The following is a 56,438-nucleotide window of genomic DNA, read 5'->3' as shown; positions in this document are numbered from 1 at the left end:
GACCCCAGTTTCGGCGAATCGTTCGTCTATCTCGCTATCGATCTCGCTACAGTCATTGTTCCCCAACTGACGGGCAGCGCTGCGGGCCCCATTCAGTCGGGCAGCGCTGCTGTGGGCAGCAGTGAGCCTTGCGACGGGTTCTATGAAGGGGTGCCCCGCCCTGGCTGTCTTGGTCACCTCCGCGTCCTCCCCGCCGAGATCTTTGAGTCGTAGTGCGCGACTGGCTGAAGACCGTTCCCAGCATCTCCAGTTAGGGCACCTCTCGCGATCCCTGTCGTGGGATTGGGAGACACGCCTCAGGTCCGAATCGCCCAAGTGAGTGGGACCCACGGCGGCAGGACCGCAGCGCGGCGGGGGGTCCTGCCGCCGGTCGTGTTTAACGCTGTGAACTGCGGAAACTCGAATTCGATTCGGCTGCAGGACTGGCCGATTCGTCCTAGTCTGGCCCGGTCGGGGGGCGCTGCGTTGGGGTGGGGGCGCCCCGGTCCTCACACTTTCGAACGAAGGAAGTTGCATGTCTCGAAATCTGGCGCGCCGCGGCGCGTCCGTCCTGGTCGCGGCGGCTGTGCTCGGCGGTGGCCTGGCACTCGGTGGGGGCACGGCGTCGGCCGAGGAGTACGACCCCTACGCCGGCGATCTGTTCATGCAGGTCGCCGCAGTCCTTCTTTCCCCACTGGGCAGCGCTGCGGGCCCCATTGAGTCGGGTAGCGCTGCTGTGGGCAACACAGAGCCCTGCCACGGGGTCTTCGCAGAGGAACCGGAACCTGGCTGTTTTCTTGGTGTCTTCCGCGTCCTCCCCGACGAGCTGGCTGCCAGTTAGGCATGTCTCCCGATCCCTGTCGCGGGATTGGGAGACCCACCCCGCGTCGACGCCCGCGCACCGCCGGGCCCTGTTCGGCCCGACGGTGGCGGAGCGTCCGCACGAGCGGGATCAGAAGACGATCACGCCGCGCAGGTTTCTACCCGCGTGCATGTCGTCGAAGCCCTGCGCCACCTCGTCGAGGGTGTAGGTGCTGGTGACGAGGCCGTCGAGTTCGAGCTTGCCGGCGGTGTACAGGTCCACCAGCCACGGGATGTCGGCGCTGGGGGCGGAGGCGCCGAACAGCGAGCCCTGCAGCCGCTTCTGGTAGAGCGTGAGCTCCATCGGGCTGATCGGGATGCCGACATCGGTCATCTTGCCGAGACCGGTCACCACACAGACGCCGGCCTTGCGGATGGCGGAGAACGCCTGCGCGATGTGGTCGCCGGTGGTGACTCCGACGGTGACGATGGCCGCGTCCGCGCCCTGACCGTTGGTCAGCGAGCGGGCCACCTCGGTGGCCTCCTCCATCGTCGAGAATGCCTGGGTGGCACCGAACTTCAGCGCACTCTCCCGCTTGAAGGCGACCGGGTCGACGGCCAGGATGTGCGCCGCGCCGGCGTGCGCGGCGCCCTGGACGGCGTTGATGCCGATGCCGCCGACGCCCATGACGATCACCGTCTGGCCGGGGTAGACCTGGGCGGAGTTCACCGCGGCGCCCCAGCCGGTGCCGACGCCGCAGCCGAGCAGGCACAGCGTCTCCAGCGGCAGGCTCTTGTCGTGGATCTTGACCGCGGAATCGGTGCTGACGGTGGTGTATTCACTGAACGTCGACAGGCCGCAGGTCTGCGCCACCGGCTGCCCGTCCAGGCTCAGGCGGTAGCTGTTCGGGTCGTCGGGGCGACCGCCGGTCATGATGGCCGCGCCGCGGTCGCACAGGTTCTGCAGGCCCTTCGCACACCAGCGGCAGCGTCCGCAGCCGGAGACGAACGAGAAGATCACGTGGTCGCCCTCGGCGAATCCGGTTGTCTCCGGTCCTACCTCGACGACGACGCCGGCGCCCTCATGGCCGCCGCAGATCGGGTACACGCCGACGGCATGATCGCCCAGTGCGATGTGGTCGTCGGAGTGGCACATGCCCGACGCGACCATCTTGACGGTGATCTCGTCTCGGCGGGGGGCGTCGAGGTCGAGCTCGACGACCTCGTAGCGGCCGGGGGTGCTGCGGATGATGGCACCGCGGGTCTTCACATGTGCTCCTTCACAGTCGAATCGGGGGTTACGGGGTGACCTGGGCTGCGATGCCGGCCGCGAAGCCCTCGTGGTACGGCGGGACCATCCCCCATTCGCGGCGCATGTCGACGGCGGGTGCCTCGAACACCGCCCGCGCATGACTGAATTCGAGGAAGCCTTCGCGGCCGTTGTAGTGGCCCATGCCGGACGCGCCGACGCCACCGAACGGGGCGTCCTGCAGTCCGGGGTGCATCATCACGTCGTTCACGGTGACGCCGCCCGAGAGGGTGCGCCCGAGGACGGTCTCCTTCTCCTGCTCGTCGGTGCCGAAGTAGTACAGCGCCAACGGGTTCGGACCGGCGTTGATCTCGTCCAGCACCTCGTCGAGGATGTCGTATCCGACCACCACCATGGCGGGGCCGAAGATCTCCTCGTGGCGGATGACGGCGTCGGCGGGCGGGTCGACGACGACGCGCAGGGGCCGCCGGCGGCCGGTGGCCGGGAGGGGTCCCGCGGGTGCCGACTCGACGCGGGCACCGCGCGCGGCGGCGTCGTCGACGTAGCCGTCGATCCGGGCCAGGTGCCGGTCGTTGACGACCGCGACCGCATCCCGGTTGTCCTCGACGGTGGGGATCAGGCTCGTGTACTCCGCCAGCACACCGGCGACGAACTCGTCCAGCCTCTCCCGTGGGACGTAGGTGGTGTCCGGGTTGACGCACAGCTGACCACCGTTGCTGTTCTTGCCCACGGCGATCCGGAACGCGGCAGCGGGCAGGTCGGCGCTGCGACCGATCACCGTCGGCGACTTGCCGCCGAGCTCGAGCGTCACCGGCACCAGGTTCTGTGCGGCGTTGGCCATCACCAGCTTTCCGACCGCGGAGCTGCCGGTGAAGACGAAGTGGTCGAACGGCAGCGACGTCAGGGCGTCCGCGACGTCGGGTCCACCGAGGACGACGGCGACGACGTCGGGGTCGAGCAGCGTCGACACGGCGTCGGCGATCACGTCCGCGGTACGGGGCGCGATCTCGGACGGCTTGAGCACCGCCCGGTTACCGGCGGCGAGGACCCCGGCGAGCGGGCTCAGCAGGGTGAACACGGGGGCGTTCCAGGTGCCGATGATCCCGATCGAGCCCTTCGGCTGGAACCGGACCCGGGCGGTGGCCCCGAGCTGGTCGTACGGGGCGAACACCGGTCGATCCTCCGGGCGCATCCACGTTTCCAGGTTGTCGCGGGCGTGCTTGAGGGCGGCGAGGGAGCCGAGGACGTCGTTCATCAGCGAGTAGCCCTCGGGGCGTCCGCCGAAGTCGGCGTCCATCGCTTTCGCGAGGTCGTCTGCGCGGGCGACGACGAGGTCGATCACCTGCTGGATACGGGCTCGGCGCTCCTCCGCGCTCGCGGGGCCGGCGGCGACGTGAGCCCGGTGCTGGCGGGTGAGAAGGTCCGAGATGTGTGCGTTCGCGTTGTCCACGTGGCGGACGGTAGGCCGTGATCCAGGTCACGTCGGGTGGCGTCCCGTGGAGTGGGACTGGTCCACGGGGCGGTTCTGCCGCGCGGAGGCCGCGTCAGCAACGGTTCAGCAAATTTCCTGTGACCTCGATCCCATCCCGTGTCTGCGCCGCGAGGTTGGGGTCTCGTTCCGCTACCTTCAGGAAACGGCAAATTGCCAGCATCCAATACTGTTCGATGCGAGCGGGTCGAAAGGAACCGAGTTGAGGCTGATCGCGGCAGATCCGGTGGCCACCCTGACGGCGTTGGAGGTCGAATTCGACCGCTCGATCCGGCTGTCCGCACTGCCCGTTCACCTGAGCCGCCGCGCCGGCTGCGACGCCGCGCAGGGTGCCGTCCTCGACGCCCTCGGTGACGAGCAGGTCCGGTACCTCCCCATCGGAGACGCACCGGGTGTCGCCTGCCTCGTGGTCGGCGCCGGGCAGCCGCGGTCCCATCCCGTCAACACACTGGCCGGGGAGATCGCCTCGCACTACGGGGCGGGTGGTCCCGCGGTCCTGCGCGGCCGGGCGTTGATCGTCGGGGGCAGGCCCGATGCGCCGACCACACTGACCGAGCGCACCGCGCAGGACCTCGCGCACATGGTCATGATCGAGGTCCGGATGAGGACTTCGCGGGTGTGCTCCGTTCCGATGATGAGGTCGCCCAGGCGGTGAGCCGGGCATCCGGACCGGCGTCCCGCCCAGCGGATTCGGCGATACGGGCCTGATCCCGAAACTGCAAGAGTCACTTCCGACATCCGCGCAAGTGACAGGAGACCGCCGTGCCGCACCATCCCGGACTCGATCCCGCCCACACCCTGCTCGCGATCGAGGAGATCAAGGCGGTGTTCGCCAAGCGGCTGCGGGTGATGGACGCCAAGCAGTGGGACCTGTACCCCACCTGCCACACGGATGACGTCGTCAGCGCGACCTACGGTGGCCTGCCGCAACAGTTCCAGCCGCAGACCGAAGGCGAGTCGAACCGGGTCGTCGGGCCGGAGGCGGTGACGAAGGCGATCTCCGGGTTCCTCGACGGCGGCATCCCGATCACCAGCGTCCACCACGGTCACACCCCGGAGATCGAGCTGACGTCCGCGACCACCGCGCGCGGCGTGTGGGCGATGGAGGACCACCTGTGGTGGCAGGACGGCGACGTCGAGCAGTCGCTGCACGGTTACGGCCACTACCACGAGGAGTACCGCTGCGTGGACGGCCGCTGGCTGATCTCGTACCGCAGCCTGAGCCGGCTTCGGGTCGACGCGACGGACGGCTTCTACGGGTTCCTGTCGACGCGGCTCTGAAAGCTCGCGTCCGCGAGCGCGTTGAGGGCGCCGGCCATCTCGGCGGCACGGGCGGTGGTGACGGTCAGCCGCTGCCCGTTCGCCGCGGTGAACACCAGGGCCGGGCCGGTCTCGGTGACGACGCCGAAGTTGCCGCGACCCTTGGTGCGCACCCCCCAGCCGCCGAAGTCGCGGAACGGCGCGATCTCGGTGACCTTCGCGCCCTCGAGTTCGTCGACGCCGTAGCCGAGCGCGCACATGCCCATGTTGAACACCCGCAGCCCGGACTCGTCGACCACCACGCGGTAGCGCAGCAGCCCGATCACGAGCAGGCTGACCGGGAGGAACACCGCCAGCAGCCACCACGAGTCGGCAAGACGGCACAGTCCGACCGTCACCACCGCGGCGATGCCGACCAGGACCGCGGTGGTCCCGGCGCCGAGACCGATCTTCGCGACGATCGGCAGCGCCAGAGGCCCCCGGGGCAGCTTCGCGTCCGGGCGGCCGGCGGCGGGCCGACGTTCCCGGTGGTCGCGCAGCAGCGATGCGCCCCCGACCCCGACGGCGCCGCCGACGAGGATCCCGACCACGATCGCCGTCGTCGACAGCCGGGCGTCGGCGGGGTCGGCGAGATCGAGGTGCGCGGCGACCAGGCCGAACCACAGCGCCAGCATCAGGCCGGTGACGGCGGACCCGACCATCAGCATGGTGCGGCGCGTCATCAGCATCGCCTGGGCGAGGGCCGCGACGGCGCTCGCTCCGCCGCCGATCAGGACGATGACCAGTGCAAACGTCCAGGCCGCCGACCCGGTGGAGGTGAACCCGTCGGCAACCCCGTCGCTCCAGTGGACAGCCAGGGTGGCGGGCAGTCGCGGGCGCCACAGTCGGGCCGTCAGCAGCACCGCGGCCGCCGACACGACGGGCACCGCGACGCCGAAGACGACACCGGCCGGGTCGAACGCCCTGCTTTCGCTCATGGCCGCCGATTCAACCAGGCGTGCGGCGCGCGCCGCGGCCGTGCGTGATTTTCACCCGCACCGGGGTGAGAATCACGCACAGTACGAAGGGGACCTGCGGAGCGAAGGAGCTCGACAGATGGCCGGTCCGGCAGCGGACGTTCCCATCTCGGCGGTGGACACGGCGATTCTCGGCATCAACGTCGCCGGTCAGCCCTACGTGGTGACCCTCGCCGGGCTGTTGGCCCCTGGCGGTTTCGTCGACGCGGCCGGCCACCCGGACGTGGCGCGACTGACGGAGTACCTCGCACCGCGGGTGGCGCGGGAGCCGGACCTGCAGCAACTCCCGCAGTGCCGCGGCGGTCGGTGGTGGTGGGTGCGCGTGCCGGTCGAGCTGCCGGCGCACGTCACCGTCGAGTCCGCGTCCGACGCCGGCGGCTTCGAGGCGCTGTGCGGGCGACTGGTCATGGAGCCGCTGCCACACGATCGTCCGCTGTGGCACATCACCCTCGTGCCCGTGGCCCGGCCGGGGCGGTGCGGTGTCGTCGTGCGGCTCCACCACGCCGTGGTGGACGGCGCACGGGCCAGTGCCCTGGTCGAGCGGCTGTTCGGCGTCGACGAGGGGTCTGGGGCGGCGGGAGTGCCCGGGGCCGGGGCGGCGCCGGGCGGGGACGTCCCCTCGCTGGTCGCGCGGGTGCGCCACGGCCTGCGGATGTTCCTGCGGCGGCCGGTGCGCTCCCGGGTGCTGCTCGGGCCGGTCGGCAGCGCACGTGACGTGGCCTCGACGAGCGTGGAGCTGGCCCGGTTGGAGGCGGGTGCGGCGGCGCGCGGCGGCACGGTCAACGACGCCTACCTGGTCGCGGTCGGGCAGGGGCTGCGCGCGGTGCTGACGGATGCGGGCGAGCCGGTACCGGACGTGCTCACGGTCTCGGTGCCGGTGCTGGTCGACTCCCGCGGCGGGGCCCACAACGCCGTCGGCGTCATGCTCGTCGCCGTCCCCCTCGGGGACACCGACGCGGCTCTACGAATCGTCGCGCGCCGGACGGCGGAGACGAAACCGCTCGCCCGCGCCGCGGGGACCGCGGTCGGGTCGCCACGGCTCACCCGCCTGTTCAACGTCTTCACCGCGCACCAGCGCGTCATCGCGACGGTCGCGTCCAACGTCCGCGGCCCGCGGTGTCCGCTCGTCGTCGAGGGCGCCCCGCTGGTGGAGATGTGGGCGCTCGGCCCGCTCGCCGGGAACGTCCGCGTCGGCTTCACCGCCGTGTCGTACGCCGGTCGGCTGTGGGTCGGCATCGAGTGCGATGCCGATCATCTGCCTCCGGCCGCCCGCATCGCGGAGGGCGTCGGCAGGGCGCTGCGGTCGATCTCGGACGGGTGACGGACCCCGCCCACGACCGGTCTCAGTGCGGCAGGCAGGCACCCTTGAGGGAGCAGGCCCCGCAGGAGTCCGCCCCGCAGTCGGCCGCGGCGGCGGCGTCGGCGGGCGACTCGGTGGCGCAGACGGAGGTCGTCGTGGAGGCGGCGGGGGCACTGCCGCACCCGCAGGCGTCCCCGCAGCCGGCGGGCGCGGCCGCGGCGGCGGCGCGGGCACCGGCGGTCCCGCCGTAGCCTGCGGTCACGAGGGCGGCGAGGGTGGCGACCGCGGCCACGGCCAGGCCCCCGATCGTGCCCAGGGCCAGCGCACCGATGCCGCCGATGACCAGCAGCAACGCGGACGCGGCCATGGTCGGGCCGGCGATCCGGTTGGCGAGGCGGAAGGTTTCCTCGGAGGCGAGGGTGTCGGGGGTGCGGACCCCGGCCCAGCGGTTGCGCGGCAGTCGGCCGGTCATCCCGGCGACGGCAACGCCTCCGACGACGAGGGCGACGACGAACAGCACGCTGGCAACGATGAGCACGGCTACCAGGGTACGTCGGGGGCCGTGCGGTGGGGTCCCGAGGGGGACGCTTTAGGCTGGTGTCGGGAAACCCTGCCCGGAATCCGGGTGCGGTGCCCCTGACCGCGGAGCCCGCGGCGACCGTGTACCCGTAGCCGGCGGCGACCCTGAACCGAGTCGACGGGTGGCAGGGACCACGCCTCCAGGCTCTTCAGACCCCAGCGCAGAGAAGACAGCGAATCAGTGACCGAGTCAGTGCAGCAGCCAGGCGGCGACGCGACCCCTCAGCACCGTTACACCGCGGACCTCGCGGGTCGTATCGAGGCACGCTGGCAGGACCGGTGGCGCGAGCGCGGCACCTTCAACGCCCCCAACCCGGTCGGTGACCTCGCCGGCGAGCTGCCCGCGGACAAGCTGTTCGTCCAGGACATGTTCCCGTACCCGTCCGGTGCAGGCCTGCACGTCGGGCACCCGCTCGGCTACATCGCGACCGACGTGTTCGCGCGGTTCCACCGGATGCACGGTCACAACGTGCTGCACACCCTCGGCTACGACGCGTTCGGCCTGCCCGCCGAGCAGTACGCGGTGCAGACGGGCACGCACCCGCGGACCACCACCGAGGCGAACATCGAGAACATGAAGCGGCAGCTGCGCCGGCTCGGTCTCGGGCACGACGAGCGTCGCAGCGTCGCCACCACCGACGTGGACTTCTACCACTGGACGCAGTGGATCTTCCTGCAGATCTACAACGCCTGGTACGACACCGAGCTGAACCGGGCGCGGCCGGTCGCCGAGCTGGAGGCCGAGTTCGCCTCCGGTGCCCGCACCCCGGCCGACGGGCGCGCGTGGGCGGACCTGTCGGACGCCGAGAAGCACGCCGAGATCGACTCGTACCGCCTTGTCTACCAGTCCGATTCGATGGTCAACTGGTGCCCGGGCCTGGGCACGGTGCTGGCCAACGAGGAGGTCACCGCCGACGGCCGCTCCGAGCGCGGCAACTTCCCGGTGTTCCGCAAGCACCTGCGGCAGTGGATGATGCGGATCACCGCGTACTCCGATCGGCTCACCGACGACCTCGAGTACCTGGACTGGCCGGAGAAGGTCAAGTCCATGCAGCGCAACTGGATCGGACGCAGCCACGGTGCCCGGGTCAAGTTCGCCGCGCACCGGGAGCACGGCGGTGCCACCCCGGACTACGACATCGAGGTGTTCACCACCCGCGCGGACACCCTGTTCGGCGCCACGTACGTCGCGCTCGCCCCCGAGCACGAGCTGGTCGACGAGCTGGTTGCCGACGTCTACCCGGACGGCACGGATCCGCGCTGGACCGGCGGCGCCGCGACCCCGACCTCGGCCGTCGCCGCCTACCGTGCCGCGATCGCCGCGAAGTCGGACCTCGAGCGGCAGGAGAGCAAGGAGAAGACCGGCGTCTTCCTCGGCTCCTACGCCGTCAATCCCGTGAACGGGCACAAGGTTCCGGTGTTCATCGCCGACTACGTGCTGACCGGCTACGGCACCGGCGCCGTGATGGCGGTGCCCGGCCACGACCATCGTGACTGGGAGTTCGCCACCGAGCTCGGACTGCCGATCCTCGAGGTCATCTCCGGCGGCGACATCACCGAGGGCGCCTACACCGGTGACGGTCCGCTGGTGAACTCGGGCTTCCTCGACGGGCTGCCGGTGGACGAGGCGAAGAAGGCCGTCATCGCGCACCTCGAGGCCGACGGTCGCGGCGTGGGCACCATTCAGTACAAGCTGCGCGACTGGCTGTTCGCGCGGCAGCGGTACTGGGGCGAGCCGTTCCCGGTCGTCTACGACGAGCAGGGTCTGGCGCATGCGCTGCCGGAATCGGCTCTGCCGGTGGAACTTCCGGAGGTCGAGGATTACGCACCGGTGTCGTTCGACCCCGACGACGCGAACTCCGAGCCGTCGCCGCCGCTGGCGAAGGCGTCGGACTGGGTCAACGTCGAGCTCGATCTCGGTGACGGGATGAAGAACTACCACCGCGACACCAATGTGATGCCGCAGTGGGCGGGCAGCTCCTGGTACCAGCTGCGCTACATCGACCCGACCAACCGGGACACGTTCTGCGCCAAGGAGAACGAGCAGTACTGGATGGGTCCGCGGCCCGAGCTGCACGGCCCGAACGATCCGGGCGGCCTGGACCTGTACGTCGGCGGTGTCGAGCACGCGGTGCTGCACCTGCTGTACTCGCGGTTCTGGCACAAGGTGCTCTTCGACCTCGGGCACGTCAGCTCGTCGGAGCCGTACCGCCGCCTGTACAACCAGGGCTACATCCAGGCGTACGCCTACACCGACAGCCGCGGCGTCTACGTGCCCGCCGCGGACGTCGTGGAGAAGGACGGGAAGTTCTTCTACGAGGGCGCCGAGGTCAACCGCGAGTACGGCAAGATGGGCAAGTCCCTGAAGAACGCCGTCGCGCCGGACGAGATCTGCGAGGAGTACGGCGCCGACACGCTGCGCGTGTACGAGATGTCGATGGGTCCGCTGGACACCTCGCGGCCGTGGGCGACCAAGGACGTCATCGGTGCGCAGCGGTTCCTGCAGCGCGCGTGGCGCGTCGTCGTCGACGAGGAGACCGGCGCGGTGCGGGTCACCGACGCCGAGCCCTCGGAGGACACCCTGAGGGCGCTGAACAAGGCGATCGACGGCGTCAACGCCGACTACACCGCGCTGCGCGACAACACGGCGGTCGCGAAGCTGATCGAGCTGACCAACCACCTGACCAAGGCGTACCCGGACGGTGCCCCGCGGGCGGCGGTCGAGCCGCTGGTGCTCATGCTCGCCCCCGTCGCGCCGCACGTCGCCGAGGAACTGTGGTCGCGGCTCGGGCACGAGACCTCACTCGCGCACGGCCCGTTCCCGACCGCGGACGAGAAGTGGCTGGTCGAGGACTCGGTCGAGTACCCGATCCAGGTCAACGGCAAGGTCCGCAGCCGCATCACCGTCGCGGCGGACGCGGACCCGAAGACCATCGAGGCCGCCGCCCTCGCGGACGAGAAGATCGTCGCCTTCCTCGACGGCGCCGATCCGCGGAAGGTCATCGTCGTCCCCGGCAAGATGGTGAACATCGTCAAGTAGGCAGGGGCCCAAGGCGCTTCGCCCGGGGCCACCACGGCGCACACCCGCGCGGCATCTACTGCCGCGCGGGTGTGGCCGTTCTCGGGCCGGTCAGAGCACGTCGTGCACGAACGCGAGGAGGTCGTCGACCACCTCGTCGCGGTTGGTCTCGTTGAGGATCTCGTGCCGCGCCCCGGGATAGGTCACGTACCGGGAGTCCTTCCCCGCGAGTCGCTCCCAGCCCTCCGCCGTCCCCTCACGCGGGACCAGACCGTCGTCGGTGCCGTGCATCCACAGCACCGGGACGGTGTCCACGGCACCGGCCTCGTTGATGGTGTCGAGGCCGCGCCGCAGCGCCTCGAGTGTGGGCCGTCTGAAGGGTCCGTGCCAGACCAGCGGATCGGCCAGGTACGCCTCACCCACGCGCGGATCGCGGGAGAGAGTGGCCGGGTCGATCGGGGTGTCTGGGATCTCGTCGGCCGCGAGCAGTGTGTCCACGACGTCCCAGCGTCCGAGCACCGGCGCGGAGAGCACCACCGCGGCCAGTCCGTCCCCGAACCGCTGCGCGAACCGGGCCGCGATCATCCCGCCCATCGAGTGCCCGATCAGCACCACCGGCAGGTCCGGGTGCTCCCAGCGGGCGACGTCCTCGAGCAGCCGGAAGTCCTCGACGATGCGCTCGACGTCGTCGATGAGCACCCGCTCGCCCGCGCTGAGGCCGTGCCCGGCGTGGTCGAGGGCGTAGACGGCGGCGCCGTCGGCGACCAGGCGCTCGGCGAGGTGACCGTAGCGTCCGCAGTGTTCGCCGTAGCCGTGGCACACCAGGGCGAGGTAGCGGGGGTTCGCCCCGGAGGTGCGCCCAGCGGCCAGGACGCCGGCGTGCCCGTCGAGGGCGAAGGCGGTGGGCTCGTTCATCCGCGAAGCCTATGCCCGGAGGGGGTCCGTTGTTTATCCTCGGCGCTAGAACATGTTCCAGAAATTCGAATGGGAGACAGACATGGCGCCGTCGCGCGAGAGCATTGTGGCCACCATTGAGGCGTACGTGAAGGCGGTCGCATCCGGCACCGTCGACGACGTCCTCGCGCTGTACGCGCCGGGTGCCACCGTCGAGGACCCGGTCGGCACCGAGGTGCGCACCACCGAGGAGCAGTTGCGCGAGTTCTACGGCATCATCGAGCCGCTCGAACAGGTCGTGGAGCTCGGCCTGGTGCAGGTCGCCGGCGCCAACGCCGCCTTCGGCTTCGAGCTCACCACCATCCACGGCGAGAGCCGGCTGGGCCTGACCGTCATCGACGTGATGACCTTCGACGACGACGCGAAGATCACCTCGATGCGCGCGTACTGGGGACCGGAGAACATGATCACCAACTGACACCCGTCCGGTCGGGTAGGGCCGGGACCGTCCGTCGGCCGGGCGCGCACGGGGTGCCCGCGGATCTAGCGTCGACGCATGATGGATCCGTTGGCGACCTGCCCTCCCGGCCGATGGCGGCACGGCGACGTCGAGGTGATGAGAAGTCTTGTCCCGCAGCAGGAATCGACACTCACCGCGCTCCGTTCGGGTCGCGGTCTGACGGTCACGCACCGGCTGCGGCCGTCCGACCTGTCCGACCGGCTGGCCACCCGCGTCGCCGACGAGTTGGAGCTCCGCACGCCCGCGGACTTCGAGGCCGTGATCGTCGGACTGGTCCGCTCCACCGTCAGCGACCCGCGCGCCGCCTGGGCCCTCTACTACGACAACTCGCTGCGCGAACTCCTCGCCGGCACGGCACCTTTCGCGCGGGTTCACGAGTACGGCGCGGCACTCGTCGAGGGCGGCACCGTCGTCGACCTCGGCTCCTGCTTCGGGTTCTTCGCGCTGCGCCTGGCGCTGGCCGGGCACCGGGTCACGGCCACCGACATCTGTGACGGGACCATGCGGTTGCTGTCCACCGTGGCGGTCGATCTGGGGATCGGGATCGACACGCTCGCCTGCGACGCCGCGGAGGTGCCGTTACCCGACGAGTCTGCGGACACCGTCACCGCGATCCACCTGCTCGAGCACGTCGACCCCGAGGTGGGGGCCCGGATCGTCGCCGAGGCCGTCCGGGTCGCCCGCCGCCGGGTGGTGATCGCGGTGCCGTTCGAGGACGAACCGACTGTGTGCCACGGCCACGTACGCACGTTCGACCTCGCCACCCTGCACGAACTCGGCGCGGCGACCGGTCACCGCCACCGGGTCGCCGAGCACCACGGCGGCTGGCTGGTGATCGATCTCTAGGCCGCGCGCCGTGCCTCCTCAGATGAGTCCGCGTTTGCTGGCCTCGTAGACAGCCTCGGCGCGCCGGGTGACGCCGAGCTTGCGCATCAGGTTGCTCACGTGGAACTTGACGGTGGTCGCCGAGATGAACAGCTTCTCCCCGATCCCGCTGTTGGACAGGCCTTTCGCGAGCAGCCCGAGGACCTCGATCTCGCGATCGGTGAGCTTCTCGGACTGCACTCCGGTGCGCCCGAGGGACTGGACGACGGTGGCCGCGGTGCGCGAGTCGAAAGCGCTCTCCCCCTGCGACACCGCGCGGATCGCGCGGACGAGTTCGGTGGTGTCGACGTCCTTGACGACGTAGCCGCGCGCCCCGGCCTGCACGGCCTCCAGGACCAGGCGTTCGTCGAGAAAGGTGGTCAGCACCAGCAACCCCATCCGCGGGTGCGCGGCCGACAGCGCCCGGCACAGCACCAGGCCCTCGTAGTCGGAGCCTGCGCCGAGCTTCAGGTCGATCAGCACGATGTCGGGATCGATCTGGGCGGCAAGGGATTCGGCGCCGGATCGGCTGTCGGACTCCCCCACGACCTGCAGGTCGGGCTCGCGGTCGAGCACCGAACGCAGACCCTGCCGCAGGATCGCGTGATCGTCGACGAGCAGGATCCGCACCGGCCGGGTGGCGGATCCGGGCACTGCGTCGGGGGCGAGGTGCGGGGCGGGCATCACTGGGCCTCCATCGGTAGCGTGACGGCGACGCGGACACCGCCGATCCGGGCGCGGCGGACCGTCAGGTCGCCGCCGAGTTCACGGGCGCGGGTGGCCATGTTCGCCAGACCGCGGTGGTGTCCGTCCACGTCCCCGGCGACCGCCTTGCGCAGGGCGGCGCGGATCCGGACCGGGTCGCCGGTGCCGTCGTCGTCGACGGCCAGGCCCACCTCGGTCGGCCGGTACGTCAGCCGCAGCACCGCCCGGCGCGCGTCGGCGTGCACCGCGGTGTTGAACAGCGCCTCGCCGGCGATCCGCAGCAGGGCGTGCTCGACCTCGCCGCTCAGTTCGACGGGAGTGCCCTCGACCCGCAACTCCACAGCCAGGTCGGTGGGGGTCGGGACGACGCTCAGCTGCTGCAGCATGTCCGGCAGCGTGGCCGTCGCGGCGTCGGGGGTGTTGTTGAGGGTGAAGATCGCCGAGCGCAGCTGCTCGACCGCCCGCCGCGTCATCTCCTTCGCGAGGTCCAGCCGTTCGCCGCGCTCGCCGGCCGGAATGTCGCCCAGGCACACCTCGATCTGCATGCCCGCCGACAGGACCGCCTGGGTGACGCTGTCGTGCAGTTCGCGGGCGATGCGGCGGCGCTCGTCGTCGAGGATCTGGTGCCGGTGCGCGGCATCGAGCTGGCGTTGCGCGGACGCGAGTTCCGCGTTGCGCACGGCCAGGTCGGCGGCGGTGCGGCGGGCCTGCGCGGACGCGTGCTCGGCACGTTCGAGGGCGACGGTGCCGCGTTGGTACAGTGCCGAGTTCTGCAGTGCGACAGCCGTTTGACTGGCCAGGATGTTCAGCACCGAGGCGTCGGTGGCGTCCAGGCCGCGGGTGGTCCACGCCGCGATCGCACCGACCACGCCGCCGTCGAGGACGAGCGGCACGTACGCGTGCCGGTGGTCGAGTTCGGGCCGGTCGCCGTGTCCGGTCGCGCCGGTCCGGATGCCGTCGAGGCAGTCGAGCACCATGTCGGGCAGCGGTGGGCCCTCGACGTTGTCGACCAGGAACGGTGTCGCGTCCGGGCCGAGAACCAGGCGCCGCGGTCCCGCGTCGGGCAGGGCCCCGTCGCGGAGGGCGAACACCACCCAGCGGGCGCTCAGGTGTGCCCGCGCGGCCTCCGCGACCGCACAGACCAAGGTCTCCGGGCCCTCGACGGTGCGCACCAGGGCGCGGGAGATCAGGTCAAGCGCGTGCACCATCCGCTCGAGCCGTTCCGCGGCGCCCCGGTACTGCGGGTAGTAGCTGGACTTCCCGGACCGCAGCCCGGTCAGCACCGCGAGATCGGGTGCCGCGGAGTCCGGGTCGTGCGTCACCGTCGACCGCCGACGCGAGTCACAGTGCCGCCCGGTACAACTCGACCATCTGGGCGTGCGTGGCGCTGCGCGGGTTCGTGGACATGCACGCGTCGCGGAGGGCGAAGTGCGCCAGCCGGTCGAGATCCTGCTCCCGGACGCCGAGCGCACCCAGCCCGCGCGGCACCCCGACGTCGCCGGCCAGTCGCTGCACCCGGTCCGCCACCGCCAGCGCCGCCTCCTCGGCGGTGCCGCGATGCTCGTCGAGGCCCAGGCTGCGGGCGATCTCCACGTAGGGCGTGGGGTCGGTGGAGGCGTTGAACCGGATGACGTGCGGGAGCAGGATCCCGTTGATCACCCCGTGCGGCAGGTCGAGCAGGCCGCCGACCTGGTGGCTCATCGCGTGCGCGGCACCGAGGATCGCGTTCGTGAACGCCAGTCCCGCCTCGAGGCTCGCCTGCGCCATCGCCGTCCGCGCCGCCATCCCCCGGGGATCGGTGATGGTGTGGGGAAGGTTCTCGGTGACCATCCCGACGGCCCGCAGCGCGTGGTGGTCGGTCAGCGGATTGTGCGCCAGCGAGACGAATGCCTCGATCCCGTGCGTCAGGGCGTCGAGTCCGGTCGCGGCGTTGAGCCATTCGGGCATGGTGGTGAGCAGACGCGGGTCGATGACGGTGACGTCGGGGACCAGGGAGCGTCCGATGATCGTGATCTTGGTGCCCCGCTCGGTGTCGGTGACGATGCAGAACTGGGACACGTCCGCACCGGTGCCCGAGGTGGTCGGGATCATCACCAGCGGCGGGATCGGGACCTCCGCGCGGTCCACGCCCTCGTAGTCGAGGATGTTGCCGCCGTTGGACGCCAGCACCGCGACACCCTTCGTCGCGTCGATCACCGAACCGCCGCCGAGCGCGATCAGCACGTCACAGCCGTGCTCGCGGTACCGCTCGTGCCCGGCCGCGATCTCGTGGTCCTTCGGGTTCGGCGTCAGCCCGTGCCAGACCGTCGCGGTCAGGCCGCATTCGCGCAGACATCCGAGGAACTCGTCGACCCAACCGGCCGCGATCAGCCCGTCGTCGGTCACCAGCATCGGGCGGGTCGCGCCCAACCGGACGGCCGCGTACGCCGCCTCCTGCAGCGAGCCGAGCCCGAACACGATCTCCGGGGCGTGGAACTTGACGGTCCGCGGAACGTCGCGGGGGGCCTCCGGCGGCACGGTCACGCCGTGAGGGGGATATGCGACAGACACCGGCGACGCTCTTCTCATCCGACCACAAACTGTGACACAGCTTACAGCTGCTGAATCCACAGTACCGACCCACCGGCCGGGCCCCCACACACCTTCGGGCAGGTCCGGACCTACCCGATCGGGTAGGTCCGGACCCGCCGGAGGACGGGGCTCAGGACAGCGCGTGCGCCAGCTCCCCCGCCTTTGCGACCAGCTGCTCGGCGTCGCGGGCGATCACCACCCGGTCGCACACGTCGGCGTACTCGCTCATCGCGCAGGTCGCCTGGCCCCAGTAGCGGCGCGGCTCGGGCGTCACCCACGCCAGCCGGTGCGCCCGCCGGCGCAGGACTGCGAGCTGGTCGGCCTTCGCGGGCAGCCCGTTGCAGCGGGCGTCGCCGACGACCAGGACCGCGGTCCGCGAGTCCACCAGGTCGGTGCCGCCGCTCAGCACGCGGTCCAGCACCCGCCCGTAGTCGCTACTCGCCTCGAGGTCGATGCGAGGGTCGGCCAGCACCGCCGCGAGGGCGTCGTCGCCGCCGCTGCGCAGCAGCACGTCCGTCACGTCGACCGGGTCGTCGACGAACGCAAGCACCCGGCAGCGGTCCGCCCGCCGGTGCATGGCCTGCGCCAGCCGCAGCGTGAACGCGGTGACCGGCCGCACCGAGAGCGAGACGTCCGCGAGGATCAGCAGGCGCACCCGGTCCGGGACCGGTGTCCGCGTGACCAGCCGGAAGGGGACGCCGTCGGTGCGCAGGCTCGCGCGCGTGGTGCGGGGCATGTCGAGGCCGCCGCGACCGTGGAGACGCGGCCGGGGCCGCGGGGCGCCGCGCATCCGGCGCAGCACCTCGTGGCAGGCCAGGTCCACGTCGGCGTGCGGATCCCGTTCCTCGTCGAGTGCGCCTGCCGACGGGACCGCGCCGGGGGCGAGGCCGGCCTGCGCGGCCAGCGCGGCGACGAAGGACTCCACGGCCTCGGTCAGCCGGGTCAGCTGATCCTCGGTCAGGGCGTCCTCGTCGCCGGTGCCGTCGCCGTAGGTGCGGGACGGGTCGTACGCGTCGAGCCAGGCGAGGATCGCCGCCGGGTCGTCCCAGCTCAGCGTCCCCGATGCCACCGCACCGGACGCGTCCGTCAGCTGCCCGACCGTCGCCGCCCCGGCCCGCTCCACCTCGACGGTGTAGGTGACGCCGCGCCGGCCGGCGTCGGTCTCGGTGGAGACGGTCAGTTCGGTGTTCGGCGCGGAGACCGTGACGTCGTCGTCGTCGGTGTGCGGGTTGAATCCCATCGGCGACTCGGTGGAGTCGAAGTGCTCCCCCACCTCGGCGACCCGCTCGTTGTACTCGGCGTACCGGCCGATGTCGGAGTCCTCGGCGATCTCCATCTCCTCGGGCAGTCCGGTCGCCGACTCCTGGTGCGCCTGACCGAGTGGGGAATCCGTTGTCGGTGAGTAGGTTCCGCGGAACAGCGCGTCGAACGCGGCGTCGAATCCGGACTGTTCGTGCGCGTACTTCGCGCAGGTGGCGCGCAAGGCGGCCCGCAGCGCGTCGCGGTCACGCGCGCCGAGCAGGCCCAGTACCCGCCGCACCTCGATCACCTCGGCGGGAGACGCCGACACCCCGGCCCGCCGTAGCAGGCCGCCGAACAGCGCCGCCACCACGTCGAGCAGTTGCCGAGTGCCCACTTGCTGCGCCCTCCGCTCGGCCGGCGCCCCGGTGACTGCGCACTCGGCGGTCACGGTCACCGCCCCCGTAGTCCGGTGCCGCGCACGCTCGCCCCGCCGCGCTCGGCACCGCCGGTGCCGCGGAAGGCCGCGGTGGTGGTGTTGGCGGGTGCCTCCGCGATCGTCACGGGGCGCGACGTTCGCTCGGATCGGGTTGCGGGGGACTCTGTCTCGCCGTGCAGGCGACCCAGGGCGAGGTTCCGGTCGCTGGTGTACTTGAGCAGGGTGGCGTACAGCGTCCGCCGGGTCTCGTCGGAGACCGGCTCCCCGGCCGCGGTCAGCAGGGTCGCCGCCCGGCTCGCGTCGATGACCTCGGAGATCGACGGGCTCTTGCGCAGCGGCAGGTCGCGCAGCGTCCGGGCCAGTTCGACGACGTCGGCGGCGACCGCGGGTTCGACCTCGGGAGCGCGGGCGGTGACGACTTCCCGTTCCCGCTCGGGGGTCGGGAAGCCGAGGTGGAAGTGCAGGCAGCGGCGCTTGAGCGCCGGGGAGAGCTCCCTGGTGTCGTTGGAGGTCAACACCACCCACGGGGTCGAACGGGCGGTGACGGTGCCGATCTCCGGGATCGTGACCTGCTTCTCGGCCAGCACCTCCAGCAGCAGCGCCTCCAGTGACTCCTCGGTGCGGTCCACCTCGTCGACGAGCAGCACCACCGGCTGCTCGGAGAGCACCGACTCGAGCAGCGGGCGCACCGACAGGAACGCCTCCGAGTACAGACCGAAGTCACGGCCGGCGAGGTGGCGGGACGCGGAGTCGAGGTCGGGCAGGCCGGCGGTGTCGGCGGTGATCCGGTCCCGCAACATCTGCACGTGCAGAAGCTGTTTCGCGTAGTCCCACTCGTAGAGCGCCCGGCTCGAGTCGAGGCCCTCGTAGCACTGCAGCCGTACCAGCCTGCGGCCGCTCGCCGCGGCCAGCGCCTTCGCCAGCTCGGTCTTGCCGACGCCCGCGGGGCCCTCGAGCAGCAGCGGCCGGTCCAGCGCGGTGGCCAGGTGGGTGACCGTCGCGAGGTCGGTGTCGGCGATGTAGTGCTGCTCGCGCAACGCGTCCACCAGCGCGGCGGCCGACGCGAAGGTGCGTGGATCGGTCATGGGCCCGATGACACGAGATTCTGGGTGGATGTCCTCGTGCGGGAGGGTGGCCGAAGTCATTGCAGCGCTCCGTCTCTCGTGGATGGGTGGAACCCGCGGCCGGAGCGGGCAGGGGCAGGGGGTCTCGCCCCGGCCGCGGAAGGGGGTGCGGTCAGTAGGTGCCGTTGATGCAGTGCCCGACGACCGGGATCATCGACTCCACCGTCACCTCGCGCGGGTTTCCGGGGGTGCACCAGTCGCCCTGGATGTGCTCGGAGATCGCCCGCACCGTCTTGTCGTCACCGGAGATCGACTCGCCCCGGCCCGTGTACTTGCCGGTGTTCATCTGGTTCTTCTCGTAGGTGTCGGTGCGCACCGACGCGAAGTTCTCCGGGATGCCGACGTCGCGGGAGAGCCGGATCGCCGCCTCGACCGCGGCGTCCGCGGCCTGCACCGTGGTCATGTTGCGGGTGTCGACGCCCATCGCGGTCGCAAGCCGGGCGAAGTGTTCGTAACGAGAGGGCAGGTTGTACTCCCACACCCTGGGCAGTGCGATCGCATTGTTGAGGCCGTGGTGGCTGTCGAAGAATGCGCTCATCGCGTGCGAGATGGAGTGGATGATGCCCAGGCCGCCCGAGTTGAACGCCTGCGCCGCAATGTATTGCGCGTTCATCATGCCCTCACGGGCCTTGAGGTTGCGTGGGTCGAAGACCGCCTCGCGCAGGTTTTGCGCGACCAGCTCCGTCGCGTAGAGGGCGTTGCCGAGGGACGGCGCGAAGTCGAGCCGGGAGACGTACGGCTCGCTCGAGTGCGCCAGCACGTCGAAGCCGCAGTAGGCCGTGAAGTGCTGCGGGAGGCTGTAGTACAGCAGCGGGTCGTCGATCGCGAGGGTGACGATCGTGGCCTCGTCGAAGCCGACCCACTTGTGCGGATGGTCCATGTCGGAGGTGTCGGTGATGACGTACGCCCACGACGTCTCGGAGCCGGTGCCGGCGGTGGTGGAGACCGCGATGTGCGGTGGATTCTGCTTGTTGGTGGACTTGGCGAAGCCCTCGAACTCGTTGATGTTGCGGCCGTCGTGCGCGATCACCACGCGGGCGCCCTTCGCGGCGTCGTGGCTGGAGCCGCCACCGATGGAGATGATGCTGTCGCACTTCTCCGTCTGGTAGAGCGCCGCCGCCTCCATGACGTTGTAGTCCTTGGGGTTCGACTCCACCTTGTCGTACAGGACGACGTCGAGGCCCTGGTACTCGAGCTTGCCGATGATCTCCTCGATGATCCCCGACCCGCGCAGGCCGGTGGTCATCAACAGCACCCGCTGGAACCCGAGGTTCTTCGCCTCGACGCCGATGATGTCGTGGGCGCCGACGCCAAGGAGGGCGCGCGGGAAGGGATGGAACTCCTTGATGGGGAAGTCCCAGATCTGGTTGAGCTCGATGGCCATCGGAGGTCTCCTCGTGTCCGGTGCGCGTATGTGACGCGCGTCTCACGAGGGAACTCTGGTGGGCCGGATCACCCGGACGGAAGGTGTCGGCGGCCGAACCGTCCGGTTGCCGTCGCCGAACCGTCCGATCGGGTAGGTGCCGCCGGGCCCGGGTGGTCAGCCTCCCCGCCACGGGCGGGGAACGCAGGGGCCGCGGATCAGGCGGCGCGGGCGAAGGTGGCCCAGGCGCGGGCCGCGACGCGTCCACCCTCGCCGACGGCGGTGAGCACGACGTCCACGCGCGGCTCCCCGTCGGCGGTGTACTCCTGCACCACCTCGCCCGAGCACGACAGCGGCTCGCCGGCCGGGGCCGCGGAGACGAGACGGGTGCGGAACCGGCGCACCGACTCCGCCCCGAGCCAGTCGGTGGCGTAGTTCGCCAGCATCCCCACCGTCGTGGTGTCGCCACCGGCGCCCTGCGTCCAGGCGTCGGCGATCAGGCGGCCGTCGGCGTCCCGGTACTCGGTGAGCCGGTCGTGCTCGCCGTCGCGGACGGTGACGGTCAGCAGGTCGCCCGCCCGCGGCGGTGTCCCGAAGAACCGGCAGTCGCGTTCGGCCGGGACGTCGTGCTCGCCGGCGATCGGGTCGGTGCCGCACAGGTAGGTGGGCGGAACCACGGCCCGGTCCTCCCGGTAGGCCCGGTGCGTGCACCCGGTCGCGTCCGCGAACGCGCGGATCCGGTCGGGGTCGACGGTGAACCGTCCGTCCGCCTGCAGGGTCGTCTCCATGTGCGCTACCTCCGATCGGTGCCGATGGCGGTCACGCTAGGCGCCGCGGCGCGGCGAGCGCAGTGGCGTTCCCGCTGATCGGGAGCCCCGCGGAGGCACCCGATTGCGGGCGCGTTCTCCCGCAGGATGGGACGTGCGAGTCCGACGGCGCGGGAACCCCGGTAGACGAGAGGTGCAACTCCGCGTCGGCGCCGGAGAGGGCACCTCCTCTCACGAGCGGGTGTCGATGTCGGGCCGCCCGCGTGGCGTATCCTGGATCACTGAAAGGCATTGTCATGGCGAGTAATTCGGACGACCTCCGGCCGAGGTCGGCCGCCGAGGTCGAGCAGTGGGACTACGAAGCGGACGTCGTCGTCGCGGGTTTCGGTGTCGCCGGGGCGGCCGCCGCGGTCGGTGCCGCGCAGGACGGTGCCGAGGTGCTGGTGCTCGAGCGCACCGGAGGCTGGGGCGGCGCGGCCGCGATGGCCGGCGGCTTCATCTACATGGGCGGCGGCACCCCGCTGCAGAAGGCGTGCGGGTTCGAGGACACCGTCGACAACATGAAGGCCTTCATGAAGGCGGCGCTCGGACCGGGCACCGACGAGGCGAAGATCGACGTCTACTGCGAGGGCAGCGTCGACCACTACCACTGGCTCGTAGACGAGTGCGGCGTGCCGTTCAAGGAGAGTTTCTGGGGTGAGCCGGGCTGGGAGCCGCCGGGCGACGACGGCCTGCAGTACACCGGCGGCGAGAACGCGGCGCCGTTCAACGCGACGATCCCGCCGGCCCCGCGCGGTCACGTCCCGCAGATGCAGGACAAGCACGTCAGCTCCGAGAAGGGCGGCGGCTACATGCTGATGAAGCCGCTCACCGACAAGGCGACCGAGCTCGGTGTGCGGGCCGAGTACGACATGCGCGTGCAGACCCTGATCGTCGATGCCTACGGGCGTGTCGTCGGCGTCCAGGCCAAGCAGTACGGCAAGGACGTCACCGTCCGCGCCCGCAAGGGCGTGGTGCTGGCGACCGGCAGCTTCGCCTACAACAACCAGATGCTCGAGTCGTTCGCGCCGAAGATGGTCAACCGGCCCGCCGCCTCGATCGAGGAGCACGACGGCCGCGCGATCCGGATGGCGCAGGCCCTCGGCGCCGATCTGGCGCACATGGATGCGGCGGAGGTGGCGTTCTTCTGCGATCCGCAGCTGTTCATCCGCGGCATCCTGGTCAACGGGCGCGGCCAGCGCTACATCAACGAGGACACCTACCCCGGCCGGGTCGGCCAGGCGACGCTGTACGAGAACCAGAACCAGGCGTTCCTGATCATCGACGAGGACGCCTACGAGGAGGGCCTGACCCGTCCGACGTCGAGCCCCCAGCTGCGGCACCGCCCGAAGTGGGTGGCGGAGACGGCCCTGGAGCTCGAGGCCGAGATCGGGCTGCCCGCCGGGTCGCTGCAGGCCACCGTCGAGGTGTACAACCGGCACGCCGCGAACGGGGAGGACCCGCTGCTCGGGAAGAAGCCGGAGTGGGTCAAGCCGATCGGCTCCCCGATCGCCGCGATCGACCTGCGCGGCATGACCGGCGGGTTCACCCTCGGCGGCCTGCGCACCAGCGTCGACTCCGAGGTGCTGCACGTCTCCGGGCAGCCTATTCCGGGCCTGTTCGCGGCCGGTCGCTGCACGTCCGGCGTCTGCGCCGGTGGCTACGCGAGCGGCGCCTCCCTCGGTGACGGCAGCTTCTTCGGCCGTCGGGCCGGGCAGAGCGCCGCGAAGGCCTGACCGCACCGGACCTCGCCGAGACCCCGGACCGATGCCATTCGGTCCGGGGTCTTCGTGCTCTCGGGTGAGCCGGGCCTGCGACCCTTCCGACCGGCGAGCTACCGGGTCGCGTGGGCTGCCCGGTAGGTCTCCCGGTCACGTCGCGCGTTCGTGTCGGTGAGCTCGGTGGATTCGTCGGCGACGTAGGCGGTTCCGGCGACGGCCATGACGAGCGCCCCGGCGATCCACGCCGTCCAGGCGGCGCCGTCGCCGGCGAACTGTCCGACCCACGGGGCGATGAACAGCACCAGGCCCACGACGGACAGCGCCCAGTGGTCCTTGGTCGGGTCCTTGGCCACCAGCGACCACAACGCGTAGATCGCGGTGATGGCCCCCAGGCCGAGCGTCAGGCCGGAGCCGATCGGGGTGGTATCCGCCCAGAACGACGCGGACATGGTGACGAGGCCGAGGAGCAGGGCCGCCCCTCCGGCGAACGTGCTGGAGAACTTCATGACTGACACCTCTCGATCGATACGCTACATGTAGTGTAGCTACATAGAGTGTAGCGTTGTCGGGTCGAGTGGTGTTCCACGGAGTGAGGAGAACAACAGTGGCGTCGAGCGGTAGGCCGGCCGCCCCCGAGCAACGCATCGCGGACGCGGTCCTCGACCTGCTCCGGCTCAAGGGCCCGCGGGCGGTCACCATCGAGGGCGTGGCCACGCGAACCGGGATGGCGCGCACCACGATCTACCGTCGCTACCGCGACCGGGACGAAATGCTCACCGCAGCACTCGCGCCGATCGCCCAACCCGTCCCGCCCGCCGCGGATGCCACCGCCCGCGACGTGCTGGTCTGGTTGACCGAGCAGTCCCTGCGGGCGATCGACAGCGGCATCGGCTTCGGCGGCCTCGCCGCACTGGTGACCGACGAGGACCCCTCGTTCACCCACGTCATCCGGGCGATCCTGGTCCGGCACCGGGGCACCCTGGCCGGCGTGGTGCGCGAGCACATCGCCCGCGGCACGGTCCGCGCGGACCTGGACGCCGACACCTTCATGGACTCGGTCGTCGGTGCCTACGTCGCCCACCGGGCCCGAGGGGCGGAAGACGAGGCCGGGATCGTCGATCGGGTCGTCGACACCCTGCTGCCCGCGTTCGCCCGGACACCCACCGGCGGGCGGTGATCCCGACCGGAGCCCTGCGGTCGGATTCGAAATCCGTCACGGAAAAGGCGCCCACTGACCGGGACCTCAGATGGCATAGTGCCGACCGGAGCCCGATGCTGTTGGGTGCCCGTCTCGTCAGGAGGAATCACATGAGCGCAGAACCGACCGCCGTCGCCGAGCACATCGAGCTGTCCGGCCCCGACGCCGCCACGCTGCGCAAGGTGATGAGCCACTTCTGCACCGGTGTCGCCGTCATCACCGCTCACGACGGCGAGCAGCCGCTCGGGTTCACCTGCCAGTCCGTCGTCTCGCTGTCCCTCGAGCCGCCGTTCGTCTCGTTCTGCCCGACCAAGACGTCGAAGAGCTGGCCGCTGCTGCGTGAGGCACGCAACCTGTGCATCAACGTGCTCGCGCACGACCAGAAGGACATCTGCGGACAGTTCGCGACCAGCGGCGCCGACAAGTTCGCGGGCGTGTCGTGGTCCCCGGCCGCGAACGGCGCCCCCGCGCTCGACGGCACCCTGGCCCGGATCGACGCGACCGTCGAGGTCGAGCACGACGCCGGCGACCACACCATCGTCATCGCCCGCATCACCGACCTGACCGCCGACGTCGATCGGCAGCCGCTGCTCTTCTTCAAGGGTGGCTACGGAGACTTCTCCGCCCACTAGCCGGAGAACGGCTCCTCGCGCGGCGTCGGCGCGGTCGGCATCCCGGGTTGCTCCGATCCCGGGACCTCGGCGCCACCCGCCCGCGCGGAGCCCGGCGTGAGGCCCTGTCCGGCGGGCCCCGGTGCGTCTCACTGAGCAGGATCACCACATCGAGACGAAGACCCTCCCGCTAGGCCCGGGGTCCCGCCTTCTATCCGGCTGATGCTCCGGTGAGGATCGGCAGGAAGGTCTCGGCGATCACCCGGTGACCGGCCGGGTTGGCGTGAATGTCCTTGTAGCCGGTACACATCCACGTCCACAGGCAGATCTGGGCGACGTTGTGCGGCAGCGTCCCTAGGCCGGGCACGGCAACCGGATTCCCGAAGTCGTTGGTGGAGAACGCGGCCGCGACGTCGGCGGTCTTCCAGCCGGCCCCGGAGTTCGCGGTGACGATCGTCGAGCCGAGAACGTTGTCGGCGCCGGTGGTCGCGACCGCGACGGCCTGTCCGGTGGTTCCGGTCGGCCAGCTCGCGAGGGTCGGGTTGTAGTAGGTCATCCCGACGTAGGCGGGCCCCTCACCGCCCGCGGCGCGCAGCTGACGGTTGATCGTCGCGAGGTTGGTGCCGATCGTCGCCAGGGCGTTCGCGACGCACCCGACGTCGGGCACTCCGGACGAGCCCGGCGAGCCGGAGCCGCCGCCGCGAATGCAGGGGTAGACGTCGTTCGCGCGCCGAGGTCCTCGGTGACGTACCGGACCTGTCCCCGGTGCGCGGTGATGAACTTCGTCGCGGCGTCGAGTTGCGAGGGCGCGCCGTCGTACGTGCACCGCCCGCCGTTGATCATGGTCGCGGTGGATTCCCCGCTGCACCCGAGCCGGATGTGCTGCAGGTTGGGATCGGACGCGCGGAGCGTGGCGAACAGGTCGTCGGTGTAGGAGACGGGCTCGTCCTTCCGGGTGTCGGGCTGGTAGCCGGCGGCCAGGGAGTCGCCCAGCGAGACGTAGTAGGTGGGTTCGGCCGCGGTTGCCTCGGGGACCCCCACGGCGCACACCGCGACGAAGGAGAGCATCGCGGCGACGGAGAACGAGACAAAGCGGAACAAGGGGGCAGGAACGGCTTTCGCGCGCATCTCGACGCTCCAGGTCGTGTCGGCGGTTGCATCGAGCGTAGGTCGGCCGGCCCGTGGATGAGCCCGGGACGGTGTCGATCGTTACTCCACGGTGACCGCACAACCAGGGGATTTCCGGTGTTTCCACCGCGGCGGTCGTCACGCACCGACGCCGCCCGCAGCCGACGGGGCAATTCGGAGTTCTCCCGCTCCCCGGGAGAAAGGGGGTTCGCTCCGCGACGGACGTGGCTACCGTCGCACCCGCAGCACCCCCGACACCCTGGAGTCAGCATGGCCTTCGAAGACGACATCCGTTCCGCAGTCGCCACCTACCTGGACACCGTCGCGAACGGCACGTCCGCCGACATCGCCGCCCTGTACGCCGAGGGGGCCACCCTCGAGGACCCGGTCGGCAGCGAGCCGAAGGTCGGGCGGGAGGAGATCGAGAAGTTCTACGCGGCTCTCGACGCCGTCCGCAACCGCACCGAGCTGCTGGCCGTCAAGGTCGCGGGCAACACCGCCGCCTTCCATTTCCGGGTCGTCACCGAGACCGGGGACCAGACGATCACCATCGAACCGATCGACGTCATGACCTTCGACGACCGCGCCCGCATCACCAGCATGCGCGCGGTGTGGTCGCCGGCCGACATGACCATGGCCTGACGGGGGACGAACATGACCGAAACCGAGAACTGGGACCACGAGGTCGATTTCGTCGTGGTCGGCAGCGGCTGTGGTGGACTCACCGGTGCGCTCGCGGCGAAGGACGGCGGGCTGGACACGCTGATCGTGGAGAAGGCGTCGGTCTACGGCGGGACCACCGCCCTGTCCGGCGGCAACATCTGGATCCCGAACAACCCGACCCTGCGGCGCGCGGGTCTCGCGGACTCGCGGGAGGACGTGCGCCGCTACCTCGACGCCGTGATCGGCGACCGGGTCCCGTCGGCGAACGTCGACGCGTTCATCGACGAGGGCCCGGCCACGATGGAGTTCCTGGAGTCCGCCGGACCGCACATGCGATTCCAGTGGTGCACCGGCTACTCCGACTACCACCCCGAGCAGCCCGGCGGACGCCCGCGGGGGCGGACGATCGAGCCGTTGCCGTTCGACCTCAAGCAGCTCGGTGAGGACGAAAAGCTGCTGCGGCCCGGTGCTTTGGCGACTCCTGCGGGCCTGTACATCACGTCCAAGGAGTTCGCGAAGCTGAACATGGTGATGCGCACCTGGGCGGGACGCCGGGCGGCGCTGGCCACCGGGTGGCGCGCGGTCAAGAGCCTCGTGCTGCGTCGGCACATGGAGACCCTGGGCCAGGCGCTGATCGCGCGGCTGCGACTGACCGTCAAGGACGCGGGCATTCCGCTGTGGCTCGACAGCCCGATGCGGGAGCTGATCACCGATTCCTCGGGCGCGGTGGTCGGCCTGCTCGTCCGCCGCGACGGTGCGGACCTGCGGATTCGCGCCCGGCGCGGGGTGCTGCTGGCCAGCGGCGGATTCGAGCAGGGCGAGCAGATGCGCAAGAAGTACCTGCGCGAGGGTGGCAAGGACAACTACAGCGCCGGGGCGGTGGACAACACCGGTGACGGGATCGTCGCCGGTGAAAAGGTCGGGGCAGCACTGGATCTGATGGACGATGCCTGGTGGATGCCGTCCTTCCGGCGGCCCGACGGCATCATGCACGTGCTGGTGTCGGAGCGGTCGATCCCCCGCTCGATCATCGTGGACCAGTCGGGTCGGCGCTTCACCAACGAGGCGGCGCCGTACGTGACGTTCGTACACGAGCAGATCGCCGGTCGGCACGACCCGATCTGGTTCGTCTTCGACGGAAAGGCGAAGAACCGCTACCAGTTCGGTGGCGTGATGCCGGGGCAGAAGTTCCCGAAGTCGTGGTTCGCGACCGGGCTGATGCATCGGGCGGACTCGATCGAGGAACTGGCCGTGTCGATCGGGTTGCCTTCGGTGCAGTTGGCCGAGACGGTGGACCGCTTCAACGGGTTCGCCCGGGCCGGCCGGGACGAGGACTTCGGTCGCGGTGACAGCGCGTACGACAACTACTACGGCGACCCCACGCTCCCGGCTCCGACGCTGGACGTGATCGACAGCGGACCGTTCTACGCGGTCCGGATGGCCGCCGGCGACCTCGGCACCAAGGGCGGAATGGTCTACGACGAGCACGCCCGGGTGCTGCGCGCCGACGGTTCGGTGATCGAGGGCCTGTACGCCACGGGCAACACGTCGGCCGCGGTCATGGGGCACGACTACGCCGGTGCTGGCGCGACGATCGGACCGGCGATGGTGTTCGGCTACATCGGCGCTCGGCACGCCGCCGGACACTGACACGAAGACCGTTCTCCGGCAGCCTGGGCCCGAGCGGGCTTGATTCCGGAATCCCCGGGGCACAACGGAATCCACGTCATGTGGACCCGATGTCGCCCCGGGGATTCGTCGTTTCGGCTCCAGTTCCACGGGCGTCCCGCTGACTGGAACACGGTGTGGTGCGCGACACACGGCGGAGAGTGTGATGTGGGCAACACGATTGACCGGCTGTCCGGTGAATGTGTCTGCCAACCATCACATCTCGGCCCGATCCTCGAATCAGGACTTCGACGGCCGGTCCGGGAATCCGGAAGGAACCCCCATGGTCACAGGACCACAGGCCGCAGCGCCGGCCGAGCACGCCGCCCAGACGTGGACGCCCCGACTGATCTTCTCGCTGGCCTCGATCGTGCTGCTCCTCGAGATGCTCGCGGTCAGCTACATGATGATCTCGATGGCGTTGCCCGCCATCGCCGCCCACTACCAGACCACCCAGGGCGCCTGGCTGCTCACCTCCTTCCTGCTGGTCGGCGCGGTCACCGCCCCGCTCATCGGCAAGCTCGCGGACATGTACGGCAAGCGGCGGCTCCTGCTCGTGTGTGTGGCCGTCGCGGCGCTCGGTTCGCTGGTCTCCGCCCTCGCCGGCAGCTACGCCGTCCTCGTCGCCGGTCGCGCGCTCTCGGGCCTGCTGGTCCCGTGCCTGTTCCTGAGCTACTCGTTGGTCCGGGACGTCTTCCCGCAGCGGACCGTCGCGTTGGCCGTCAGCATCGCCACCAGCGGGATGGGCCTGATCGCGATCCCCGCCCCCTTCCTCACCGGCTGGCTCATCGACAATCACGGATTCCGCAGCATCTTCTGGTTCTTCGTGATCGGTCTCGTCGTGCTCGGCGCGATGATCGTGGTCTCCACCGACGAATCGGCGGTTCGGCTGCGTTCGAGAATCGACCTGATCGGCGCGGTACTGCTCGGCGCCGGTATCGCCGGCGTGTTGATCGCGGTCAGCTTCGGACCCACCTGGGGCTGGAGCAGCGGTTCGACCCTGGCCTACCTCGTCGGCGGAATCGTGCTGATCGGCGCCTGGCTGATCTCGGCCCGCACCGTGCGGGAGCCGCTGATCGACCTCGACGTGCTCAGGCAGCGTCCGGTCCTGCTCACCGCCGTCGGTGCCGGCTTCTGCTACGGATCCAGCGGACTGTTCACCATCCTGCTTCCGATGCTCGCGATGACCCCGGCCATCCTGGGTCTCGGCTACGGATTCGGAGTCAGTGCAGAGGGATTCGCCATCTTCCAGGCGCCGATCGGCGGCATGGTCGTCATCGGCGGCATCATCGTCGGCATGCTCGTCGGTCGCGGCATCCGGCCGCGACCGCTCATGGTGATCGGGATGCTCGGTATGGCCGCCGGTTTCCTCTGCGTCGCGATGGTGCACGACGACAAGGCGCTGCTGATCGTGTTCGCCGGCCTGTTCGGAACCGGAATGGGCATGGCGTACGCGTCGATCCCGAACCTGCTCATCGAGGCAGTGCCGCCGCAACTGCAGGCGAGCACCGCGAGCATCGTCGGTGTCTTCCAGTCGGTGTTCCCGGCGGTGTTGCCGGTCATCGCGTTCACGGTCATGAACAACTCGCACATCGCCCCGATCCCGCTGGAGATGACCCAGGGTGTGGTTTTCTACACGGACAAGGGCTTCCAGGTCGCCTTCCTGATCGGCGCGGTCGCCGCGCTCATCGGTGCGCTGGTGGCGTTCGCGCTGCCGCGCCGTATCGAGCAGGTCGCCGTCCCCGCCGCCGTCGGCGTGGACCCGTCCGAGCCGGCGCTCGTGACCGACTGACTCCGCCCGAGGTTCCCCTGTGTCACGTCGGATCGATCGACGACACCCGATGTGACACAGGGGAACTCAAGGGTCGGAGCGGCCGCGGCTCAGAGCAGGCCGGTGAGCTGGCGAGATCCCTGCTGCAGGAATTCGAGTTGTTCGGGGTCGGCCTGCGACACCCGGAGCGGCGAGCCCTGCAGGCAAAGGCCCCCGACCACCACGGCCGAATGGTCGCGGATCGGCACCGCCAGGGCGGACCGGCCGAGGCGGCACTCCTCGTTCTCGAAGGCGTGGCCGTCGCGTTGCGCCCGCGACAGCTCGGCGAGCAGGAGGTCGGGATCGCACACGGTGTGATCGGTGAGCCGTCGCAGTTCGAGTCCGTCGCGGAGGACCGGATCGTGGGCGAGCATCAACTTGCCCAGGGCATTGGCGTGCAGATTCTTCGCCAGCAGCGCGATGCCGACGATCTCGTGGTCGGGGTCCCGGTCGACGAATCGCAGCCGTCCGCCGGCGAAGGAAGCGACGTGCAACGCGAACCGGGTACGCGCGCGGAGACCCTCGACCGTCTCGTGCAGTGTCGCGGAGGTGTCGGTGGCCGACGCCGCGTGCGACAGTTCGGCGGTGCGCCGTCCGAGTGCGAAGCCGGACAGATCCGGAACCCGGACCAGGAATCCTTCGGCAACAAGAAGATTGAGCATCCGATATGCCGTGGTGGGTGGGACCCCGGTGAAGCGGGCGATCTCCTTCGCGGTGGTACCGGGGCCGAGCTGCGCGACCGCCTCGAGCATGCCCAGCGCCTTGCGTACCGCCCGCGGTTGCTGCCCGCTGAATCCCGTTGCCGCCCCGACCTCGGTGTGTGCGGTCATTCCCCGGACCCCGGCCGGGGATCGGCGGCCACCAGCTGCGGGCGGCCGTCGTCGTCCAGGACCAGCAGACCCGACCCCGGCAACAGGTCCGCGGTCTCGACGTTGTCGAAAACCCCCATCGTCGACAGGAACCGGGGCCGAAGGCGTCGCAGCGCGGCGGCCCACACAGTTCCGGACACCGCGACCGTCGCCACGGCGATCGGCATCACCCACTGTCCGGTCGCGACGCCGTCGAAGGCCAGGTAGGCGAGCAGTCCGGTGCCGGCGGTCGCGATGACGACGGCGGCACCGGTGGTGGCGGCGGAGTCCTCGCCGATCCGCTGGAGGAACCGCAGGCACGAGACGCCGAGCAGGGTGTACGCGGTGACGAGAGCGACCTCGACGGCCCCGTCGTACCAGCCGGAGTCCGCGACGAAGGCGAACAGGTAGAGCCAGGCCCCGCCGACACTGACGCCGCCGAACGCCGCGACCGCGACGTACGGGGTACGCAGTCGCCGGTGTACCCGCGACAGCGACCGGGGCAGGGTTCCCTCCACCCCCATCGCGAGCAGGAGCCGGGATCCGGCCTGTGCGCAGCCGAGCGTCGAGGCCAGCCACGAGCAGGTGACCCCCAACTTCACGGCCAGGACCATGCCCAGGCTCGCGCCGGAGGCGGTGCCGTCGAAGTACGCGGCGACCACGGCGTCCGCGTGTCCGGTCAGCGCCGCCCACCCCGCGAAGACGAAGACGGCGCCGCACACCACCGGGGTCACGAGTACCGCCCGGGACACGGTGGTCAGTGGTCGCCGTGCCTCGGGTCCGAAGAAGGCCGCACTCTCGAATCCCGCCATGCTGAACACCACGACCAGGGCCAGGAACGGCAGTGTGGCGGAGGAGGGTGGCGCGACCGGCGGTCCGGTCGGGTCGGGACCGGCGATCATCAACGCACAGATCAGGACGAGTGAGCAGGCCTCGACCAGCACGATGGCGCGCGTGGCGAACCGGACACCGCGCAGCACGATCACCGCTACCAGGCCGGCGACGACGCCGGCGGTTGCCAGCAGGGGTGCCGTCCCCGAAGCCGGGATGCCTAGTGCCGCAGCAATACTCAGCAGGCTCGTCGACGAGTTGGCGAGGACCGAGATCGAGATCCCGAGGTAGCCGAGCAACAGGGCGGCCCCGGTGGTCAGGGTCGCCCGGGTCGGCAGACCGTGGAAGGCGAAGCTGTACAGCGAGCCGGCCGCGGCGAGCCGCCGGGTGAACTGGGTGACGCAGAAGGCGATCGCGGTGACGATCGCTGTGGTTCCGATGATCGCGGCCAAGCCGGCCGGGCCGGGGTCGTTCGTGACGATCCACGAGGCGATGAAGATCATGCCGGTCGCGGGCGCGATGGTGGAGAGGGACTGCCCGACCAGGTCGACCTGGGACAGCTGGCGTCGCTCCAGCACGCGCAACGGCGAGAAGACCGGCACCGCCGGCGGCTGGGTGCGCCGGGATCTCGCGATGGCGGCGCGGAGCGCGGCACCGCCGAGTCGTCCGCCGTCCGCTCGCCTGTTGCCCGTCACGTCGGCACCTCGTTCTCGTTCGTCCGCCGGCCCCTCGGCCGACCGCTCGCAGGGAACGGTAGGTGGGCCGTGTTTCCGATCGGTTTCCGTTGTGGCGCATCCACTGTCCCGTCAGGAAGGTCACCACGTTCGTGTGTCGGTGCCGTTTCGGTGGTGGCGGAGGTGTTTCCGCAAGTGGAAATCGGACAGAACCGTCCGCTCCGGAACGTCGGTCCGGGGCGGCAGACATCCCTCCCACAGCGCGCCGCGACGCGGCGTGACCTGCGTCGGCGTGACTGGTTCCCGTCCGCACCGATTTCCACTCGCGGTGCGCGTGGATGTTTCGTCGCCGCAGCGAAACCGCCGTATTCCGTGGACACGATTGACCCCGACGACAGAGAGGACGTGATCCATGATCTGGGTGTTGACGGCGTCGATCGTCGGCGGGACGCTCCTGCTCGCGGGTGTACCCAAGCTCGGCGACCGGGACGGATTGCTGACGGTGGTGAAGGGCTACCGGTTGCTGCCGGCATGGGCCGAGCGGGCGGTCGCGGCGGTCCTGCCGATCGTCGAGGTCGGGGTCGGTGTCCTCTTGATCGTCGGTCTCGGTGAACGCTGGCCGGCAGCGGCCGCCGCGCTACTTTTCGCCGGGTTCGCGGTGGGCCTGACGGTCAATCTGGCCCGTGGTCGCCGCGATCTCGACTGTGGGTGTTTCGCCTTCGGCGCCACGCACGATGTGCCCCGGATCGGGTGGTTCCACGCTGTGCGTGCCGGCTCGCTCGCTGCACTGGCGCTGGTGCTCGCATTGGTGCCGGCTCCCGAGATCAGTGCGATCGGCCGGTTGATCGCTGTGCTGATCGGGTTGCTGGTCCTGTTGGCAGTGGTCGCGCTCGCCCAGCTGCGCACGGTCATCCACATCGGGCACCGGCCGGTCGACGACCACCTGTCCGCCGCGTCGATCAGGCTCCGAGCAGTGAGCACCGCCTCCAAGTACGGCACCGCGAACACCTGACCTTCAACAACTTCCACGAGACGGGACGAGTTCAAATGACAACATTTCTGGTGGCGGCCGTCGTGGTGTTGACGGTCGCGGTGGCCCTGCTGTTCCTGATGACGCTGGCGCTGGCCAGGGAGATCGGCCGTGTTCAGGTGCGGCTCGGCCCGCTCGGTGCCCGGATGATGGACACCGGACCGAAGGTCGCGCAGGCCGGACCGTCGTTCGCGGGACTCGAGGACCACGTCGGCCGGTCGGTGCGCGTCGGCGGGCACCGGGACAAGCCGCAGCTGCTGATGTTCACCGCCCCCGGCTGCAGCACCTGCAAGAGCCTGCTGCCCGGACTGCGGGCGATGGCGCGCGCCGAGTCGGACCTCGACGTCGTGATCATCTCCGACGGCACACCTGAGGAGCACCGGGAGTTCCTGGCGGGCAGCAATATCGGCGCCGAGCTGAGCTACGTCGACGCCCGCGACGTGGGCATCGCCTACCAGGTCGGCACCACGCCCTACGGGGTGATCCTCGACGAGCACGGCAAGATCCGCGGCAAGGGCCTGTGCAACCACATGGCACAGGTCGAGAGCCTGCTCAACGCACTCGAATCCGGTACCCCCTCGCTCCAGCACCTGCACGCGCAGGCGAAGTCGGCCTGAGCGGATTTTCCCTAGAGAAGGAGACGCACGCCATGGAAGACCACGACATGACCGAGAACAGGTATCCGGTCGACGAGGACACCGTCCGTGAACAGGCCGCCTGGATGGCGGGTGAGGGAGGTTCGTTCGCCGGGCGCACGGGACGCAAGCTGTCCGAGCGGGTTTCGCGCCGATCCATGCTCAGTCGCGTCGGTCGCTGGACGATGGGTGTGTCCGGTGTCGCGCTGATCGGCTCGCTGCCCGTCACCCGCACCGCAATGGCCCAGGAGCCCGCCGCCCCGGCACCCGCTGCACCGGAACCCTTGCTGCCGGTGTACGACGGCAAGGATCCCGCCGAATGCGAGTACTGGCGCTGGTGCAACATGGACGGCACCTCGTGTGCCGCCTGCAACGGCGGTGGTGTCACCACCTGCGCTCCCGGCAGCAAGCCGGGCGCCGAGTTCTGGGTCGGCTGCTGCACCAACCCCGACACCGGGAAGACCTACCTGATCGCCTACTACGACTGCTGCGGCGCACCGTCGTGCTCCAATGCCTTCTGCGGTGAACCCGACATGCAGGCCGTGATGTACAACCCGGTCTCGGGCAGCTACGACCAGGAGATCATCTGGTGCGTCTCCGACGAATCCCAGTCGTACACCTGCACGATGGCGCCCATCATCGGCGAGGACTGCCAGACCCGTCCCGCCGCTCGTCCGAAGGTCGGTGCCGGCGCATGACCACCATCCGACGGCGCACCCGCTCCGCGGCACTGGTCGCGGTCCCGCTCGCCGCGACCCTGGCGATCGCCGGGTGCAGCTCGCCCGACGACGACGCATCCTCCGGCGAGGTCACCTATCCCAGCGTGCCGTTCACCGCGCCCGGCGAGGGCGTCTCGCTGGGTCACGAAGACCAGGAGATCGGCGACGCCATTCCCGAACCGCTGCACGTCGGGGTGATCGAGCCGATCAGGTCGACCGAGTTGCTCGCCGTGGCAGGAGGTTTCGGCAAGCTCGAACTCGGCGTCAACGCCATCGACCCGGTCACCGGTGTCGCGGGCAGCCGTTTCGTGGTGGGGCCGGGCATCTGGGACCCTGTCATTCACGGCTTCGTCGGTGAGACGCCGGACGACCCGGCCGTTCTCGCGGCCGAGGTGTGGCGCCCGCGCGGTTCCCGCGGCGCGGCGGACTTCACCGTGAGCACCTACTCCGGCAATCTCCTCGAACCGTCCGAGGCGCTGCTCCCCGACTACGCCCGCGTCCACTCCCGTCCCGGGTCGAGCGCAGTGACCTCCGACGGAAAGTACTTCGTGACATGGGACGACGGGCTCTACGGAGTCCGCGTCGTCGACCTCGCCGCGAAGAAGGAGAGCGGCGCCCTCCAGCTCATCGGCTGCGGGCCGTTCACCTGGTTGGTCGGGCACGAGCTCTACAGCGTGTGCGAGGAGACCCGGGAGCTGGTCCAGATCTCGATCGACGACTCCGGTGTCCCGTCGGAGTCCAGGCGGGCGAAGGTGCTGCCCGAGGACTTCGTCAGCACCCGCAAGGTCACCTGGGCCGCCGACGCGAAGAAGGCCCTGCTCGTCGGCGAGAACGGTGACGTCTACGTCTTCGACTTCTCGGGCGGGCTGCCCACCGCGGCCGTCGCACCGATCGGCAACGCCGGCCGGGAAGGAGGCCGGTTCTCGGAGAACGTCATCGACAACACCGGCAGCCGCCTCGCGATCGAGTACACCGACTCTGCGATCCACCCGGACTCCGCCCGCGGCGGGGACGTGGTGAAGATAGAACTGCACGACGCCGGGACCTTCGCGCCGGTCAAGACGCTCGACCTGGCGTACCTCGGCCTCACCGGGATCGACAGCACGGCCTTCTCGGTCGACGGTCGCACGCTCTTCGTCCTCGGGGACGGGCCCGAGGTGGACGGAAAGGCGAAGAAGACGATCGTCGGTGTCGCCTCGGCCACCGGCGAGAAGACCAGCTCAGCGGAGGTCACCGGCACGGTCGACGATGTCGGGACGCTCCTGACACCCCAGGTTCTGCAATGACGCCGCGTGGTCCCGTCCTCGATCGCCGTGGGTTCCTCCGGCTCGGCTCCCTCGGGGTCGGGGCGGTGAGCCTCGGCGCGCTGGGGATCGGCACCACGGCCTGCGGCTTCGTCGAGGCGGCAGATTCGAGCACGCCGCCCGACTACATCGCCCCGACCGACCCGGAGGTCGCGGCGGCGGAACAGGCCCGCGGATGGAGCGGCCGGGAGATGCCCGTGGCGTTGACCGCCACGGTCGCCACCGTCGATCTCGGTGGCCGCCTGGTCGACACCTGGTCGTACGGCGGCCGGGCGGTCGCCCCCGAGCTGCGGGCGAGCGTGCGCGACCGGATGCGGGTGTCGGTGCGCAACGAGTTGTCCGCGGACACCACGTTGCACTGGCACGGCATCCGGATTCGCAACGACATGGACGGTGCGGCACCCGCGACGCAGGCGCCGATCGGCCCCGGGACGGGCTTCGAGTACGAGTTCGTGGTCCCCGACCCCGGAACGCACTGGTACCACTCGCACAGCGGATTGCAGGCCGATCGGGGGTTGTTCGGCGCACTCGTGGTCGAGGACCCGAACGACAACTCCGGCGCCGACGTCGACGCGGTGCTGGTGCTCGACGACTGGGTCGACGGGCTCGGCACCACCCCCGAGGCGGTGCTGATGGCACTGAACCCGGACATCGCCGGCGGGCACGCCGGGCACGGCGGGGGCGGGGCGCCGATGGTGCACAGCGCGGACTCGATCGGCGTCGCACAAGGCCTGGTGTCGGGCGGTCACGGCTCGTCCGAGGCGCTGGGCGGCATGACCCAGCACATCGGCTATCCGCTGCACCTGATCAACGGCCGTCCGCCGAACGATCCCGAGGTGGTGACGGCGGCACCGGGCAGCCGGGTTCGGCTGCGGATCGTCAACGCGGCCGCGGAGACGCCGTACCGCTTCGCGGTCGCGGGGCACGAACTGACGGTGATCGCGGCCGACGGTTTCGACGTCACCCCCACCACCACCGACACCCTCGTCATCGGGATGGCGCAACGCTACGACGTGCTCGTCACGCTGAAGTCCGGGGCGTGGCCGGTGGTCGCCAAGGTCGAGGGCCGAGACGGCTACGCATCCACGGTGCTGCGGTCGACGGATGCTGCGGCGCTGCCCAATCCGGACGTCGGTGGGGTCCTACCGGAATTGGGTGGGCGCCTGCTCGCGGAGAGTGCCATGCGACCTGCAGAGAGCGTCCGGCTGGACACCCGCACCCCCGACCGGGACCACCGGGTCGAGCTGATCCAGGCCGGCGACCGGTACGTGTGGGGTCTGGCCGGTCCGGATGCGGGGAAACTGGTTATGCGGCAGGGGGAACGGGTCCGCATCACGATGGTGAACAGAACCACGATGTGGCACCCCATGCACACGCACGGGCACACCTTCGCTGTCCCCGACTACGGCGGGTTGCGCCGCGACACCGTCAACGTGCTGCCCGGCACCGAACTTGCCGTCGAGTTCGACGCCGACAACCCAGGCGAGTGGATGTTCCACTGCCACAACGCCTATCACTTCGAGGCCGGGATGACCGCGAACCTGCGGTACATCCGATGAGAGGACCAACCGTGAAGAGACTGCTCCCCATGACCGCGGCGCTGGCCGTCGTGGCAAGCCTGACCGCCTGTGGGTCGGCGGACGCGTCGGACGAGCCCGCGGTGGTGATCGAGGTGAAGAACATGGCGTACACGCCGGCCTCGGTGACCATCGAGAAGGGGCAGACGGTCCAATGGCGGTTCGACGACAACGGGCTGCCGCACGACGTCGCCGGGAACGGGCCGTTGGAGGGCGTGCTGCAGAGCGACCTGCTCACCGAGGGCACCTACGAGTACACCTTCGACGACCCCGGCACCTTCACCTACCACTGCACGCCGCACCCGATGATGGTCGGCACGGTGATCGTCCAGTAGTGCGCCGCAGTCGAATCGGGAGGAGGTGGCTGCTTCCGGGTGCCGCAGCCGTGGCACTGGCCACCGGGTGCTCGGGAGAGGTGCACCCGGATGCGGTGATCGATATCCGCAACGTGCAGTTCAATCCGGTGGACGTGACGGTCCCCGTCGGCGGCACCGTCGAGTGGCGGTTCGACGACGGTGGCGTCCTGCACCATGTGGCGTCGGAACACCGGGTGGACGTCGAGGGCGAATTGGACAGCGGGATCACTGGCGTCGGGACGTACTCGTACACCTTCGAGCGGGCGGGCACGTACGTCTACACGTGCTCGGTGCATCGGTACATGACCGGCACCGTCACGGTCGAATGAAACATGCGGAGTCGACCAGGTTCCGTGTACAGCAACGACTTTGGAGGTAATCGATGACAACAGTCCTGAATCACGGGCCGATCGAAACCGATAATCCGGACATCCGCCCCGCCCTCGGGGAGGCGGTGGGAACGTCCGCTCGCGTCGGTCTGATCGCCGCCGCCGCCGCGGTCGGTGCCGGTGTCGCCACCGTCGCGACCCCGTCGGCGCCGACCGCACTGACCGCGGTGGTGGTCGGGGCCGGAGCGGTGACCTCGTTGGCGGCCAACTGGTCGACCTGCGGCATGTCCGTCGCCGGGGTGGTCGCCGCTCCGAAGCAGCCCGGCCGCAAGGGATCGTCCACACCTGTTCGCCGGTTGGCCTGGCACGCACTGGGTTCGGTGACCACCGGTGCCGTCACGGGTGCCGTGCTCGGCGCCCTCGGCTCGCTGGTCTCGGACCACCTGTCGGCGACGTGGATGCTGTTCGGCTGGGCGCTGTTCGCGCTGGCGTACGGCCTGCACGAACTCGGGGTGCTCACGATGCCTGCACCGATGCGGCGACAGCAGTTGCCCCGGCACCTGCGGCGCACGATGGAGCCGTGGAAGGTGTCGTTGTTGTTCGGCGCGATCATCGGCCCCGGATTCCTGATCTTCATCCGGTCCAGCGCCTACTACCTGCTCGTCCTCGGACTTCTCGCGGTCGGGTCGCCCGCTCTCGGTGCCGCGCTGTTCACGCTGGTCTCGCTCGGACGGTGCATGCCGAGCCTTGCCGCGATCGTCCACACCCGGCGAGGCGGCTCGATGCCCGGGTTCCTGTCGGTGATGTGCGTCGTCGATCGTCGCGTGCAGTCGGTGACCGGCGCGTCGCTCGTCGCCCTCGCGGCATTCGCCGCACTCGCCCTCGTCTGACCCCTACCCGCGGTTCCCTAATGTCACATTTGGTGTCCTCAAGTGAGTCGATGTGACATTAGGGAACCACCAGGGGTGAGGATCCCACTGATCGGGCAATTACGGTTCCGCTGGTACCGAAATGGTTCTAGGCTCTGTTCCACCCGCAACCGGAGGACATGACGTGACCCATCCCGACGTGCTGGCTCCCGCCAAGCTCGGCCCGATCACCCTGCGCAACCGCATCATCAAGTCGGCGACGTTCGAGGGCAAGACGCCCGACGCGCTGGTCACCGACGAGCTGATCGAATTCCACCGCCGCCCGGCGGCCGGTGGCGTCGGCATGTCCACCGTCGCGTACTGCGCGGTCGCCCCCGAGGGGCGCACCGAACGCGGCCAGCTGTGGATGCGCCCGGAGGTCGTTCCCGGTCTGCGCCGGCTCACCGACGCCATCCACGCCGAGGGGGCCGCGGCGTCCGCGCAGATCGGCCACGCCGGCCCGGTCGCCAACGCCAAGTCCAACGGGCTCACCGCTCTCGCGCCGACGAAGTCGTTCAGCCCGCTGAGCATGAAGGTCACCCAGGCCGCCACCCTCGACGACATCAAGCGGATCACCGCAGCGCACGCCGACGCCGCCCGGTTCGCGATCGAGGGCGGCTTCGACGCCGTCGAGATCCACTTCGGCCACAACTATTTCGCCAGCTCGTTCCTGTCCCGGCTGATCAACCACCGCAAGGACGCCTATGGCGGGTCGCTGGAGAATCGCGCCCGGATCGTGCGGGAGACGGCGCTCGCCGTCCGTGACGCGGTCGGCGACCGCATCGCGGTCCTGGCGAAGCTGAACATCGACGACGGCGTCCCCGGCGGGTTCTGGGTGGACGAGGCCATCCAGGTCGCGCAGTGGCTCGAGGCGGACGGCGGGCTCGACGCCCTCGAGCTGACGATGGGCAGCTCGCTGCTCAACCCGATGTACCTCTTCCGCGGCGACGCCCCCGTGCACGAGTTCGCCAAGGCCATGGACCAGCCGCTGCGGCTCGGCGTGCAGCTGGTCGGCAAGAAGTTCATCAAGGCCTACCCCTACGAGCCGCTGTTCATGCTCGAGTCCGCTCGGCAGATCCGTGCCGCGGTGAAGATGCCGCTGGTGCTGCTCGGCGGCGTCACCGACAAGGCGGGCATGGACACCGCGATGGCGGAGGGCTTCGAGTTCGTCGCGATGGCCCGCGCCCTGCTCCGGGAACCGGACCTGATCAACCGGATCGTCGCCGACGAGCGCACCAAGTCGCTGTGCATCCACTGCAACAAGTGCATGCCGACGATCTTCTCCGGCGCCCGCTGCGTGCTGGTGGAGCGGAGCTAGCGGGCGACCGGCCGCAGCACGATCTCGGTCGGGTGGGCGTCCCGGGGCGTCTCGACGGCATTCCGGACCGCCCGCGCGACCGACTCCGGCGTGAGGAACCGCGTGGGGTCGTACTCCCCGCCCTCGGTGGCGACGATGGCACGTTGCATGTCGGTGTCGACGCGGCCGGGGTGGATCGAGGTGACGCGCAGCGCAGGCTCCTCCGCCCGCAGCGCGTCCCCGAACGCGCGGAGCGCGAACTTGCTCGCCGCGTATGCGCCCCAGCCCGGGTTGGCGCGCAGCCCGGCACCGGAGTTGATCAGCACCACGTGCCCGTTCGCGGCCCGGAGTGCGGGCAACAGCAGCCGGGTCAGTTCGACCACGGCGACCACGTTCGCCTCGTACATGTCCCGCCACACCGCGGCCGGGGTGTCGGCGACGGTGCCGATCTCGGCGATCCCCGCGTTGTGCACGAGCACGTCGAGCCGGTCGACATCATCGACGGCGGCGGCGACGGCGGCGTGGTCGGTCAGGTCCACCGGCCAGCCGCGGGCACCGTCGAGCTCGGCGAGGATCGCGGTCAGCGAACCCGGCTCCCTGCCGCCGAGCAGCAGGTCGTGGGTCGGGGCGAGGTCGCGGGCGATGGCGGCGCCGAGGCCGCGGCCGGCCCCGGTGATCAGTGCTGTCGGGCGCATCCCCGAAGGATATGCCGCCGCGCCGGAGACCGAACCGTGTGCAGACGCCGCGGTGTTCCTAGACTGGGACACGGGTGTGGTGACGATCACACCCGCCTTCCCCGGGTCGAGGAGTCGCCGTGGTGGAAAAGGACGAGTACGACTACGTCGTCGTCGGAGCGGGCAGTGCAGGCTGCGTCCTGGCCGCTCGCCTGACCGAGGACCCCGACGTCTCGGTGCTGCTGCTCGAGGCCGGCGGCGAGGACGACGCCGACGAGATCAGGATTCCGGCCGCGTTCGCGTCCCTCTTCAAGACCAAGTGGGACTGGAACTATCAGACGGTCCCGCAGAAGCAACTCGACAGCAGGTCCGCGTACTGGCCGCGGATGAAGGCGCTCGGCGGCTGCTCGTCGATGAACGCGATGATCTACATCCGCGGCAACCGCGCCGACTACGACGACTGGCGCGACGTGCACGGTGCCGTCGGCTGGGGCTACGACGACGTTCTCCCGTATTTCACACGTGCGGAACATAATTCGCGTCTGACCGGACCGTTCCACGGGCGGTCCGGGCCGCTGCGGGTCGAGGACCGGCGGTTCACTCACGAGCTGACGGACGGGTGGATCGCCGCGGCGGTGGACGCGGGTCTCGCGCCCACCGACGACTTCAACGGTGCCGCGCAGGAGGGCGCCGGTCGGTACCAGGTCACCTGCCACCACGGTCGGCGCTGGTCCACCGCCGACGCGTACCTGCGTCCGGCACTCGGCCGGCCGAATCTCACCGTGCTGACCGACGCGTTCGCGACCGCCGTCGATCTGCGCGGCACCCGCGCGGTCGGCGTCCGCTACCTGCGGGACGGTGCCGAGCACGTTGCCCGGGCGGCCGGTGAGGTGGTGCTCTGCGGCGGCGCGATCAACAGCCCGCAGCTGCTGATGCTCTCGGGCCTCGGCCCGGCCGCCCACCTCCGCGAGCACGGCATCGACGTGGTCGCGGACCTACCGGGCGTCGGGGAGAATCTGCACGACCATCCGGTGTTGCCGGTGCTGTGGCACACCACCGGAACCACCGACCTCAAGGACATCACCGCCCCGCCCGCCCGGTTCGCGCAGTGGAAGGTGGCGGGGCGCGGTCCGCTGACGTCCAACGTCGGCGAGGGCGGCGCGTTCTTCTCCAGCCGAGACGGGCTGCGCGCACCCGACCTCCAGGTCCACGTGGCGCCGGGCGGCTTCGTCGACAACGCGCTGCGGGAGATGCCCAGCGGGCTGTTCACGGTCGCGGTGACGCTCGTGAGCGTCGCGAGCCGGGGACGGTTGCGTCTGCGCTCGGCCGATCCGCGCTGGCACCCCGAGATCGACCCGCGGTACTTCGACGACCCGGCCGACCTGGACGCGATGCTGGCCGGGGTGCGCCGCATCGTCGACATCGCCCGGCAACCGGCCATCGCGCGGTTCCTGGACCGGCCCTTCCTGCCGTCCCGCCTCGACGGCGCCTCCGACGGCGATCTCGCCGATCACGCGCGGGCCTGGACCCAGACGCTCTACCACCCCGTCGGCACCTGCGCGATGGGCGACGGGGAGGGCGCTGTCGTCGACTCCGAGCTGCGGGTGCGCGGCGTCGAGGGACTGCGCGTGGTGGACGCGTCCGTGATGCCGACCGTCACCCGAGGAAACACCAACGCCCCGACCGTCATGATCGCCGAGAAGGCGGCGGATCTCCTGCGCGGCAGGGCCGCGCTGCCGAATGCACCGAAGGACACACCATGAGCACACTCGGGACCGGGGACCGGACCGACATCGGGACCGGCTCCGCACCACAGACATTCGACTCCCTCGATCCCCGAACGGGTGAGGTCGTCGGCACCCACCCGATCACGGGTCCGGACGAGGTGCGGGCCGCGGTCGAGCGGGCGCGTGGGGCCGCCCAGTGGTGGTCGGCGCTGACCTTCGCCGAGCGCCGCACCCATCTGATGGCGTGGGCCGGCGTCATCACCCGGCGGATGGGACAGCTGGCCGACGTCGTGTACGCCGAGACCGGCAAGCCCGACTCCGACGCCCGGCTGGAGATCGTCCTCGCGCTCGGGCACCTGTCGTGGGCGGCGAAGCATGCACCGAAGGTGCTGGGCCGCAAGCGTGTTCGATCCGGACTCGACATGATCGACCAGACCGCGACGGTCGAGTACCTGCCGCGAGGCGTGGTCGGTGTGATCGGGCCGTGGAACTACCCGGTGTTCACCCCGATGGGGTCGATCGCGTACGCGCTGGCGGCGGGCAACGCCGTGGTGTTCAAGCCGAGCGAGTTCACCCCCGGTGTCGGCGCCTGGCTGGTCGACGCGTTCACGCAGGCGGTGCCGGACGCGCCGGTGCTGCAACTGGTCACCGGGCTCGGGCCCACCGGGGAGGCACTGTGCCGCGCGGGCGTCGACAAGCTGGCGTTCACCGGCTCACCGGCGACCGGACGCAAGGTGATGGCGGCCTGCGCGGACACCCTGACCCCGGTCGTCATCGAGGCGGGCGGCAAGGATGCGCTGCTGGTGGACGAGGACGCGGACCTCGATGCGGCCGCGGACGCCGCGGTGTGGGCGGGCATGGCCAACGCCGGGCAGTCCTGCATCGGCACCGAGCGGGTGTACGTGCACGAGCGGGTGTACGAGCCGTTCCTCGCCAGGCTGACCGCGCTCGCAGGCGAACTGCGCGCCGGCACCGACCCCGCCGCCCCGATCGGCCCGATGACGATGCCGTCGCAACTCGAGGTGGTGCGCAGGCACGTGCGCGACGCCCTCGCTCGCGGCGGGCGGGCCGTCGTCGGCGGAGCGGACGCCGTCGGGGACCGGCTGGTCCAGCCGACCGTCCTGGTGGATGTCCCGGAGGACTCGGTCGCGGTCACCGAGGAGACGTTCGGGCCGACGCTCACGGTGGCGAGGGTCCGGGACATGGACGAGGCCGTCGCGCGGACCAACGCCTCCCGCTACGGACTCGGGTCCGCGGTGTTCAGCAAGGCCCGCGGTGTCGAGCTGGCCCGGCGTATCCGCTCGGGCATGACGTCGGTGAACGCGGTGTTCGCGTTCGCGGCCGTCCCGGCGCTCCCGTTCGGTGGGGTCGGTGACTCCGGCTTCGGGCGGATCCACGGCCCGGACGGCCTCAGGGAGTTCGCGTACGCGAAGGCGGTGACCCGTCGTCGCCTTCCCACGCTGATGCCGACGCTGACCTTCGCCCGGACCCCGCGGACCGAGAAGATTCTCGCGACCCTCACCACGTTGAGGTACGGGCGTGGGTAGGGCGCGTCGAGGCGGCGACCAGGGGGAACGCGCGCCGCCGTCGCGTCGATCCGGCGTGGAGGGTACAGGGTCAGCTACATTCTGGTTACGAGACTGGTGCCGCACCGGCGCCATGGTCCGCTGCGTTCCACAAGTTCCTGCGGGCCTCGGCGAGCAGGAAGGAAGTCGCGAACATGGGATCTGGCAAGGAGACGAAGGGGTCCGGCGCAGCGCCGGGCGGAAAGTCCGGGGACAAGCCGTTCGCCGTGGGCGACGCGGTCGTGACCAGTGCAGATCCCGTCTCGGGCGAGGGTGCACCGACCCAGGAATCCGGCGTGATCGTCGACGACTTCGCGGGCAGCCTCGCCGAGGATCCCGCCGACTACGGCCGCGACTGGGCACTCGCGAAGCGGTGGGCGATCAAGCTGGACGACGGGCGGCTGGTGTTCCGCAGCTCCGACGAGGTCGCGCGCCCCAAGGGCTGAGCTCGGCGATCGACAGGCCCGGCGGGCGAAACGATCAGCCGGGCCGCACACTTGTGGGCATGTCGGACCCCGGATTCACCCCCACCCAGCTCGCGGCGCGCGCCGCCTACCTGCTGCGGGGTAACGACCTGGGCACGATGACGAGCGCCGCCCCTCGCCTCTACCCGCACATGTGGAGCTGGGACGCCGCGTTCGTCGCGGTCGGGCTGGCCCCGCTCAGCGTCGAACGCGCGGTCGTCGAACTCGACACGCTGCTGTCCGCGCAGTGGAGCAACGGGATGATCCCGCACATCGTGTTCGCGGGCGGGGTCGACGGCTACTTCCCCGGCCCGGACCGGTGGGCCTGCTCCGCCCTCGCCGCCGCGGCCCCGGGTTCCCCGCAGACGTCGGGCATCACCCAGCCGCCGGTGCACGCGATCGCGGTGCAGCGCATCCTCGACCACTCCCGCCGGCACGGCCGCACCACCCGGGCGGTGGCCGAGGAGTTCCTCGACCGGCGCTGGCCCGATCTGATGCGCTGGCACCGCTGGCTGGCACACGCCCGGGACCCGAAGGAGACGGGCCGGGTGACGCTCTATCACGGGTGGGAGTCCGGGATGGACAACTCGCCTCGCTGGGATGTGCCGTACGCCAACGTGATTCCCGGAGTCGTGCCGGCCTACCGGCGCGCGGACAACGTCGTCGTCGCCGACCCGACGCAGCGGCCGACGAACGCCGAGTACGACCGCTACCTGTGGCTGCTCGAGGAGATGAAGCGGGTTCGCTACGACGATGCGGATCTGGTGTCCGCCATGAGCTTTGCCGTCGAGGACGTCTTCGTCAGCGCGATCTTCTCCCTGGCCTGCGACGTGCTCGCCACGATCGGCGAGGAGTACTCGGCGCCGCACGCCGACGTGAGGGACCTGCACCACTGGGCGGAGCGGTTCCGGTCCGGTGTCGTCGCGACGACCGACCCGCGCTCCGGGGCGGCACGCGATTTCGACCTGCGGTCCGGCCGCTGGATCGGCACCGACACCCTCGCCATGTTCGCGCCGCTGCTGTGCGGTGGACTGCCCCGCGACATCGAGCGGACGCTGCTGCGGACCTTCGAGGGGCCACGGTTCTGCGGGCACCCCGACCTGCGGTATGCGGTGCCGCCGTCGACGTCGCCGGTGTCCGGCGACTTCCGCTCCCGCGAGTACTGGCGCGGCCCGGTGTGGCCGGTGATGACGTGGCTGTTCTCCTGGGTGTTCGCCCGCCGCGGCTGGGCCGAGCGGTCCCGGCACCTGCGCGCCGAGGGCCTGCGCCAGGCCGGCGACGGCAGCTTCGCCGAGTATTACGAGCCGTTCACCGGCGAACCTCTCGGCAGCATGCAGCAGTCCTGGACGGCGGCGGCGGTGCTGGACTGGCTGGGCTGAGCCGACCGGCCCGGCGGCTCGGGTGACGGGCATTCGAACAGGCGATAACGATCGTCCCGGAAGCGCTGCACCGGTGTTCGGTGTCGGTTTAGTCTCGGGCGATGACGTCGCTGCGCAATGGCCGTATCCGAAATGTCATCCGCTTCGCCTCGCTGTTGCTGGCCGGGGCGCTGGCGCTGGGAGCACCCGCCCTCGCGGCGGCCGGTCCCGTCAAGGGCCCGGACGTCGCCTCCTGGCAGCACCCCGGCGGCTCCGGCATCGACTGGTTCGCCGTCCGTGCATCCGGGCACGATTTCGCGATGGTCAAGGCCACCGAGAGCCTGAGCTACGTGAACCCCTATTTCGTGCAGGACGGCATCGGCATGCGCGCCGCGGGCATCGCCCGCGGCGCGTACCACTACGCCGACCCGTCCCAGTCTCCGGAGGCGCAGGCCGCGTTCTTCGCCTCGACGGCGGCGCCGATCGTGTCCGGCGGCCTTCCGCCGGTGCTCGACCTGGAGGCCACCGGGGGTCTGCCGCCCGCCGCCCTCGCCGACTGGACGCGGCGCTATCTGAACTCGGTGCAGGCGCTGACCCACAAGCAGCCGATCATCTACACGTATCCGAACTTCTGGCGCACCGCGATGGCGAACACCACCGAGTTCTCGAACTACCCGCTGTGGATCGCCGACTACAACGGCAAGAGCCAGCCGGGTCCGCTGCCCGGTGGATGGACCCGCTGGACGTTCTGGCAGTACACGAGCACCGCGCGGATTCCCGGCGTCAACGCCGACATCGATCTGAACATCTACGGCGGCGGGCTCGGCGACCTCGGCGGCTTCTCGAACCCGTTCGGGTCGTAGGCGCCTCCGGCGCCCGGAGTCCTTCCGGCCCGCCGGCGGACCAGAAGGACTCACCGGTCACGGGGTGACGATCGGGAAGGCCGGATCGAACTCGTCGAGCACGGAGGCCAGCGTCGCCAGGGCCTGCGCGTCGCCGTCGAGGGTGATCGCGCCGGACTCGGCGAGCTTGCCCGCATTTCCGGGCTGGAGCAGCACCCCGGTCAGTGCGGCCTTCGGTCCCGACACCGTCAACTGGGTGTCGGGTGAGGCACCGCAGCGGGCACCCAGGGTGCCGCGCCGGATCCACATGGTCCAGGTCTCGTCGCGGTCGGTGAAGACGAAGTCGATCCGGAGGTCCACGTCGGTCGCCTTCGGGCCGTCGACGTGCACGGCCACGAAGTCGAACAGGATGTCGACCGGCATGCCCAGGATGGTGTCCGGGCTGGCGGTGGTGAACGGCATCGGCTTGACGCCCTCACGCAATTCCAGTGCGGCACTGAGGAAGATCCCGCGCCACTGCGGGCCCTCCGCCTGGTAGCCCATCTGCTCGTAGGCATCCGCCTGCAACTCACGCGCGGCCGTGTTGTCCGGCTGCGCGAAGACCAGCTTGTGCAGAATCTCGACGGCCCACCGGTAGTCGGCGTCCTCGATCGCGCGCCTGCCCTCGGCGAGAATGTTGTCGGCGCCCGCGAACTCGACGAACCGCTTCGCGGACTCGGCAGGCGGATGCGGGTGCAGCGACACCGGATCCCCGTCCCACATCCCCAGTTCCTTGGTGTAGACCGCACGCACGTCGTGGTGCAGCGTGCCGTGGTACCCGCGATTGGCCCAGTTGCGGGCGAGTTCCTCGGGCAGCTCGACGACCTCGGCGGCCTCCAGCGGCGTGTACCCCTTGTTCGCCAGCCGCAGCGCCTGGTCGTGGATGTACTTGTAGGTGTCGCGCTGCGATTCGATGAACGCGGTGACGTTCTCGTTGCCCCACACCGGCCAGGTGTGCGGGCCGTAGTGCACCTCGGCGGCGTCGCCCCACCGTTCCAGGGTCTCGTCGAGGTAGCGCGCGAAGTTGCGGGCGTCGCGGGTGCGGGCGCCGCGCAGCGTCTGGATGTTGTGCAGCGAGTGGTTGGCGTTCTCCGCGCACGTCAACGCGGCCAGCTGCGGGATCCAGATGTGCATCTCCTCCGGCGCCTCGGTGTCGGGGGCGTAGAGGAACTCGAACTCCAGGCCCGCGATCTCGCGCCGGGTGCCGGTCTCGGTGATCAGGTCGGTGGGCGAAATGTACGACACCTCGGGGCCTTTGGTGCTCGCGATGCCGATGCCGCAGGTGACGAAGCCCCGCGGACCGGACTCGAGGAGACCGCCGAACGCGTACGCGGCGCGGCGGGCCATCGCGTTGCCTGCCACCACGTTCTCCCCGATCGCGTACTTGTCGAACTGGTGGCCCGGCGCGATGATCGGCACCTTGCCCGACGCGACGTCCTCCGCGTCGACGACACCCTTGACGCCGCCGTAGTGGTCGATGTGGGTGTGGGTGTAGATCACCGCGACGACCGGTTTGTCGCTCACGTGCTCGCGGATCAGCGTCATGCCCTGGCGAGCGGACTCGACGCCAGCCATGCAGTCGACGACGATCAGTCCGTCCTCGCCCTCGACCACGGTCAGGTTCGCGATGTCGTTGTTGCGGACCTGGTACAGGCCCTTGGCGACCTCGAACAGCCCGCCGGGGCGGATCATCTGCGACTGTCGCCACAGGCTCGGCTCGACCGAGTCGGGTGCAGGCTCGTCGTCACCGATGTAGCCGAAGTCGTCGGGATCGAAGATCACCGAACCGCCTGCGCCCGTGACATTTCCGGGAAGATCGGCGATCAGACCGCGGCGTGAATCGACGAAGTCCTGCCGATTCGCCATGTCGTACTTCTCCGTCGCGGCACGATTGGCCGCCACGGTCGCGGCACTCGGATCCTTCGGGGTCTGGCACATTGCGCCCTCCTGGCAGGTCTCGGGTGTGACACCAGCTTCACGAGCGGATTCCGGATGCGCCTCACCCCGACCGGGTGAATCGCGCCGACCGATCACGCGGAGCGTCCGGCAGCGCTATAACGGACGGGTTGGAGCGGTACGAATTCGCGTGACGAGGAGGCCACCATGCCCGACGCTCGGGTGCGGTCGGAGACGTCCGACGGCATCACCACCATCACTCTGGACCACCCGGACAAGCGCAATGCCGTCGACGGGCCGATGGCGCGGGACCTGCGCGCCGCGTTCGAGGCGTTCGAGGCCGACGCCACGCAGCGGGTCGCGGTGCTGTGGGGCACCGGTGGCAACTTCTGCGCCGGCGCCGACCTCACCGCGATCGGGGACCCGGCCCGGCGCCACGAACTCGACCCGGACGGCGGCGGCGCGGGGCCGATGGGACCGACCCGGATGGCGCTGAGCAAGCCCCTGATCGCGGCGGTCGGCGGCTACGCCGTCGCCGGGGGTCTCGAACTGGCCCTGCTCGCGGACCTGCGCGTGGTCGAGGAGTCGGCGACCTTCGGTGTCTTCTGCCGCCGGTGGGGTGTCCCGCTGATCGACGGTGGCACGGTGCGGCTGCCGCGGATCGTCGGGCAGGGCCGGGCGCTGGACATGATCCTGACCGGCCGGGCCGTCGACGCGGCCGAGGCGCTGGCGATGGGCCTGGCGAACCGGGTCGTGCCCGACGGCGACGCGCTCCCCGCAGCCCAGGCACTGGCGCGCGAGATCGCCGCGTTCCCCCAGCTGTGCATGCTCACCGACCGCGCCTCCGCGTACCGCGCGCTGGATCTGCCGCTCGCCGAGGCGATCCGGGCCGAGGGAGCCGCCGGGGTGCCTGCCGTGCTCGCGGAGGGTGTCGCGGGTGCGGCGCGTTTCGAGGCCGGAGCCGGCCGGCACGGGGCGTAGCGGTCACAGCACCTGCGACAGGAACGCCTGCAGGCGATCGGTCTGCGGGTCGTCGAACAGCGCCTCGGGCCTGCCGGTCTCCACGACGACGCCGCCGTCCATGAACAGCACGGTGTCGGACACCGTTCGGGCGAAACCCATCTCGTGGGTGACCACGATCATCGACATGCCGCCCGACGCCAGGTCGCTCATCAGCGCGAGCACCCCCTTGACCAGTTCCGGGTCGAGCGCGGAGGTGGCCTCGTCGAAGAACATGATCTCCGGCTTCATCGCCAGCGCCCGCGCGATCGCAACCCGCTGCTGCTGCCCGCCCGACAGGTTCGCCGGCCGCGAGTCCGCCTTGGCCCGCAGGCCGACGAGGTCGAGCTGCTCGAGCGCCAGTTCGCGGGCGCCCTCCTTCGACAGCCCGCGCAGCTTGCGCGGGCCGAGCGCGACGTTGTCGGCGACCGTCCGGTGCGGGAACAGGTTGAACTGCTGGAACACCATCCCGATCCGCTGCCGCAGGACATCGGGGTTGTCGCCGAGCACCGACCGGCCGTCGAGCAGGATGTCGCCGGCGTCCGGTTCGTACAGCCGGTTGAGCACCCGCAGCAGGGTGGACTTCCCGGACCCGGACGGTCCGATCACCGAGGTGGTGGCGCCGGCGCCGACGTGGATGTCGACGCCGCGCAGGATCTTGTTGCGACCGAACGCGAGATGCAGGCCGGTGCCGGTGAGTGTTCCGGACGCGGTGGCGGTCTCGGGGCTCGTCGGTTCCGTCACTGGCTATCCCCTCTCCACGACGATGGCCTGGTCGAGTTCGTCGAGGGTGCCGGAGGTGTCGGCCCTGCCGGTCCGCAGACGCTTGTCGATGTAGTTCACCAGGTGGGTCAGCGGGATGGTCAGCACCAGGTAGAACAGGCCCGCCGCGACGAGCGGCGACAGGTTGCCGGTCTGCGCGTTCAGGTCCCGGCCGACGGCGAACAGTTCCCGCTGGGTGGCGAGCAGGCCGAGGAAGTAGATCAGCGACGAGTCCTTGATCAGCGAGATGAACTGATTCATCAACGCGGGCAGCACTCTCCGCACGCCCTGCGGGATCACCACCAGCGTCATCGCCCGCCGGTACCCGAAACCGATCGCCCGTGCGGCCTCCATCTGCCCGGGTTCGACGCTCTGGATACCGGAGCGGAAGATCTCCCCGATGTAGGCGGCCGCCAGCAGCGCCAGCGCCGCCGCGCCGAGCCAGTACGGGTTGTTCCCGGTCAGGTTCTTGACGAGCGGGCCGACACCGAGGCCGACGATCAGGATGATCACCACCGCGGGCAGGCCGCGGAAGACGTCGGTGTAGACGCGGGCGGGCCAGCGCAGCCAGCGGGTCCGGGAGATGCCGGCGATCGCCAGCAGCATGCCGAGGACGGTGCCGATCACCCCCGAGGTCAGTGCCAGGATGACGGTGTTCGGCAGGCCCGTCGTCAGCAGGTCGGGGATCGCCTTGCGGTACAGCTCCCAGTTGAAGAACGTGTCCCCGAGCTGCGCCAGCGTGGATTTCGGGGCGGTCTGCTCGCCGCCGCCCTGACCCTGTTCGGCTGCCAGCGCGGCGAAGTCGGGCAGGACCGGAGCCGGGGCGGCCTTGCTGCCCGGCTTCCACCCCGGCGGAAGCTCACGCGGCACCCACTCGGAATACAGCCTCGCCCAGGTGCCGTCGGCGATGACGGCGTCCAGGCCGGAGTTCAGCGCGTCGATCAGAGGCTGGTTGTCCTTGTTCGCCGCCCAGCCGACGAAGTTGTTGAGGCTGAAGGTGTTCTGCACGATCGAGGTGCCGTCACCGGGTTTGATCGCCCCCTCGGCCTGTTGCGACGGCGCCACCCAGGCATCGATCTGCCCGGACTTCAGGTTCGCGTAGGCGGTGTTGTAGTCCGGGAACTTCACCGGGTCGAGCTTGAGGGTGTTGACGACGTAGTCGTCCTGCACGGTGCCCTGCACCACCCCGATCCGGGTACTCGCGTTCAGGTCCGAAAAGGACTGGACCTTACCGCCGTTCGGGGCGACGAGGGAGAAGTAGCCGAAGTCGTAGCCGTTGGTGAACCCGACCGTCTTGCGGCGCTCGTCGGTCGTGGTGATGGACGACGACCCGACGTCGAAGCGTCGGTTCGCGACCTGCGAGAGCAGGCCGGCGAACTCGGTGCCCGAGAACTGTATCTGCAGGCCGAGTTTCGCGGCGACCGCCTTGAGCAGTTCGTTGTCGAAGCCGGTGAAGGTGCCGGCGGAGTTGACGCAGATGCTCGGTGGCGCGTCGGACAGCGTGCCGACGCTGAGGGTGCCGGGCACGATCAGGCCGAGCTTGCTCGTGTCGATCTGGTCGACGGGGCGAGTGCCGGCGGTGGTGTACCTGTCCTCCACCGTCACCGCCGCCGACGCGTCCAGGTTGGTCGGCGCCGCCGCGGCCGAGCCGACCCCGGGCGGCGAGCACAGGTCGGTGGACGAGCCGCCCGACCCCCCGCCGCACGCGGTGACCGTGCCCGCCAGCAGTACCAGCACGGCGAGCACCCACACCTTGACCGATCGCGATCGGGTCATGGGGAGAGCGTAACCGCGTCGGGTCCACCGCACCGGGTGCCGCGTGCGGAGGGAGATCGGCACCGGCGCGAGCGCGAAGGTTGCTACTCGCCCTGCTGTCGGCGCACCATCTCGGCGATCCAGACGGGCGCGAACGGAGACGTGCAGCCGGGGGAGGTCGGGTAGTCCTTTAGCACCTCCAGGCGCTCACCGATGTCGAGTGCGCGGGTGCGGTGCTCGGCGTGCTCGATTCCGATCTGGGCCAGGCAGTGGTTCATCGCCCACTGCAGGCGATCCGGGGCGTCCTTCATCTCCGCCTCGATGACATCGAGCAGTCCCGCGAGGTCGAGGCCCTCGGGCTTCTTCGCCACCCGTTCGGTGGTCAGCGCCCAGCCGGCACTCGTGACCACCGGATCCGGGTCGGCGGACCAGGCGAGCCGCAGCTCTTCGGAATGCGGGTTCTTCTTCACCACGTAGTTCACGAGCCAGTCGTGCACCTTGGGTGTGCGCGCCTCGCGGAGCATGGCGTCCAACTCGTCACGCTCGAACACCTTCGGGCGGCAGATCAGGATCGCCAGCAGTCTCGCCGAGGTGTCGTCGGTCTGCCAGAGCCCGCGCGCGAGCTCCTGCTGCGTCTTCAGCCGCTTCGCGAGGGCGCGCAGCTTGCCGAGGTTCACACCGTGATCGTCGCCGTGCTTCTCGTTGACCGCGCGCGCCTTCGGGTCCTCGAGCGCGGCCAGCTCGGCCATCACCTCGGCCACCGTCGTCTCGGTCACCCGGCCTCCTGTCCGTCACGTGCGATTCAGCCCGGGACGAGAGGTTCGGCCCCACCCGCCGTTCGGCGGCGGCCGCCGATGAAGCCGGCTTCCCGGGCGACGGTATCGGTGTCGTCCCGTTCAGGCCAACCCGACAACGGGCTGCGGGGACCGCTCGTCGCGCCACCGCAGGGCCTCGGCGAGGGTGGTCAGGTCGTAGGCGGGGCCGCCGGCGCCGACGGTGAACAGCGTGACGCCCGCGTCGACGAATGCCTGCGCCTTCTCGGTTCCCGGCCACGCGACGGAGCGCTCGATGTGATGCGGGTCCCGGCCGACGTCGGTGCAGTGGTCGGCGAGTACCCGCGACTTGTGGTCGAGCGCGTCGAGGTCGGCGAAGCTGTGCCAGATGTCGGCGTACTCGGCGACCATGCGCAGCGTCTTGCGTTCGCCACTGCCGCCGATCAGGATCGGAATGTGCCGTGTCGGTGCGGGATTCAGCTCGCCGAGCCGGGCCCGGATGCGCGCGAGGTTCTCCGCGAGCAGACGTAGACGGCTGCCCGCGGTGCCGAAGTCGTAGCCGTACTCGGTGTAGTCCTTCTCGAACCAGCCGCCGCCGATGCCGAGGATTAGCCGCCCGCGGCTGATGTGGTCGACGGTGCGGGCCATGTCCGCCAACAGGTCCGGATTGCGGTAACCACCGCCCGAGACCAGCGCCCCGATCTCGACCCGTTCGGTCTGTTCGGCCCATGCCGCGAGCATCGACCAGCACTCGAAGTGCGCGCCGTTCGGGTCGCCGCCCAACGGATAGAAGTGGTCCCAGGTGAAGACGATGTCCACCCCGAGGTCCTCCGCGCGGAACACCGCATCCCGGATCAGCTGGTACTCGGGTGCGTGCTGGGGCTGGAGTTGGAAACCGATGCGAACTGGGCGGGTCATCTGCGGCACTCCTTGGGTGTGAGTACTCCGCCGTGAGATCTCCGGCGTGAATCTCACCGTAGACCCGGGAGAACGCCGCCGCAGCGACTCGGAACGCGGGCCCGGACGGTCGATGGTTCCCGCATCGCGAGTAGTTGGACGGTGTCCTGTGCGCACGGGCCTGCAATACTGTGCCGCGCAGTACCGACCACGGATCGTCCGGCGCGTTCGACGCCGGTGAAGGGAACGCACACCGATGGCGACAGTCACCTACGACTCGACCACATGCCTGTTCCCCGGCTCCGACAAGCCGGCCGTGGACCGCCTGCAGCTCGACATCGCCGACGGCGAGTTCCTGGTCCTGGTCGGCCCGTCCGGCTGCGGGAAGTCCACGTCGCTGCGGATGCTCGCCGGCCTCGAGGACGTGCACTCGGGCCGGATCCTGATCGGCGACCGCGACGTCACCGGGTCGGAGCCGAAGGACCGGGACATCGCGATGGTGTTCCAGAACTATGCGCTGTACCCGCACATGTCGGTGGCCGAGAACATGGGATTCGCGCTCAAGCTGGCGAAGACCCCGAAGGACGAGATCAAGCGCCGCGTGCAGGAGGCGGCGAAGATGCTCGATCTCGAGCCGTACCTCGAACGCAAACCCAAGGCGCTCTCCGGCGGCCAGCGGCAGCGGGTCGCGATGGGCCGCGCGATCGTCCGGCAGCCGCAGGTGTTCCTGATGGACGAGCCGCTCAGCAACCTCGACGCGAAGCTGCGGGTGCAGACCCGAACCCAGATCGCGCAGCTGCAGCGCCGCCTCGGCACCACCACCGTCTACGTCACCCACGACCAGGTCGAGGCGATGACGATGGGTGATCGGGTCGCCGTGCTCAAGGACGGCGTGCTGCAGCAGTGCGCCTCCCCGCGGGAGCTGTACTCGCGCCCCGCCAACGTCTTCGTCGCCGGGTTCATGGGCTCACCGTCGATGAACCTGTTCACGCTGCCGGTCACCGACGGCGGAGTCCGTTTCGGCGAGGCCGTCGTCCCCGTGCCGCGCGGCACCCTCGGTCTGGTGCACGAGTCCGAGGTGGTCGTCGGGGTCCGGCCCGAGCACCTGGAACTGGTCGGGAACGGAGCCACGGGGAACGAGGCGTCCGCCGGGGTCGAGATGGAGATCGACGTGGTCGAGGAGCTCGGCTCCGACGCCTACATCTACGGCAGGACGTCCGTCGCCGGACTCGGGCAGGAGATCGTCGCCCGCGCCGACTGGCGGCGCCCGCCGCGCAAGGGCGACCGCGTCCGGTTGCACGTCGACCCCGCCGAGCTGCACCTGTTCTCCGCGGTCGACGGCCGCAGGCTCGGCTGACCGTGCAGGGAGGGGCCGCTCGGCGGCCGTAACCGATCCAGTGCGGGGGTAATGAGCGAAATCACCCCCGGGTCGTGCCACAGTAGGCGACGACATATGCCTCGGCCCGGTGAGCTGGCGCCGGAGATTCGTCTCTTTCGAAAGGTGGACCATGCGTTCTTTCAACACGCGGTCGCGGATCGCGGTGGCGGCTTCGGCCGTCGCGATGCTCGCGCTCGCCGGCTGCTCCAGTGACAACGGTGGCGGCGGCAGCGTCGACGAAGCCGTCGGCCAGAACCTCGACGGTCGCGGCGCGATCTCGTTCGCGATGGGCAAGAACGACGTCGACAAGCTGCAGCCGGTGATCGACAAGTGGAACGCGGCGCACCCCGACGAGAAGGTCTCCCTCAAGGAGCTCCCGGGCGAGGCCGACGATCAGCGCAACAAGCTGGTCCAGTCGCTGCAGGCCGGGAACGCCGACTACGACGTGATGGCGCTCGACGTCACCTGGACCGCCGAGTTCGCCGCGAACGGGTGGCTGCAGCCGCTCACGGGTGGCCTGGCCCTCGACACCGCCGGTCTGCTGCCTGCCACCGTCGACAGCGCCACCTACCGCGGCACCCTGTACGCGGCCCCGCAGAACACCAACGCGCAGCTGCTGTACTACCGCACCGACCTGGTTCCGGCGGCACCGGCGGACTGGAAGGCGCTCACCGACAGCTGCGCCGCGGCCGCAGGCAAGACCACGGACTGCCTCGTCACCCAGCTCAAGCAGTACGAGGGCCTGACCGTCAACACCACCCAGT

At 70.3% G+C, this 56,438-nt stretch carries 52 protein-coding genes (1 of these 52 only partly in view); 30 read left to right on the top strand and 22 right to left on the bottom strand.

Annotated elements, in window-relative coordinates; translation table 11 throughout:
* The first annotated feature begins 514 nt into the window (after positions 1–514).
* Complete coding sequence (locus tag ACWDUM_RS09755) at positions 515–820, top strand: hypothetical protein (RefSeq protein WP_450133821.1); 306 nt, start codon at positions 515–517, stop codon at positions 818–820.
* Positions 821–931: 111 nt separating this feature from the next.
* Here the strand turns inward: ACWDUM_RS09755 and ACWDUM_RS09750 are convergent, their stop codons facing one another.
* Both ACWDUM_RS09750 and ACWDUM_RS09745 read right to left on the bottom strand, forming a co-directional pair.
* Positions 932–2,050: an NDMA-dependent alcohol dehydrogenase gene (locus tag ACWDUM_RS09750; RefSeq protein WP_450133820.1), complete on the bottom strand. Its 1,119-nt coding sequence runs from the start codon at positions 2,048–2,050 to the stop codon at positions 932–934.
* Between the two features lie 28 nt (positions 2,051–2,078).
* Positions 2,079–3,500, bottom strand: coding sequence for a coniferyl aldehyde dehydrogenase (locus ACWDUM_RS09745; RefSeq protein WP_450133819.1), 1,422 nt, complete (start codon positions 3,498–3,500; stop codon positions 2,079–2,081).
* 241 nt (positions 3,501–3,741) lie between these two features.
* On the opposite strand from ACWDUM_RS09745, the gene ACWDUM_RS09740 reads away from it, so the two are divergent.
* Positions 3,742–4,194, top strand: a complete 453-nt coding sequence (locus tag ACWDUM_RS09740; RefSeq protein WP_450133818.1) for a hypothetical protein — start codon at positions 3,742–3,744, stop codon at positions 4,192–4,194.
* Between the two features lie 107 nt (positions 4,195–4,301).
* The gene (locus ACWDUM_RS09735) at positions 4,302–4,820 is read left to right on the top strand and encodes a nuclear transport factor 2 family protein (protein ID WP_450113821.1); all 519 of its coding nucleotides are present in this window, start codon (positions 4,302–4,304) and stop codon (positions 4,818–4,820) included.
* Here ACWDUM_RS09735 and ACWDUM_RS09730 read toward each other — a convergent pair.
* Positions 4,793–5,776, bottom strand: coding sequence for a DUF1648 domain-containing protein (locus tag ACWDUM_RS09730; protein WP_450133817.1), 984 nt, complete (start codon positions 5,774–5,776; stop codon positions 4,793–4,795). The two genes, ACWDUM_RS09735 and ACWDUM_RS09730, sit on opposite strands and share 28 nt — an antisense overlap.
* Positions 5,777–5,894: 118 nt before the next feature.
* Between ACWDUM_RS09730 and ACWDUM_RS09725 the strand changes: the two genes are divergently transcribed.
* Positions 5,895–7,136: a wax ester/triacylglycerol synthase domain-containing protein gene (locus tag ACWDUM_RS09725; RefSeq protein ID WP_450133816.1), complete on the top strand. Its 1,242-nt coding sequence runs from the start codon at positions 5,895–5,897 to the stop codon at positions 7,134–7,136.
* Between the two features lie 22 nt (positions 7,137–7,158).
* Here the strand turns inward: ACWDUM_RS09725 and ACWDUM_RS09720 are convergent, their stop codons facing one another.
* On the bottom strand, positions 7,159–7,653 hold the full coding sequence (locus ACWDUM_RS09720) for an SdpI family protein (RefSeq protein ID WP_450133815.1): 495 nt from the start codon (positions 7,651–7,653) through the stop codon (positions 7,159–7,161).
* Positions 7,654–7,875: 222 nt separating this feature from the next.
* Between ACWDUM_RS09720 and leuS the strand changes: the two genes are divergently transcribed.
* Positions 7,876–10,734: a leucine--tRNA ligase gene (leuS, locus tag ACWDUM_RS09715; protein WP_450133814.1), complete on the top strand. Its 2,859-nt coding sequence runs from the start codon at positions 7,876–7,878 to the stop codon at positions 10,732–10,734.
* A gap of 90 nt (positions 10,735–10,824) precedes the next feature.
* Here the strand turns inward: leuS and ACWDUM_RS09710 are convergent, their stop codons facing one another.
* Positions 10,825–11,628 carry an alpha/beta hydrolase gene (locus tag ACWDUM_RS09710; protein ID WP_450133813.1) on the bottom strand — a complete coding sequence of 268 codons (804 nt, stop codon included), beginning with the start codon at positions 11,626–11,628 and terminating at the stop codon, positions 10,825–10,827.
* An 82-nt stretch (positions 11,629–11,710) separates the two neighbouring features.
* On the opposite strand from ACWDUM_RS09710, the gene ACWDUM_RS09705 reads away from it, so the two are divergent.
* A complete protein-coding gene (locus ACWDUM_RS09705; RefSeq protein WP_450113815.1) occupies positions 11,711–12,085 on the top strand; it encodes a nuclear transport factor 2 family protein in 375 nt (124 codons plus the stop codon).
* 78 nt (positions 12,086–12,163) lie between these two features.
* Positions 12,164–12,973: a mycofactocin oligosaccharide methyltransferase MftM gene (gene mftM / locus ACWDUM_RS09700; protein WP_450133812.1), complete on the top strand. Its 810-nt coding sequence runs from the start codon at positions 12,164–12,166 to the stop codon at positions 12,971–12,973.
* 18 nt (positions 12,974–12,991) lie between these two features.
* Here the strand turns inward: mftM and ACWDUM_RS09695 are convergent, their stop codons facing one another.
* The 7 genes from ACWDUM_RS09695 to ACWDUM_RS09665 form a co-directional block, all read right to left on the bottom strand.
* Positions 12,992–13,675, bottom strand: coding sequence for a MadR family response regulator transcription factor (locus ACWDUM_RS09695; RefSeq protein ID WP_450133811.1), 684 nt, complete (start codon positions 13,673–13,675; stop codon positions 12,992–12,994).
* On the bottom strand, positions 13,675–15,018 hold the full coding sequence (locus tag ACWDUM_RS09690) for a MadS family sensor histidine kinase (RefSeq protein ID WP_450133810.1): 1,344 nt from the start codon (positions 15,016–15,018) through the stop codon (positions 13,675–13,677). The genes ACWDUM_RS09695 and ACWDUM_RS09690 overlap by 1 nt, the downstream gene beginning before the upstream one ends.
* A gap of 19 nt (positions 15,019–15,037) precedes the next feature.
* Positions 15,038–16,246 carry an iron-containing alcohol dehydrogenase gene (locus ACWDUM_RS09685; protein ID WP_450133809.1) on the bottom strand — a complete coding sequence of 403 codons (1,209 nt, stop codon included), beginning with the start codon at positions 16,244–16,246 and terminating at the stop codon, positions 15,038–15,040.
* A 151-nt stretch (positions 16,247–16,397) separates the two neighbouring features.
* A complete protein-coding gene (madC, locus tag ACWDUM_RS09680) occupies positions 16,398–17,903 on the bottom strand; it encodes a MadC family VWA domain-containing protein (protein ID WP_450133808.1) in 1,506 nt (501 codons plus the stop codon).
* 56 nt (positions 17,904–17,959) lie between these two features.
* Positions 17,960–19,030, bottom strand: coding sequence for a MadB family AAA-type ATPase (locus ACWDUM_RS09675; RefSeq protein ID WP_450133807.1), 1,071 nt, complete (start codon positions 19,028–19,030; stop codon positions 17,960–17,962).
* 151 nt (positions 19,031–19,181) lie between these two features.
* Entirely contained in the window at positions 19,182–20,453 is a 1,272-nt protein-coding gene (gene mdo, locus ACWDUM_RS09670; protein ID WP_450113807.1) for an NDMA-dependent methanol dehydrogenase, read from the bottom strand.
* 197 nt (positions 20,454–20,650) lie between these two features.
* Positions 20,651–21,220 (bottom strand): hypothetical protein, encoded by a 570-nt coding sequence (locus ACWDUM_RS09665; RefSeq protein ID WP_450113806.1) that lies wholly within the window; start codon positions 21,218–21,220, stop codon positions 20,651–20,653.
* 275 nt (positions 21,221–21,495) lie between these two features.
* Between ACWDUM_RS09665 and ACWDUM_RS09660 the strand changes: the two genes are divergently transcribed.
* A complete protein-coding gene (locus ACWDUM_RS09660; protein ID WP_450133806.1) occupies positions 21,496–22,974 on the top strand; it encodes an FAD-dependent oxidoreductase in 1,479 nt (492 codons plus the stop codon).
* Between the two features lie 98 nt (positions 22,975–23,072).
* On the opposite strand, the gene ACWDUM_RS09655 is transcribed toward ACWDUM_RS09660, so the two are convergent.
* Positions 23,073–23,465, bottom strand: coding sequence for an SPW repeat protein (locus ACWDUM_RS09655; protein ID WP_450133805.1), 393 nt, complete (start codon positions 23,463–23,465; stop codon positions 23,073–23,075).
* A 98-nt stretch (positions 23,466–23,563) separates the two neighbouring features.
* Between ACWDUM_RS09655 and ACWDUM_RS09650 the strand changes: the two genes are divergently transcribed.
* Together ACWDUM_RS09650 and ACWDUM_RS09645 are read left to right on the top strand one after the other, a co-directional pair.
* Positions 23,564–24,136 (top strand): TetR/AcrR family transcriptional regulator, encoded by a 573-nt coding sequence (locus ACWDUM_RS09650; RefSeq protein WP_450133804.1) that lies wholly within the window; start codon positions 23,564–23,566, stop codon positions 24,134–24,136.
* 131 nt (positions 24,137–24,267) lie between these two features.
* The gene (locus tag ACWDUM_RS09645) at positions 24,268–24,789 is read left to right on the top strand and encodes a flavin reductase family protein (protein WP_450133803.1); all 522 of its coding nucleotides are present in this window, start codon (positions 24,268–24,270) and stop codon (positions 24,787–24,789) included.
* A gap of 190 nt (positions 24,790–24,979) precedes the next feature.
* Here ACWDUM_RS09645 and ACWDUM_RS09640 read toward each other — a convergent pair whose 3' ends face one another.
* Positions 24,980–25,435, bottom strand: coding sequence for a hypothetical protein (locus ACWDUM_RS09640; protein WP_450133802.1), 456 nt, complete (start codon positions 25,433–25,435; stop codon positions 24,980–24,982).
* 731 nt (positions 25,436–26,166) lie between these two features.
* Between ACWDUM_RS09640 and ACWDUM_RS09635 the strand changes: the two genes are divergently transcribed.
* The 3 genes from ACWDUM_RS09635 (at position 26,167) to ACWDUM_RS09625 (ending at position 30,019) form a co-directional block, all read left to right on the top strand.
* Positions 26,167–26,538: a nuclear transport factor 2 family protein gene (locus tag ACWDUM_RS09635; RefSeq protein ID WP_450133801.1), complete on the top strand. Its 372-nt coding sequence runs from the start codon at positions 26,167–26,169 to the stop codon at positions 26,536–26,538.
* Positions 26,539–26,550: 12 nt separating this feature from the next.
* Positions 26,551–28,209 (top strand): FAD-binding protein, encoded by a 1,659-nt coding sequence (locus tag ACWDUM_RS09630; protein WP_450133800.1) that lies wholly within the window; start codon positions 26,551–26,553, stop codon positions 28,207–28,209.
* A 301-nt stretch (positions 28,210–28,510) separates the two neighbouring features.
* Positions 28,511–30,019: an MFS transporter gene (locus ACWDUM_RS09625; protein ID WP_450133799.1), complete on the top strand. Its 1,509-nt coding sequence runs from the start codon at positions 28,511–28,513 to the stop codon at positions 30,017–30,019.
* A gap of 89 nt (positions 30,020–30,108) precedes the next feature.
* Here the strand turns inward: ACWDUM_RS09625 and ACWDUM_RS09620 are convergent, their stop codons facing one another.
* Positions 30,109–30,867 (bottom strand): IclR family transcriptional regulator, encoded by a 759-nt coding sequence (locus ACWDUM_RS09620; protein WP_450133798.1) that lies wholly within the window; start codon positions 30,865–30,867, stop codon positions 30,109–30,111.
* The gene (locus tag ACWDUM_RS09615; protein WP_450133797.1) at positions 30,864–32,411 is read right to left on the bottom strand and encodes an APC family permease; all 1,548 of its coding nucleotides are present in this window, start codon (positions 32,409–32,411) and stop codon (positions 30,864–30,866) included. The genes ACWDUM_RS09620 and ACWDUM_RS09615 overlap by 4 nt, the downstream gene beginning before the upstream one ends.
* Positions 32,412–32,802: 391 nt before the next feature.
* Here ACWDUM_RS09615 and ACWDUM_RS09610 point away from each other — a divergent pair, with 391 nt between their 5' ends.
* From ACWDUM_RS09610 to ACWDUM_RS09570, 9 genes are all read left to right on the top strand, one after another.
* Positions 32,803–33,402 carry a MauE/DoxX family redox-associated membrane protein gene (locus ACWDUM_RS09610; RefSeq protein ID WP_450133796.1) on the top strand — a complete coding sequence of 200 codons (600 nt, stop codon included), beginning with the start codon at positions 32,803–32,805 and terminating at the stop codon, positions 33,400–33,402.
* 35 nt (positions 33,403–33,437) lie between these two features.
* A complete protein-coding gene (locus ACWDUM_RS09605) occupies positions 33,438–34,037 on the top strand; it encodes a redoxin domain-containing protein (RefSeq protein ID WP_450133795.1) in 600 nt (199 codons plus the stop codon).
* A 32-nt stretch (positions 34,038–34,069) separates the two neighbouring features.
* A complete protein-coding gene (locus tag ACWDUM_RS09600; protein WP_450133794.1) occupies positions 34,070–34,753 on the top strand; it encodes a methylamine dehydrogenase light chain in 684 nt (227 codons plus the stop codon).
* The gene (locus ACWDUM_RS09595) at positions 34,750–36,060 is read left to right on the top strand and encodes a hypothetical protein (RefSeq protein ID WP_450133793.1); all 1,311 of its coding nucleotides are present in this window, start codon (positions 34,750–34,752) and stop codon (positions 36,058–36,060) included. Before ACWDUM_RS09600 ends, ACWDUM_RS09595 begins: the two co-directional genes overlap by 4 nt.
* Positions 36,057–37,637 (top strand): multicopper oxidase family protein, encoded by a 1,581-nt coding sequence (locus tag ACWDUM_RS09590; protein ID WP_450133792.1) that lies wholly within the window; start codon positions 36,057–36,059, stop codon positions 37,635–37,637. Before ACWDUM_RS09595 ends, ACWDUM_RS09590 begins: the two co-directional genes overlap by 4 nt.
* Before the next feature lie 29 nt (positions 37,638–37,666).
* A complete protein-coding gene (locus ACWDUM_RS09585) occupies positions 37,667–37,990 on the top strand; it encodes a plastocyanin/azurin family copper-binding protein (RefSeq protein ID WP_450134192.1) in 324 nt (107 codons plus the stop codon).
* A gap of 50 nt (positions 37,991–38,040) precedes the next feature.
* Entirely contained in the window at positions 38,041–38,340 is a 300-nt protein-coding gene (locus ACWDUM_RS09580) for a cupredoxin domain-containing protein (RefSeq protein ID WP_450133791.1), read from the top strand.
* Positions 38,341–38,393: 53 nt separating this feature from the next.
* Positions 38,394–39,230, top strand: a complete 837-nt coding sequence (locus tag ACWDUM_RS09575; RefSeq protein ID WP_450133790.1) for a methylamine utilization protein — start codon at positions 38,394–38,396, stop codon at positions 39,228–39,230.
* A 121-nt stretch (positions 39,231–39,351) separates the two neighbouring features.
* The gene (locus tag ACWDUM_RS09570) at positions 39,352–40,566 is read left to right on the top strand and encodes an NADH:flavin oxidoreductase (RefSeq protein WP_450133789.1); all 1,215 of its coding nucleotides are present in this window, start codon (positions 39,352–39,354) and stop codon (positions 40,564–40,566) included.
* On the opposite strand, the gene ACWDUM_RS09565 is transcribed toward ACWDUM_RS09570, so the two are convergent.
* On the bottom strand, positions 40,563–41,240 hold the full coding sequence (locus ACWDUM_RS09565) for an SDR family oxidoreductase (RefSeq protein WP_450133788.1): 678 nt from the start codon (positions 41,238–41,240) through the stop codon (positions 40,563–40,565). The two genes, ACWDUM_RS09570 and ACWDUM_RS09565, sit on opposite strands and share 4 nt — an antisense overlap.
* A gap of 119 nt (positions 41,241–41,359) precedes the next feature.
* Here ACWDUM_RS09565 and ACWDUM_RS09560 point away from each other — a divergent pair, with 119 nt between their 5' ends.
* The 5 genes from ACWDUM_RS09560 to ACWDUM_RS09540 all read left to right on the top strand — a co-directional run bounded on the left by ACWDUM_RS09560 (position 41,360) and on the right by ACWDUM_RS09540 (position 47,196).
* On the top strand, positions 41,360–42,982 hold the full coding sequence (locus tag ACWDUM_RS09560) for a GMC family oxidoreductase (protein ID WP_450133787.1): 1,623 nt from the start codon (positions 41,360–41,362) through the stop codon (positions 42,980–42,982).
* Positions 42,979–44,493: an aldehyde dehydrogenase family protein gene (locus tag ACWDUM_RS09555; protein WP_450133786.1), complete on the top strand. Its 1,515-nt coding sequence runs from the start codon at positions 42,979–42,981 to the stop codon at positions 44,491–44,493. Before ACWDUM_RS09560 ends, ACWDUM_RS09555 begins: the two co-directional genes overlap by 4 nt.
* Before the next feature lie 173 nt (positions 44,494–44,666).
* Positions 44,667–44,957 carry a hypothetical protein gene (locus ACWDUM_RS09550; RefSeq protein WP_450114923.1) on the top strand — a complete coding sequence of 97 codons (291 nt, stop codon included), beginning with the start codon at positions 44,667–44,669 and terminating at the stop codon, positions 44,955–44,957.
* Positions 44,958–45,016: 59 nt separating this feature from the next.
* Positions 45,017–46,354, top strand: coding sequence for a glucosylglycerate hydrolase (gene ggh / locus ACWDUM_RS09545; protein ID WP_450133785.1), 1,338 nt, complete (start codon positions 45,017–45,019; stop codon positions 46,352–46,354).
* A gap of 101 nt (positions 46,355–46,455) precedes the next feature.
* Entirely contained in the window at positions 46,456–47,196 is a 741-nt protein-coding gene (locus tag ACWDUM_RS09540; RefSeq protein ID WP_450114925.1) for a glycoside hydrolase family 25 protein, read from the top strand.
* Positions 47,197–47,253: 57 nt separating this feature from the next.
* On the opposite strand, the gene ACWDUM_RS09535 is transcribed toward ACWDUM_RS09540, so the two are convergent.
* Positions 47,254–49,152 (bottom strand): alkyl/aryl-sulfatase, encoded by a 1,899-nt coding sequence (locus ACWDUM_RS09535; protein WP_450133784.1) that lies wholly within the window; start codon positions 49,150–49,152, stop codon positions 47,254–47,256.
* Positions 49,153–49,317: 165 nt separating this feature from the next.
* On the opposite strand from ACWDUM_RS09535, the gene ACWDUM_RS09530 reads away from it, so the two are divergent.
* Complete coding sequence (locus tag ACWDUM_RS09530) at positions 49,318–50,091, top strand: crotonase/enoyl-CoA hydratase family protein (RefSeq protein ID WP_450133783.1); 774 nt, start codon at positions 49,318–49,320, stop codon at positions 50,089–50,091.
* A 3-nt stretch (positions 50,092–50,094) separates the two neighbouring features.
* On the opposite strand, the gene ACWDUM_RS09525 is transcribed toward ACWDUM_RS09530, so the two are convergent.
* From ACWDUM_RS09525 to ACWDUM_RS09510, 4 genes are all read right to left on the bottom strand, one after another.
* Positions 50,095–50,853, bottom strand: a complete 759-nt coding sequence (locus ACWDUM_RS09525; RefSeq protein ID WP_450133782.1) for an amino acid ABC transporter ATP-binding protein — start codon at positions 50,851–50,853, stop codon at positions 50,095–50,097.
* A gap of 3 nt (positions 50,854–50,856) precedes the next feature.
* Positions 50,857–52,647, bottom strand: coding sequence for an ABC transporter substrate-binding protein/permease (locus ACWDUM_RS09520; protein WP_450114929.1), 1,791 nt, complete (start codon positions 52,645–52,647; stop codon positions 50,857–50,859).
* A gap of 83 nt (positions 52,648–52,730) precedes the next feature.
* The gene (locus ACWDUM_RS09515) at positions 52,731–53,375 is read right to left on the bottom strand and encodes a DNA alkylation repair protein (RefSeq protein WP_450134191.1); all 645 of its coding nucleotides are present in this window, start codon (positions 53,373–53,375) and stop codon (positions 52,731–52,733) included.
* 147 nt (positions 53,376–53,522) lie between these two features.
* Positions 53,523–54,317: an LLM class F420-dependent oxidoreductase gene (locus ACWDUM_RS09510; RefSeq protein WP_450114930.1), complete on the bottom strand. Its 795-nt coding sequence runs from the start codon at positions 54,315–54,317 to the stop codon at positions 53,523–53,525.
* 235 nt (positions 54,318–54,552) lie between these two features.
* Here ACWDUM_RS09510 and ACWDUM_RS09505 point away from each other — a divergent pair, with 235 nt between their 5' ends.
* Entirely contained in the window at positions 54,553–55,653 is a 1,101-nt protein-coding gene (locus ACWDUM_RS09505; protein WP_450133781.1) for an ABC transporter ATP-binding protein, read from the top strand.
* 151 nt (positions 55,654–55,804) lie between these two features.
* Positions 55,805–56,438, top strand: partial view of an ABC transporter substrate-binding protein gene (locus tag ACWDUM_RS09500; protein ID WP_450114932.1) — the 5' portion only. 647 nt of this gene lie beyond the right edge of the window; the window shows 634 of its 1,281 coding nt (coding positions 1–634); it begins with the start codon at positions 55,805–55,807; the stop codon falls past the right edge of the window.

It is taken from the genome of Rhodococcus sp. NPDC003322 (assembly GCF_053589555.1).
This window is presented reverse-complemented; position numbering and strand designations above follow the sequence as displayed.

Bases quoted from the DNA above. Each gene is read 5' to 3' on its own strand.
- ACWDUM_RS09620 (WP_450133798.1), bottom strand. From the start codon at position 30,867: ATGACCGCACACACCGAGGTCGGGGCGGCAACGGGATTCAGCGGGCAG.
- ACWDUM_RS09665 (WP_450113806.1), bottom strand. From the start codon at position 21,220: ATGGAGACGACCCTGCAGGCGGACGGACGGTTCACCGTCGACCCCGAC.
- ACWDUM_RS09570 (WP_450133789.1), top strand. From the start codon at position 39,352: ATGGTTCTAGGCTCTGTTCCACCCGCAACCGGAGGACATGACGTGACC.
- ACWDUM_RS09675 (WP_450133807.1), bottom strand. From the start codon at position 19,030: ATGACCGATCCACGCACCTTCGCGTCGGCCGCCGCGCTGGTGGACGCG.
- ACWDUM_RS09660 (WP_450133806.1), top strand. From the start codon at position 21,496: ATGGCGAGTAATTCGGACGACCTCCGGCCGAGGTCGGCCGCCGAGGTC.
- ACWDUM_RS09645 (WP_450133803.1), top strand. From the start codon at position 24,268: ATGAGCGCAGAACCGACCGCCGTCGCCGAGCACATCGAGCTGTCCGGC.
- ACWDUM_RS09550 (WP_450114923.1), top strand. From the start codon at position 44,667: ATGGGATCTGGCAAGGAGACGAAGGGGTCCGGCGCAGCGCCGGGCGGA.
- ACWDUM_RS09755 (WP_450133821.1), top strand. From the start codon at position 515: ATGTCTCGAAATCTGGCGCGCCGCGGCGCGTCCGTCCTGGTCGCGGCG.
- ACWDUM_RS09605 (WP_450133795.1), top strand. From the start codon at position 33,438: ATGACAACATTTCTGGTGGCGGCCGTCGTGGTGTTGACGGTCGCGGTG.
- ACWDUM_RS09705 (WP_450113815.1), top strand. From the start codon at position 11,711: ATGGCGCCGTCGCGCGAGAGCATTGTGGCCACCATTGAGGCGTACGTG.
- ACWDUM_RS09610 (WP_450133796.1), top strand. From the start codon at position 32,803: ATGATCTGGGTGTTGACGGCGTCGATCGTCGGCGGGACGCTCCTGCTC.
- ACWDUM_RS09630 (WP_450133800.1), top strand. From the start codon at position 26,551: ATGACCGAAACCGAGAACTGGGACCACGAGGTCGATTTCGTCGTGGTC.
- ACWDUM_RS09625 (WP_450133799.1), top strand. From the start codon at position 28,511: ATGGTCACAGGACCACAGGCCGCAGCGCCGGCCGAGCACGCCGCCCAG.
- ACWDUM_RS09635 (WP_450133801.1), top strand. From the start codon at position 26,167: ATGGCCTTCGAAGACGACATCCGTTCCGCAGTCGCCACCTACCTGGAC.
- mftM (WP_450133812.1), top strand. From the start codon at position 12,164: ATGATGGATCCGTTGGCGACCTGCCCTCCCGGCCGATGGCGGCACGGC.
- mdo (WP_450113807.1), bottom strand. From the start codon at position 20,453: ATGGCCATCGAGCTCAACCAGATCTGGGACTTCCCCATCAAGGAGTTC.
- ACWDUM_RS09595 (WP_450133793.1), top strand. From the start codon at position 34,750: ATGACCACCATCCGACGGCGCACCCGCTCCGCGGCACTGGTCGCGGTC.
- ACWDUM_RS09725 (WP_450133816.1), top strand. From the start codon at position 5,895: ATGGCCGGTCCGGCAGCGGACGTTCCCATCTCGGCGGTGGACACGGCG.
- ACWDUM_RS09540 (WP_450114925.1), top strand. From the start codon at position 46,456: ATGACGTCGCTGCGCAATGGCCGTATCCGAAATGTCATCCGCTTCGCC.
- ACWDUM_RS09535 (WP_450133784.1), bottom strand. From the start codon at position 49,152: ATGTGCCAGACCCCGAAGGATCCGAGTGCCGCGACCGTGGCGGCCAAT.
- ACWDUM_RS09695 (WP_450133811.1), bottom strand. From the start codon at position 13,675: ATGCCCGCCCCGCACCTCGCCCCCGACGCAGTGCCCGGATCCGCCACC.
- ACWDUM_RS09510 (WP_450114930.1), bottom strand. From the start codon at position 54,317: ATGACCCGCCCAGTTCGCATCGGTTTCCAACTCCAGCCCCAGCACGCA.
- ACWDUM_RS09515 (WP_450134191.1), bottom strand. From the start codon at position 53,375: ATGGCCGAGCTGGCCGCGCTCGAGGACCCGAAGGCGCGCGCGGTCAAC.
- ACWDUM_RS09520 (WP_450114929.1), bottom strand. From the start codon at position 52,647: ATGACCCGATCGCGATCGGTCAAGGTGTGGGTGCTCGCCGTGCTGGTA.
- ACWDUM_RS09730 (WP_450133817.1), bottom strand. From the start codon at position 5,776: ATGAGCGAAAGCAGGGCGTTCGACCCGGCCGGTGTCGTCTTCGGCGTC.
- ACWDUM_RS09600 (WP_450133794.1), top strand. From the start codon at position 34,070: ATGGAAGACCACGACATGACCGAGAACAGGTATCCGGTCGACGAGGAC.
- ACWDUM_RS09710 (WP_450133813.1), bottom strand. From the start codon at position 11,628: ATGAACGAGCCCACCGCCTTCGCCCTCGACGGGCACGCCGGCGTCCTG.
- ACWDUM_RS09655 (WP_450133805.1), bottom strand. From the start codon at position 23,465: ATGAAGTTCTCCAGCACGTTCGCCGGAGGGGCGGCCCTGCTCCTCGGC.
- ACWDUM_RS09565 (WP_450133788.1), bottom strand. From the start codon at position 41,240: ATGCGCCCGACAGCACTGATCACCGGGGCCGGCCGCGGCCTCGGCGCC.
- ACWDUM_RS09530 (WP_450133783.1), top strand. From the start codon at position 49,318: ATGCCCGACGCTCGGGTGCGGTCGGAGACGTCCGACGGCATCACCACC.
- ACWDUM_RS09585 (WP_450134192.1), top strand. From the start codon at position 37,667: ATGACCGCGGCGCTGGCCGTCGTGGCAAGCCTGACCGCCTGTGGGTCG.
- ACWDUM_RS09590 (WP_450133792.1), top strand. From the start codon at position 36,057: ATGACGCCGCGTGGTCCCGTCCTCGATCGCCGTGGGTTCCTCCGGCTC.
- ACWDUM_RS09575 (WP_450133790.1), top strand. From the start codon at position 38,394: ATGACAACAGTCCTGAATCACGGGCCGATCGAAACCGATAATCCGGAC.
- ACWDUM_RS09505 (WP_450133781.1), top strand. From the start codon at position 54,553: ATGGCGACAGTCACCTACGACTCGACCACATGCCTGTTCCCCGGCTCC.
- ggh (WP_450133785.1), top strand. From the start codon at position 45,017: ATGTCGGACCCCGGATTCACCCCCACCCAGCTCGCGGCGCGCGCCGCC.
- ACWDUM_RS09555 (WP_450133786.1), top strand. From the start codon at position 42,979: ATGAGCACACTCGGGACCGGGGACCGGACCGACATCGGGACCGGCTCC.